53 protein-coding genes (1 of these 53 cut by a window edge) are annotated in these 56690 nt (G+C 61.3%); 25 read left to right on the forward strand and 28 right to left on the reverse strand.

What is annotated here, in order from left to right:
• The 6 genes in view from metX to TU73_RS23225 are tightly spaced (at most 25 nt apart) and all read left to right on the forward strand, a layout consistent with a single transcriptional unit that may run on beyond the window.
• Window positions 1–1093, forward strand: the 3' portion of a protein-coding gene (gene metX / locus TU73_RS23200; protein ID WP_057014171.1) for a homoserine O-succinyltransferase MetX. The gene continues 50 nt to the left of window position 1, outside the view; 1093 of the gene's 1143 nt are visible here — the last part of the coding sequence; the start codon falls outside the window, past its left edge; its stop codon occupies window positions 1091–1093.
• 25 nt (window positions 1094–1118) lie between these two features.
• Window positions 1119–1739 (forward strand): methionine biosynthesis protein MetW, encoded by a 621-nt coding sequence (gene metW, locus TU73_RS23205; protein WP_046069939.1) that lies wholly within the window; start codon window positions 1119–1121, stop codon window positions 1737–1739.
• A 21-nt stretch (window positions 1740–1760) separates the two neighbouring features.
• The gene (locus TU73_RS23210) at window positions 1761–2195 is read left to right on the forward strand and encodes a DUF4426 domain-containing protein (RefSeq protein WP_057014172.1); all 435 of its coding nucleotides are present in this window, start codon (window positions 1761–1763) and stop codon (window positions 2193–2195) included.
• A complete protein-coding gene (gene rdgB / locus TU73_RS23215) occupies window positions 2192–2788 on the forward strand; it encodes an RdgB/HAM1 family non-canonical purine NTP pyrophosphatase (RefSeq protein ID WP_057014173.1) in 597 nt (198 codons plus the stop codon). The genes TU73_RS23210 and rdgB overlap by 4 nt, the downstream gene beginning before the upstream one ends.
• Window positions 2785–3987, forward strand: a complete 1203-nt coding sequence (gene hemW / locus TU73_RS23220) for a radical SAM family heme chaperone HemW (RefSeq protein WP_057014174.1) — start codon at window positions 2785–2787, stop codon at window positions 3985–3987. The genes rdgB and hemW overlap by 4 nt, the downstream gene beginning before the upstream one ends.
• A 21-nt stretch (window positions 3988–4008) precedes the next feature.
• The gene (locus tag TU73_RS23225; RefSeq protein ID WP_043046299.1) at window positions 4009–4332 is read left to right on the forward strand and encodes a DUF3392 domain-containing protein; all 324 of its coding nucleotides are present in this window, start codon (window positions 4009–4011) and stop codon (window positions 4330–4332) included.
• Window positions 4333–4470: 138 nt separating this feature from the next.
• Here TU73_RS23225 and trmB read toward each other — a convergent pair whose 3' ends face one another.
• The 4 genes from trmB to TU73_RS23245 all read right to left on the reverse strand — a co-directional run bounded on the left by trmB (window position 4471) and on the right by TU73_RS23245 (window position 6707).
• Complete coding sequence (gene trmB, locus TU73_RS23230) at window positions 4471–5196, reverse strand: tRNA (guanosine(46)-N7)-methyltransferase TrmB (RefSeq protein ID WP_057014175.1); 726 nt, start codon at window positions 5194–5196, stop codon at window positions 4471–4473.
• A 9-nt stretch (window positions 5197–5205) separates the two neighbouring features.
• Window positions 5206–6000: a thiazole synthase gene (locus tag TU73_RS23235; RefSeq protein WP_017530960.1), complete on the reverse strand. Its 795-nt coding sequence runs from the start codon at window positions 5998–6000 to the stop codon at window positions 5206–5208.
• Between the two features lie 54 nt (window positions 6001–6054).
• Complete coding sequence (thiS, locus tag TU73_RS23240; protein ID WP_057014230.1) at window positions 6055–6255, reverse strand: sulfur carrier protein ThiS; 201 nt, start codon at window positions 6253–6255, stop codon at window positions 6055–6057.
• Window positions 6256–6326: 71 nt separating this feature from the next.
• On the reverse strand, window positions 6327–6707 hold the full coding sequence (locus TU73_RS23245) for a DUF423 domain-containing protein (protein WP_057014176.1): 381 nt from the start codon (window positions 6705–6707) through the stop codon (window positions 6327–6329).
• 74 nt (window positions 6708–6781) lie between these two features.
• Between TU73_RS23245 and mtgA the strand changes: the two genes are divergently transcribed.
• Window positions 6782–7504, forward strand: a complete 723-nt coding sequence (mtgA, locus tag TU73_RS23250; RefSeq protein WP_057014177.1) for a monofunctional biosynthetic peptidoglycan transglycosylase — start codon at window positions 6782–6784, stop codon at window positions 7502–7504.
• 188 nt (window positions 7505–7692) lie between these two features.
• Here the strand turns inward: mtgA and rpoH are convergent, their stop codons facing one another.
• The 4 genes from rpoH to ftsY all read right to left on the reverse strand — a co-directional run bounded on the left by rpoH (window position 7693) and on the right by ftsY (window position 11740).
• The gene (rpoH, locus tag TU73_RS23255; protein WP_003176698.1) at window positions 7693–8547 is read right to left on the reverse strand and encodes an RNA polymerase sigma factor RpoH; all 855 of its coding nucleotides are present in this window, start codon (window positions 8545–8547) and stop codon (window positions 7693–7695) included.
• Window positions 8548–8676: 129 nt separating this feature from the next.
• A complete protein-coding gene (ftsX, locus tag TU73_RS23260) occupies window positions 8677–9699 on the reverse strand; it encodes a permease-like cell division protein FtsX (protein ID WP_057014178.1) in 1023 nt (340 codons plus the stop codon).
• Complete coding sequence (gene ftsE / locus TU73_RS23265; RefSeq protein ID WP_003195112.1) at window positions 9696–10367, reverse strand: cell division ATP-binding protein FtsE; 672 nt, start codon at window positions 10365–10367, stop codon at window positions 9696–9698. The genes ftsX and ftsE overlap by 4 nt, the downstream gene beginning before the upstream one ends.
• Window positions 10364–11740 (reverse strand): signal recognition particle-docking protein FtsY, encoded by a 1377-nt coding sequence (gene ftsY, locus TU73_RS23270; RefSeq protein WP_056846967.1) that lies wholly within the window; start codon window positions 11738–11740, stop codon window positions 10364–10366. The genes ftsE and ftsY overlap by 4 nt, the downstream gene beginning before the upstream one ends.
• 338 nt (window positions 11741–12078) lie before the next feature.
• Between ftsY and TU73_RS23275 the strand changes: the two genes are divergently transcribed.
• The 4 genes from TU73_RS23275 to TU73_RS23290 are packed head-to-tail and all read left to right on the forward strand — an operon-like array spanning window position 12079 to window position 16581.
• Window positions 12079–13434, forward strand: a complete 1356-nt coding sequence (locus TU73_RS23275; protein WP_057014179.1) for a M16 family metallopeptidase — start codon at window positions 12079–12081, stop codon at window positions 13432–13434.
• Window positions 13427–14917 (forward strand): M16 family metallopeptidase, encoded by a 1491-nt coding sequence (locus TU73_RS23280; RefSeq protein ID WP_057014180.1) that lies wholly within the window; start codon window positions 13427–13429, stop codon window positions 14915–14917. Before TU73_RS23275 ends, TU73_RS23280 begins: the two co-directional genes overlap by 8 nt.
• A complete protein-coding gene (gene rsmD / locus TU73_RS23285; RefSeq protein ID WP_057014181.1) occupies window positions 14917–15534 on the forward strand; it encodes a 16S rRNA (guanine(966)-N(2))-methyltransferase RsmD in 618 nt (205 codons plus the stop codon). The genes TU73_RS23280 and rsmD overlap by 1 nt, the downstream gene beginning before the upstream one ends.
• A 51-nt stretch (window positions 15535–15585) precedes the next feature.
• Entirely contained in the window at window positions 15586–16581 is a 996-nt protein-coding gene (locus TU73_RS23290; RefSeq protein WP_057014182.1) for a hydrolase, read from the forward strand.
• Window positions 16582–16698: 117 nt separating this feature from the next.
• Here TU73_RS23290 and TU73_RS23295 read toward each other — a convergent pair whose 3' ends face one another.
• Entirely contained in the window at window positions 16699–17553 is an 855-nt protein-coding gene (locus TU73_RS23295; protein WP_057014183.1) for a sulfurtransferase, read from the reverse strand.
• A 34-nt stretch (window positions 17554–17587) separates the two neighbouring features.
• Window positions 17588–18259, reverse strand: a complete 672-nt coding sequence (locus TU73_RS23300) for a TetR/AcrR family transcriptional regulator (RefSeq protein WP_057014184.1) — start codon at window positions 18257–18259, stop codon at window positions 17588–17590.
• Window positions 18260–18404: 145 nt separating this feature from the next.
• Between TU73_RS23300 and TU73_RS23305 the strand changes: the two genes are divergently transcribed.
• The 5 genes from TU73_RS23305 (at window position 18405) to TU73_RS23325 (ending at window position 22998) form a co-directional block, all read left to right on the forward strand.
• Window positions 18405–19832 carry a coniferyl aldehyde dehydrogenase gene (locus tag TU73_RS23305; RefSeq protein WP_057014185.1) on the forward strand — a complete coding sequence of 476 codons (1428 nt, stop codon included), beginning with the start codon at window positions 18405–18407 and terminating at the stop codon, window positions 19830–19832.
• Window positions 19833–19861: 29 nt separating this feature from the next.
• Window positions 19862–20407, forward strand: coding sequence for a hypothetical protein (locus tag TU73_RS23310; RefSeq protein ID WP_057014186.1), 546 nt, complete (start codon window positions 19862–19864; stop codon window positions 20405–20407).
• 58 nt (window positions 20408–20465) lie between these two features.
• Window positions 20466–22061 (forward strand): GMC family oxidoreductase, encoded by a 1596-nt coding sequence (locus TU73_RS23315; protein ID WP_057014187.1) that lies wholly within the window; start codon window positions 20466–20468, stop codon window positions 22059–22061.
• A gap of 103 nt (window positions 22062–22164) precedes the next feature.
• Entirely contained in the window at window positions 22165–22644 is a 480-nt protein-coding gene (gene coaD, locus TU73_RS23320; protein ID WP_003234650.1) for a pantetheine-phosphate adenylyltransferase, read from the forward strand.
• Between the two features lie 102 nt (window positions 22645–22746).
• The gene (locus tag TU73_RS23325) at window positions 22747–22998 is read left to right on the forward strand and encodes a YfhL family 4Fe-4S dicluster ferredoxin (RefSeq protein ID WP_003195146.1); all 252 of its coding nucleotides are present in this window, start codon (window positions 22747–22749) and stop codon (window positions 22996–22998) included.
• Window positions 22999–23507: 509 nt separating this feature from the next.
• Here TU73_RS23325 and mutM read toward each other — a convergent pair.
• Window positions 23508–24320 carry a bifunctional DNA-formamidopyrimidine glycosylase/DNA-(apurinic or apyrimidinic site) lyase gene (gene mutM / locus TU73_RS23330; protein WP_057014188.1) on the reverse strand — a complete coding sequence of 271 codons (813 nt, stop codon included), beginning with the start codon at window positions 24318–24320 and terminating at the stop codon, window positions 23508–23510.
• Between the two features lie 20 nt (window positions 24321–24340).
• On the reverse strand, window positions 24341–25153 hold the full coding sequence (locus TU73_RS23335) for an HDOD domain-containing protein (RefSeq protein ID WP_172833449.1): 813 nt from the start codon (window positions 25151–25153) through the stop codon (window positions 24341–24343).
• 276 nt (window positions 25154–25429) lie between these two features.
• On the opposite strand from TU73_RS23335, the gene TU73_RS23340 reads away from it, so the two are divergent.
• From TU73_RS23340 to ilvD, 3 genes are all read left to right on the forward strand, one after another.
• On the forward strand, window positions 25430–26626 hold the full coding sequence (locus TU73_RS23340) for a class I SAM-dependent rRNA methyltransferase (RefSeq protein ID WP_015886370.1): 1197 nt from the start codon (window positions 25430–25432) through the stop codon (window positions 26624–26626).
• Between the two features lie 183 nt (window positions 26627–26809).
• A complete protein-coding gene (locus tag TU73_RS23345; protein ID WP_057014190.1) occupies window positions 26810–27970 on the forward strand; it encodes an MFS transporter in 1161 nt (386 codons plus the stop codon).
• A 204-nt stretch (window positions 27971–28174) separates the two neighbouring features.
• Window positions 28175–30016 carry a dihydroxy-acid dehydratase gene (ilvD, locus tag TU73_RS23350; protein ID WP_003195159.1) on the forward strand — a complete coding sequence of 614 codons (1842 nt, stop codon included), beginning with the start codon at window positions 28175–28177 and terminating at the stop codon, window positions 30014–30016.
• 188 nt (window positions 30017–30204) lie between these two features.
• Here the strand turns inward: ilvD and TU73_RS23355 are convergent, their stop codons facing one another.
• From TU73_RS23355 to TU73_RS23370, 4 genes are all read right to left on the reverse strand, one after another.
• A complete protein-coding gene (locus TU73_RS23355) occupies window positions 30205–32649 on the reverse strand; it encodes a TonB-dependent siderophore receptor (RefSeq protein WP_057014191.1) in 2445 nt (814 codons plus the stop codon).
• Between the two features lie 133 nt (window positions 32650–32782).
• Window positions 32783–33739, reverse strand: a complete 957-nt coding sequence (locus TU73_RS23360; RefSeq protein WP_057014192.1) for a FecR family protein — start codon at window positions 33737–33739, stop codon at window positions 32783–32785.
• The gene (locus TU73_RS23365) at window positions 33736–34269 is read right to left on the reverse strand and encodes an RNA polymerase sigma factor (protein ID WP_057014193.1); all 534 of its coding nucleotides are present in this window, start codon (window positions 34267–34269) and stop codon (window positions 33736–33738) included. Before TU73_RS23365 ends, TU73_RS23360 begins: the two co-directional genes overlap by 4 nt.
• A 213-nt stretch (window positions 34270–34482) precedes the next feature.
• On the reverse strand, window positions 34483–35544 hold the full coding sequence (locus TU73_RS23370; RefSeq protein ID WP_057014194.1) for an HAD family hydrolase: 1062 nt from the start codon (window positions 35542–35544) through the stop codon (window positions 34483–34485).
• A gap of 242 nt (window positions 35545–35786) precedes the next feature.
• Here TU73_RS23370 and TU73_RS23375 point away from each other — a divergent pair, with 242 nt between their 5' ends.
• Entirely contained in the window at window positions 35787–37178 is a 1392-nt protein-coding gene (locus TU73_RS23375; protein ID WP_057014195.1) for an L-cystine transporter, read from the forward strand.
• Between the two features lie 85 nt (window positions 37179–37263).
• Here the strand turns inward: TU73_RS23375 and TU73_RS23380 are convergent, their stop codons facing one another.
• On the reverse strand, window positions 37264–37776 hold the full coding sequence (locus tag TU73_RS23380) for a dihydrofolate reductase (protein WP_057014196.1): 513 nt from the start codon (window positions 37774–37776) through the stop codon (window positions 37264–37266).
• 69 nt (window positions 37777–37845) lie between these two features.
• Here TU73_RS23380 and TU73_RS23385 point away from each other — a divergent pair, with 69 nt between their 5' ends.
• Both TU73_RS23385 and TU73_RS23390 read left to right on the forward strand, forming a co-directional pair.
• A complete protein-coding gene (locus TU73_RS23385; RefSeq protein ID WP_057014197.1) occupies window positions 37846–39225 on the forward strand; it encodes a DUF2868 domain-containing protein in 1380 nt (459 codons plus the stop codon).
• Window positions 39218–40585, forward strand: a complete 1368-nt coding sequence (locus TU73_RS23390) for a DUF3482 domain-containing protein (protein WP_057014198.1) — start codon at window positions 39218–39220, stop codon at window positions 40583–40585. The genes TU73_RS23385 and TU73_RS23390 overlap by 8 nt, the downstream gene beginning before the upstream one ends.
• Here TU73_RS23390 and TU73_RS23395 read toward each other — a convergent pair.
• From TU73_RS23395 to TU73_RS23425, 7 genes are all read right to left on the reverse strand, one after another.
• Window positions 40582–41139: a phosphonate degradation HD-domain oxygenase gene (locus tag TU73_RS23395; protein WP_057014199.1), complete on the reverse strand. Its 558-nt coding sequence runs from the start codon at window positions 41137–41139 to the stop codon at window positions 40582–40584. The genes TU73_RS23390 and TU73_RS23395 overlap by 4 nt on opposite strands.
• Window positions 41136–42272, reverse strand: a complete 1137-nt coding sequence (locus TU73_RS23400) for a TIGR03364 family FAD-dependent oxidoreductase (protein ID WP_057014200.1) — start codon at window positions 42270–42272, stop codon at window positions 41136–41138. The genes TU73_RS23395 and TU73_RS23400 overlap by 4 nt, the downstream gene beginning before the upstream one ends.
• Window positions 42273–42398: 126 nt before the next feature.
• Window positions 42399–43421 (reverse strand): putative 2-aminoethylphosphonate ABC transporter substrate-binding protein, encoded by a 1023-nt coding sequence (locus TU73_RS23405; protein ID WP_057014201.1) that lies wholly within the window; start codon window positions 43419–43421, stop codon window positions 42399–42401.
• 22 nt (window positions 43422–43443) lie between these two features.
• Window positions 43444–45156, reverse strand: a complete 1713-nt coding sequence (locus TU73_RS23410) for a putative 2-aminoethylphosphonate ABC transporter permease subunit (protein ID WP_057014202.1) — start codon at window positions 45154–45156, stop codon at window positions 43444–43446.
• A 1-nt stretch (window position 45157) separates the two neighbouring features.
• Window positions 45158–46222: a putative 2-aminoethylphosphonate ABC transporter ATP-binding protein gene (locus tag TU73_RS23415; protein WP_057014203.1), complete on the reverse strand. Its 1065-nt coding sequence runs from the start codon at window positions 46220–46222 to the stop codon at window positions 45158–45160.
• Between the two features lie 219 nt (window positions 46223–46441).
• Entirely contained in the window at window positions 46442–47305 is an 864-nt protein-coding gene (locus TU73_RS23420; protein ID WP_057014204.1) for a LysR family transcriptional regulator, read from the reverse strand.
• Window positions 47306–47321: 16 nt separating this feature from the next.
• The gene (locus tag TU73_RS23425; RefSeq protein WP_057014205.1) at window positions 47322–49610 is read right to left on the reverse strand and encodes a heavy metal translocating P-type ATPase; all 2289 of its coding nucleotides are present in this window, start codon (window positions 49608–49610) and stop codon (window positions 47322–47324) included.
• An 85-nt stretch (window positions 49611–49695) separates the two neighbouring features.
• Between TU73_RS23425 and cadR the strand changes: the two genes are divergently transcribed.
• Window positions 49696–50136, forward strand: a complete 441-nt coding sequence (gene cadR / locus TU73_RS23430; RefSeq protein WP_057014206.1) for a Cd(II)/Pb(II)-responsive transcriptional regulator — start codon at window positions 49696–49698, stop codon at window positions 50134–50136.
• A 130-nt stretch (window positions 50137–50266) separates the two neighbouring features.
• Here the strand turns inward: cadR and TU73_RS23435 are convergent, their stop codons facing one another.
• Window positions 50267–51100, reverse strand: a complete 834-nt coding sequence (locus TU73_RS23435; protein WP_057014207.1) for a thymidylate synthase — start codon at window positions 51098–51100, stop codon at window positions 50267–50269.
• 58 nt (window positions 51101–51158) lie between these two features.
• The gene (gene lgt / locus TU73_RS23440) at window positions 51159–51971 is read right to left on the reverse strand and encodes a prolipoprotein diacylglyceryl transferase (RefSeq protein WP_043047005.1); all 813 of its coding nucleotides are present in this window, start codon (window positions 51969–51971) and stop codon (window positions 51159–51161) included.
• A gap of 217 nt (window positions 51972–52188) precedes the next feature.
• On the opposite strand from lgt, the gene TU73_RS23445 reads away from it, so the two are divergent.
• A complete protein-coding gene (locus tag TU73_RS23445) occupies window positions 52189–52935 on the forward strand; it encodes an NRDE family protein (RefSeq protein WP_057014208.1) in 747 nt (248 codons plus the stop codon).
• 98 nt (window positions 52936–53033) lie between these two features.
• Here TU73_RS23445 and ptsP read toward each other — a convergent pair whose 3' ends face one another.
• Together ptsP and TU73_RS23455 are read right to left on the reverse strand one after the other, a co-directional pair.
• Window positions 53034–55313 carry a phosphoenolpyruvate--protein phosphotransferase gene (ptsP, locus tag TU73_RS23450; RefSeq protein ID WP_057014209.1) on the reverse strand — a complete coding sequence of 760 codons (2280 nt, stop codon included), beginning with the start codon at window positions 55311–55313 and terminating at the stop codon, window positions 53034–53036.
• Between the two features lie 22 nt (window positions 55314–55335).
• On the reverse strand, window positions 55336–55815 hold the full coding sequence (locus TU73_RS23455; RefSeq protein ID WP_003176750.1) for an RNA pyrophosphohydrolase: 480 nt from the start codon (window positions 55813–55815) through the stop codon (window positions 55336–55338).
• Between the two features lie 143 nt (window positions 55816–55958).
• Between TU73_RS23455 and TU73_RS23460 the strand changes: the two genes are divergently transcribed.
• Window positions 55959–56615 carry a histidinol-phosphatase gene (locus TU73_RS23460; protein ID WP_057014210.1) on the forward strand — a complete coding sequence of 219 codons (657 nt, stop codon included), beginning with the start codon at window positions 55959–55961 and terminating at the stop codon, window positions 56613–56615.
• The last annotated feature ends 75 nt before the right edge of the window (window positions 56616–56690 follow it).

Raw genomic sequence — 56690 nt, forward strand, 5'->3', positions numbered from 1 at the left:
GGCGCACTTCAGCGAACCGCTGGCCCTGGCCTGCGGCCGTTCGTTGCCTGCCTACGACCTGATCTATGAAACCTACGGCCAACTGAACGCCACGGCGAGCAACGCCGTGCTGATCTGCCACGCCTTGTCCGGCCATCATCACGCTGCCGGCTTCCACTCTGTGGACGAGCGCAAACCCGGCTGGTGGGACAGCTGCATCGGGCCCGGCAAACCCATCGACACTAACAAGTTCTTCGTGGTGAGCCTCAACAACCTCGGCGGTTGCAACGGTTCCACCGGCCCCAGCAGCCTCAACCCGGAAACCGGCAAGCCGTTCGGCGCGGACTTCCCAGTGCTGACCGTGGAAGACTGGGTGCACAGCCAGGCGCGCCTGGCCGACCTGCTGGGCATCGGCCAGTGGGCCGCAGTAATTGGCGGCAGCCTGGGCGGCATGCAGGCGCTGCAATGGACCATCAGCTACCCGGACCGCGTGCGCCATTGCCTGGCCATCGCCTCGGCGCCCAAGCTGTCGGCGCAGAACATCGCCTTCAACGAAGTGGCGCGCCAGGCCATCCTCACCGACCCCGAGTTCCATGGCGGTTCGTTCCAGGAAGCCGGTGTGATCCCCAAGCGTGGCCTGATGCTGGCGCGGATGGTGGGGCATATCACCTACCTGTCCGACGATTCCATGGGCGAGAAATTCGGCCGTGGCCTCAAGAGCGAGAAGCTCAACTACGACTTCCACAGCGTCGAGTTCCAGGTGGAAAGCTACCTGCGTTATCAGGGCGAAGAATTCTCCGGGCGTTTCGACGCCAACACCTACCTGCTGATGACCAAGGCCTTGGACTATTTCGACCCGGCCGCCAACCACGGCGACGACCTGGCGAAAACCTTCGAGAACGTCACGGCCAAGTTCTGCGTGATGTCGTTCACCACCGACTGGCGCTTCTCGCCGGCCCGCTCCCGTGAGCTGGTGGACGCCCTGATGGCCGCCAAGAAAGACGTTTGCTACCTGGAGATCGATGCTCCACAAGGTCATGACGCCTTCCTGATCCCGATCCCGCGTTACCTGCAGGCGTTTCGCAACTACATGAACCGAATCACGCTTATATGAATTGCTTACGCTTTGGGAGAACGCCATGAGAGCCGACCTGGAAATCATCCAAGACTGGATCCCCGCCGGCAGCCGCGTGCTTGACCTGGGCTGCGGCGATGGCGAACTGCTGAGCTGGCTGCGCGACAACAAGCAAGTTACCGGCTACGGCCTGGAAAACGACCCGGACAATATCGCCCAGTGCGTGGCCAAGGGCATCAACGTGATCGAGCAGGATCTGGACAAAGGCCTGGGCAACTTTGCCAGCAACAGTTTCGACATCGTGGTGATGACCCAGGCCCTGCAAGCGGTGCACTACCCGGACCGTATCCTTGACGAAATGCTGCGCGTCGGCCGCCAATGCATCATCACCTTCCCCAATTTCGGCCACTGGCGCTGCCGCTGGTACCTGGCCACCAAGGGCCGCATGCCGGTCTCGGATTTCCTCCCGTACACCTGGTACAACACGCCGAACATCCACTTCTGCACTTTCGAAGACTTCGAAGCCTTGTGTGGCGAGCGTGAAGCCAAGGTCATCAACCGCCTTGCCGTCGATCAACAGCACCGCCACGGCTGGGCGAGTAAGCTATGGCCCAATCTGTTGGGCGAAATCGGTATTTACCGGGTCAGCAGCCCTGGCCTGTCCGACCACAAAGTTGCCGTCTAATCATCTTCAAGAGGGACGTTCATGAGTCGTTTGGCTATTTTTCTATTGACCGCATGCCTGGGCGCCAGCGCCATGGCCGCCGACGCTATCGACGCTAATCGCAAAAAAGACTTTGGCGATATCACCGTTCATTACAACACCTTCACTTCAAGCTTCCTGCCACCCGAGACCGCTCAGAAAGTCGGCGTGGTGCGCAGCAAGGAGAAGGGGTTGATCAACGTGACCGTGATCAAGGGCGTAAGCCCGGTGGCCGCGCAAGTCACCGGCACTATCAAGGACCTGGGCGGCAAAAGCGAAATACTGACGTTCAAGCAGATCGAAGAAAAAGGCGGCATCAGCTACCTTGCGCCCTACACCGTGACCCAGCGGGAATACAAGACCTTCACCATCAACGTTGAAACCGGCGGTAAGGCCCACGGTTTCCAATTCAACCAAGAACTGTTCCCGGCCCAATGATGAACCTTACCCAACTCGTACTCGCCAGCCATAACGCCGGCAAACTCAAAGAACTTCAAGCCATGCTTGGTGAGTCTGTGCAACTGCGTTCGATCGGCGAGTTCAGCCAGGTCGAACCGGAAGAGACCGGCCTGTCGTTCGTCGAGAATGCCATCCTCAAGGCCCGCAATGCCGCGCGTATCTCTGGCCTGCCGGCCCTGGCGGACGATTCGGGCCTGGCCGTGGATTTCCTCGGCGGCGCCCCAGGCATTTACTCGGCCCGTTACGCCGACGGCAAGGGCGACGCGGCCAACAACGCCAAGCTGCTCGACGCCCTCAAGGACGTGCCGGATGCCGAACGCGGCGCTCAGTTCGTCTGCGTACTGGCCCTGGTGCGACATGCCGATGACCCGTTGCCGATCCTGTGCGAAGGCTTGTGGCAAGGGCGCATCCTGCACGCCGCCAACGGCGAACATGGCTTTGGCTACGATCCATTGTTCTGGGTGCCGGAGCGCAATGTTTCCAGCGCCGAACTGAGCCCGGCCGACAAAAACCAGATCAGCCACCGCGCCCGCGCCATGGCCTTGCTGCGCCAGCGCCTGGGCTTGAAATGACCCAGAACACCTCTGCGCAGCCGCTGATCCACGGTGGCGCGCAAACACCACGGGCGGCCCTGCCCCACCTGCCGCCCCTGGCGCTGTACATTCACATCCCTTGGTGCGTGCGCAAATGCCCGTATTGCGACTTCAACTCCCACACCGCCAGCAAAGTGCTGCCGGAAGAAGAGTATGTAGAGGCATTGCTGGCGGATCTGGATCAAGACCTGCACGCTGTTTATAGCCGGGAGCTGAGTTCGATTTTCTTCGGTGGCGGCACACCCAGCCTGTTCAGCGCCGCCGCGTTGGGCCGCTTGCTAAAAGGCGTGGAAGCCCGTATTCCGTTCGCCGCTGATATCGAGATCACCCTGGAAGCCAACCCCGGGACCTTCGAGCAAGAGAAGTTCGTGGCCTACCGCAAGCTGGGAATCAATCGCCTGTCCATCGGCATCCAGAGCTTCCAGCAGGAAAAACTTGAGGCCCTGGGTCGCATCCATAACGGTGATGAAGCTGTGCGCGCCGCCGACATGGCGCGCCAGGCCGGGTTCGATAACTTCAACCTGGACTTGATGCACGGCCTGCCCGACCAGTCCCTGGACGACGCCCTCGGCGACCTGCGCCAGGCCATTGCGTTGAAGCCAACCCACCTGTCCTGGTACCAACTGACCCTGGAACCCAACACTGTCTTCTGGAACCAGCCGCCCGCGCTGCCGGAAGACGACACGTTGTGGGATATCCAGGAAGCCGGCCAGGCCCTGCTCGCCGAGCACGGTTACGCGCAATACGAGGTGTCGGCTTATGCCCAACCGGGGCGGCCGGCGCGACATAACCTGAATTACTGGAGCTTTGGCGACTTTATCGGCATTGGTGCTGGCGCCCACGGCAAGCTCAGCCACCCGGACGGGCGCATCGTGCGCACCTGGAAAACCCGTGCGCCCAGGGACTATCTCAACCCGGCCAAAAGCTTCCAGGCCGGGGCGAAAGAACTGACCAACGAGGAGTTGCCGTTCGAGTTCCTGATGAACGCCCTGCGCCTGACCGAAGGCGTCGATGCCAGGCTCTACGCCGAACGCACCGGGCTCGACCTGGCCAGCCTCGACGAAGGCCGCCGCGAGGCAGAACAAAGTGGCTTGATGCAGGTCGAACCGTCACGCCTGGCGGCAACCGACCGCGGGCAACTCTTTCTCAATGACCTGTTGCAGAAGTTTTTGAGCTGATAGCTCTTTTAAGGAAATCGAATGGATCTGGTACTCGACCTGCTCGCCACCGTATCCCGCTGGAGCCGTAGCAACCTGTCTGAAATCTCCCTGGCCCTTGTGGGCTGCTTGCTGGTGCTGTTCGGCGCCGATATCAAGGGCTGGGTCGAAGCACGCCTGGGCAGCATCGCCGGCGCCTTGCGCGTGCCCTTGATGGCCTTGCTGTGCATGATCGGCAGCGGTGCGGCGTTGATCTACGCGACGCCGTGGATTGTGCGGGGGCTGAGCCAGTTCAATAACTACAGCCTGGCGCCGGTGTTGATCGTGGTGCTGGTGTTGATTGGCGTGGTCGCAGACCGCCGCTGACCCAGTAGGCACTACAAAACAAATGTGGGAGCTGGCTTGCCTGCGATGCGGGCACCTCGGTGTATCAGTGATACCGAGGTGATGCTATCGCAGGCAAGCCAGCTCCCACAGTTGATTGCATTTCAAGCTGATGACTGTTTAAGCCAGCTTCTCAAACTTCAAATCCCACACCCCATGCCCCAGCCGCTCACCACGGCGCTCGAACTTGGTAATCGGCCGCTCGGCCGGGCGCGGCACGCATTTGCCATCTTCCGCCAGGTTGCGGTAGCCAGGGGCGACGTTCATCACTTCCAGCATGTATTCCGCGTACGGTTCCCAGTCGGTGGCCATGTGCAGGATACCGCCCACTTTCAGCTTGCTGCGCACCAGCTCCGCGAAGGAGGCTTGGACGATACGGCGCTTGTGGTGACGGGCCTTGTGCCATGGGTCGGGGAAGAACAGCATCAGGCGGTCGAGGCTGTTGTCGGCGATGCAGCGGTTGAGCACTTCAATCGCGTCGCAGTCGTAGACCCGCAGGTTTTTCAGGCCTTGGGTCAGCACACCGTTGAGCAGTGCACCAACACCTGGGCGGTGGACTTCCACGCCGATGAAATCCTGCTCCGGGGCGGCCGCAGCCATTTCCAGCAGGGAATGGCCCATGCCGAAACCGATCTCCAGGGAGCGTGGGGCCGAACGGCCGAACACTTGGTCATAGTTCACCGGCGCATCGGCCAGGGGCAACACGAACAGCGGCGTGCCTTGTTCCAGGCCCTTTTGTTGGCCTTCGGTCATGCGGCCGGCGCGCATCACGAAACTCTTGATGCGGCGATGCTTGGACTCGTCGCCCTCTTCCACGGTGTTCGGCGTTTCGTTTGATTCAGTCATCAATAGCTCTTACTTGATCAGACCATCCAGCGGCGAAGAGGCGCTGGCATAGAGTTTTTTCGGCATGCGCCCGGCGAGGTAGGCCAGGCGGCCCGCGACGATGGCGTGGTTCATGGCTTGGGCCATCATGATTGGTTGCTGGGCATGGGCAATGGCCGAGTTCATCAGTACGGCGTCGCAGCCCAACTCCATGGCGATGGTCGCGTCGGAGGCTGTGCCCACGCCTGCATCCACCAGTACCGGAATCTTGGCTTCTTCGAGGATGATCTGCAGGTTATAAGGATTGCAGATCCCCAGGCCGGAACCGATCAGACCGGCCAGCGGCATCACCGCGATGCAGCCGATTTCTGCCAGTTGGCGCGCGATGATCGGGTCATCGCTGGTATAGACCATCACGTCGAAGCCTTCCTTGACCAGGGTTTCAGCGGCCTTGAGGGTTTCGATCACGTTGGGGAACAGAGTTTTTTGGTCGGCCAGCACTTCGAGCTTCACCAGGTTGTGGCCGTCGAGCAGCTCACGGGCCAGGCGGCAGGTACGCACGGCTTCGATGGCGTCGTAGCAACCGGCCGTATTTGGCAAGAAGGTGTAGCGATCCGGCGACAGCACTTCGAGCAGGTTCGGCTCGCCTTCGATCTGGCCGAGGTTGGTGCGGCGCACGGCGAAGGTGACGATCTCGGCACCCGAGGCTTCGATGGCCAGGCGGGTTTCTTCCATGTCGCGGTACTTGCCGGTGCCGACCAGCAGACGGGACTGGTAGGTACGACCGGCCAGGACGAAAGGCTTGTCGCTACGAACGATGCTCATGGGAAATCCTCTGGTTGGATGAGGTTCTGCAGAATGCGTTGCGGCCGTGGCGGGCTAGCCGCCGCCGATGGCGTGAACCACTTCGACCTGGTCGTTTTCTTTCAGCGAGGTCTCGGCGTGCTGGCTACGCGGGACGATATCCAGGTTGAGCTCCACTGCGACGCGACGCCCGGTCAGGTCCAGGCGGGTCAGCAGGGCCGCGACGGTTTCGCCATCGGGCAGTTCAAAGGATTCGCCGTTCAACTGAATGCGCATGCCACGGGCCGCCATCGTTTTTAGGGGCCAGTATTCTAGCTCGATTGGGACCTAAAGGTCAGCTCCAAGCGTCAAGCGGTCAGCTGCAAGCGCCAGGCCGCGAGGCCGAGAAAGAACCAGCCGAGCAGGAATGCCAGCCCGCCGAAGGGCGTGATGATCCCCAGTTTGCTGATGCCGGTCAGGGTCAGCACATACAGGCTGCCCGAGAACAGCAGAATACCGACGGTAAACGAGACGCCCGCCCAGCTGACCAATCGGCCAGGAATATGTGCCGCCAGCAAGGCCACGCCGAACAGCGCCAAGGCGTGCACCAGCTGGTAAGTCACACCGGTGTGAAAGATCGCCAGGTACTCGGCGCTCAGGCGGTTTTTCAGGCCGTGGGCGGCGAACGCCCCCAGGGCGACACCGGTAAAGCCGAAAAAGGCAGCCAGCATCAGAAAGCTACGCAGCATGGGGAACTCCAGTCAGACTCATCGGGCAGGGTCTGTATAATGGCCCGCTCAACGGGTTCGGCCAAGCCATCTCTATGCTGCGTGTCCTCTTCAAACGCTTTCTCAATGTCGTGAAATGGTTTGCCATCGGCAGTGTGTTGCTGGTACTGCTGTTCAGGGTCGTCCCGCCGCCGTTCACTGCATTGATGGTGGAGCGCAAGGTCGAATCCTGGATCGACGGCGAGCCCATTGACCTGCAACGCACCTGGGTGCCGTGGGATCAGATTTCCGACGACCTGAAAGTGGCGGTGATGGCCGGTGAAGACCAGCGCTTCCCGCTACATTGGGGCTTTGATTTTGGCGCGATCCAGGCGGCGATCCTGCACAACGAGCGTGGCGGCTCGATTCGCGGCGCCAGTACGCTGAGCCAGCAAGTGTCGAAAAACCTGTTCCTGTGGGCCGGCCGCAGCTATTTGCGCAAGGGCCTGGAAGCGTGGTTTACCGGGTTGATCGAGGCGTTGTGGCCCAAGGAGCGGATTCTTGAGGTGTACCTCAATAGCGTGGAATGGGATGAAGGCGTATTCGGCGCAGAGGCGGCGGCGCGGCATCATTTTGGCGTGAGTGCCAAGGGGCTTTCACGGCAACAGGCCAGTTACCTGGCGGCAGTGTTGCCCAATCCGCGGGTGTGGAGTGCCAGCCATCCGACGGCCTATGTGGCAAGGCGGGCGGCGTGGATTCGCCAGCAGATGAGCCAGTTGGGCGGGGATGGTTACCTGGTGGAGCTGAACAACTCTCGAAAGGCACCTTGGTCCGACTGACACAATACGGGACCTGTGGGAGCTGGCTTGCCTGCGATGAGGGCAGGTCAGCCAATTTATCTGCAAACTGACACACCGCTGTCGCAGGCAAGCCAGCTCCCACAGTGGTCTGCGCTGGGTTTAAAATTTACGAGCACATACAAAAATGCCCCGATCTTTCGACCGGGGCATTTTTTGTTCGCGGCGTTTTAGGCGGCGATCGACAGCTTCAGCTTGTTCATCGCGCTTTTCTCAAGCTGGCGAATCCGCTCGGCCGACACGTTGTACTTCTGCGCCAGGTCGTGCAGCGTGGCTTTCTCTTCCGCCAGCCAGCGCTGGTAGAGGATGTCACGGCTGCGGTCGTCCAGCACTTCCAGCGCTTCGTGCAGGTTGTGGTTGGAGTTGTCGCTCCAGTCGGCGTCTTCCAGTTGACGCGCCGGGTCGTACCGGTGGTCTTCCAGGTAGTTGGCCGGCGATTGGAAGGCGCTGTCGTCATCCGCTTCGGCGGCTGGGTCGAAGGCCATGTCATGGCCGGTCAGGCGGCTTTCCATTTCGCGCACTTCACGGGGTTCCACGCCGAGGCTTTCGGCCACGCGGTGGACTTCCTCATTGTTCAGCCAGGCCAGGCGTTTCTTCTGGCTGCGCAGGTTGAAGAACAGCTTGCGCTGGGCCTTGGTGGTCGCCACTTTCACGATGCGCCAGTTGCGCAGGATGAACTCGTGGATTTCCGCCTTGATCCAGTGCACGGCAAACGACACCAGGCGCACCCCCATTTCAGGGTTGAAGCGCTTTACAGCCTTCATCAGGCCGACGTTGCCTTCCTGGATCAGGTCAGCCTGGGCCAGGCCGTAGCCGCTATAGCTACGGGCGATATGTACGACAAAACGCAGGTGGGCGAGCACCATCTGCCGAGCCGCCCCCAAATCCTGCTCATAGTAGAGACTCTCGGCCAGTTCACGCTCCTGCTCAGGCGTCAGCAATGGAATGCTGTTGACCGTGTGCACATAGGCTTCCAGGTTCGCACCCGGGACCAAGGCATAAGCAGGTTGCAAAGAAGTGGTCATACGAAAAAACCTCCGACTCACATAACTCGTGCAGTTCAGCACTGCGAAAATTGACCGGGAACCGTAGGACAAGTTCCCTATACCACTGATACGGTCAATACAAACGAAACTACATTACCCTGGCATTAACTACTTCGGCGCCAGCTCACGTAAATGCCGTGCTACCGCAATCCAGGCACCGATATACCCCAACAGGACCGCGCCAAGCAAGAGACTCAGACCATCGGCAACCGGCACCCCAGCCAGGGCAAAATCACTGCCATACAAACCGGCCAGCCCAACAACCGCGTCGTTCAGCCAGTCAAGGCCAAACGCCAGTACGCCCCAGGACAAAACCCCGGCACCCAAGCCATAAAGCGCGCCCATGTACAGAAAAGGACGACGCACATAGCTGTCCGTGCCGCCGACCAGTTTAATCACTTCTATCTCGGTGCGACGGTTTTCAATATGAAGACGAATGGTATTACCTATCACCAAAAGTAATGCAGACACCAACAACACCGTCAAACCGAACACAAAGCGGTCGCCCAGCTTGAGGATCGCGGCCAGGCGCTCTACCCAGACTAGATCAAGTTGCGCCTGTTGCACCTTCGGCATCGCTGCGAGTTTTTGTCGCAGGGCCTCCAGGGCCGGCTTATCGACTTCGTTCGGCGTCACCAGCACCACGCCAGGCAATGGGTTCTGCGGCAGCTCCTTGAGCGCCTCGCCCAGGCCGGATTGCTGCTGGAACTCTTCAAGGGCCTGGTCGCGGCTGATGTACTCGGCCTCGGCAACGCCCGGGATGTTCTTGATGTCGTCGCGCAGCGCTTCGCCGTCCTTGCTGCTGGCGTCCAGGTTCAGGTACAGCGAAATCTGGGCCGCACGCTGCCAGGAACCACCCAGGCGCTCGACATTATTAAGCAGCAGCGACAAACCCATCGGCAGGCTCAACGCCACGGCCATCACCAGACAGGTGAAAAAGCTGCCGATCGGCTGCTTGCCCAGGCGGCGCAGGCTGTCGACCAGGCTGGCCCGATGGCTTTCGATCCAGGCATGCAGCAAGGTGCCGAAGTCAGGACCGTCGTCTTCGTCGCGCTTTTTCTTCGGCGGCTGCGGGTCGGCCGGTTTCGGCGCCACGCGTTCGGATACTTTAGGGCTGCGAGTGGCACTCATACGCCGGCCTCCCCGTCACCAATCAAACGACCGCGTTGCAGGGTCAGCATGCGATGGCGCATGCGGGCAATCAGGGCCAGGTCGTGGCTGGCGATCAGTACGCTGGTGCCCAGGCGGTTGATGTCTTCAAATACTCCCATGATCTCGGCTGCCAGGCGCGGGTCGAGGTTACCGGTGGGTTCGTCCGCCAGCAGCAAGGCCGGGCGATGGACGATGGCGCGGGCGATACCGACACGCTGTTGCTGGCCGGTGGACAGGTCGCCGGGGAAGAGGTCGGTCTTGTCCGACAACGCCACGCGCTCCAGGGCTGAATCCACGCGCTTGACGATCTCGGCCTTGGACAGCCCGAGGATCTGCAACGGCAAGGCCACGTTGTTGAACACCGTGCGATCGAACAGCAACTGGTGGTTCTGGAACACCACGCCGATCTGGCGGCGCAGGAACGGAATCTGTGCATTGCTGATGGTCGCCAGGTCCTGGCCTGCCAGCAGCAACTTGCCGGTGGTCGGGCGCTCCATGGCCAGCAACAGGCGCAACAGGGTACTTTTGCCAGCGCCGGAATGGCCGGTGACAAACAGGAATTCGCCACGACGCACGCGAAAGCTCAGCTCATGCAAGCCCACATGCCCGTTGGCATAGCGTTTACCGACCTGCTCGAATCGAATCATGAACGCTCCCGCTCGGCAAACAGTGCCTGTACAAAGGGTTCGGCTTCAAAGGTGCGCAGGTCATCGATGCCCTCACCGACACCGATATAACGAATCGGCAACCCGAACTGTTTAGCCAGGGCGAAAATCACACCGCCCTTGGCCGTGCCATCGAGCTTAGTCAATGCCAGGCCGGTCAGTTGCACCGTCTGGTTGAATTGCTTGGCCTGGCTGATGGCGTTCTGGCCAGTGCCGGCGTCGAGCACCAGCAAGACTTCGTGGGGCGCGTCGGCGTCGAGCTTGCTGATGACACGGCGGACTTTCTTCAGCTCTTCCATCAGATTGTCTTTGGTGTGCAGGCGACCTGCGGTATCGGCGATCAGCACGTCGATATTACGGGCCTTGGCCGCTTGCACGGCATCGAAGATCACCGAGGCGGAATCGGCACCGGTGTGCTGGGCGATCACCGGGATCTTGTTGCGCTCGCCCCATACCTGCAGCTGCTCGACAGCGGCGGCACGGAAGGTATCACCGGCGGCGAGCATGACTTTCTTGCCCTCGCCCTGCAGCTTCTTGGCCAGCTTGCCGATGGTGGTGGTCTTGCCGGCGCCATTGACGCCGACCACCAGGATCACGAACGGCTTGTTCGGCGTGATCACCAGCGGCGCTTCCACCGGCTTGAGCATCGCCGCCAGTTCGGCCTGCAAGGATTTGTACAGGGCATCGGCGTCGGTCAACTGCTTGCGCGCGACCTTCTGGGTCAGGCTCTGGATAATCACGGCGGTGGCTTCGACACCCACGTCGGCGGTGAGCAGTCGGGTCTCGATGTCTTCCAACAACTCATCATCAATGACCTTCTTGCCCAGGAACAGGCTGGCCATGCCCTCGCCGATGCTGGCGCTGGTCTTGCTCAAGCCTTGTTTGAGGCGGGCGAAGAACCCGGTCTTGCTGGTTTCGGCAGGGACGGTTGGCTCTTCGATCACCGCGGGAGCGGCAATCTGCACGGGCGCCGGCTCGACCGGTGCTTCGACAACCACCGGCTGCGGCTCGATAACCACCGGGATCGGCGGAGCCACATGCTCGGCCTGCACATCTTCAACCAGTGCCACAGGTTCTTCGGCCACCGGCAATTGCGGCCACGGTTTGTGCTCGGGTTCAGGCTCGGGCTCTGCCTCGACCACCGGCTGCAATACCGGCTCGGCCATCGGCAACACCACCGGCGCCGGAGTATCGGCAACCGGTTCGGCTTCTACTAAAGGCTCAGGAACGGGCTCGGGTTGAACCTGCGGCTGTTCGACGACGGTTTCCTGCGGCTTTTTGCGCAGCCATCCGAACAGGCCTTTTTTCTCGCCAGCCGCAGCTGGGCTCTTCTTGTCGTCGTTGGAACCAAACATGGAGGACGGCTATCTCAAAGTAGCGATGCGCCAGGGCGCCTCGGTAAATAAATTCGATGCAGAACAGACTGCTTTAACGCCCGCTTGTTCATGCGCAACATTTTGTAAGGCGTAAATAAAGGCCTTGGCAAATCGTTTCAATATAGGAGTGAAGCGATAAAATCGGCGAAAAGTTGAAGATCGTCGGGGAAAAACACCCTCTATTCCAACATTCCTACGACTGGATCCGGGACAAGATGACGACCGCAGTGGCCGTCCCTAAATCGGATCAGTATCCTAGCACCTCCTCGCCCGCCGACGCTAAGACCAAGCGGGCAGCCCAACAGGTTAAAAAACGAATGAATGCTCTAGCCCGCCGCGCCGCAGGCCTGCTGCTCAGCACAGTTTGTCTGCCCCTTTCAGCCCTGGCTGCCGACCCACAACCCACCCATGAATTCACCCTGGATAACGGCCTTAAAGTGGTCGTGCGCGAAGACCATCGCGCGCCAGTGGTGGTTTCCCAGGTCTGGTACAAGGTTGGTTCAAGCTACGAAACCCCGGGCCAGACCGGTTTGTCCCACGCCCTGGAACACATGATGTTCAAGGGCAGCGCCAAGGTTGGCCCCGGCGAAGCCTCGCTGATCCTGCGTGACCTGGGCGCCGAAGAAAACGCGTTCACCAGCGATGACTACACCGCCTACTACCAGGTGCTGGCCCGCGACCGCCTGGGCGTGGCCTTCGAACTGGAAGCCGACCGCATGGCCAGCCTGCGCCTGCCGGCCGACGAGTTCAGCCGCGAAATCGAGGTAATCAAGGAAGAACGCCGACTGCGCACCGACGACAACCCGATGTCCAAGGCCTACGAGCGTTTCAAGGCCATGGCCTTCCCCGCCAGCGGGTACCACACGCCGACCATCGGCTGGATGGCTGACCTGGACCGCATGAAGGTCGAGGAGCTGCGCCACTGGTACCAATCCTGGTATGTACCGAACAACGCCACCCTGGTGGTGGTCGGCGACGTGACCCCGGACGAGGTGAAAAAGCTGGCCCAGCGTTACTTCGGCCCGATCCCCAAGCGTGATGTGCCACCGGCGAAGATCCCAATGGAGCTGCCCGAGCCTGGCGAGCGCCTGCTGACCCTGCACGTGCAGACCCAACTGCCGAGTGTATTTCTGGGCTTCAACGTCCCTGGCCTGGCCACTGCCGAAGACAAACGCTCGGTGCAAGCCCTGCGCCTGATTTCGGCTCTGCTGGACGGCGGCTACAGCGCGCGCATCTCTGAACAACTGGAGCGTGGCGAAGAGCTGGTGTCTGCCGCTTCCACCAACTACGACGCCTATACCCGTGGCGATACGCTGTTCATGCTGTCGGCCACACCCAACCAGCAGAAGAAAAAGACCGTCGCCCAAGCCGAAGCCGGCCTGTGGCGCCTGCTTGATGAGTTGAAAGCCAAGCCGCCGACTGCCGAAGAACTGGAACGCATCCGTGCCCAGGTGATTGCCGGCCTGGTGTACCAGCGCGACTCCATTACCAGCCAGGCCACGGCCATCGGCTCCCTGGAGACCGTCGGCCTGTCCTGGAAACTGATGGACAGCGAGTTGGCCGATCTGCAAAGCGTCACGCCGGAAGATATTCAGAAAGCTGCCCGCACCTATTTCACCCGCGAACGTCTGAGCGTCGCCCATGTTTTGCCTGAGGAGACCGCTCATGAGTAATCGTAAAAGCAGCCGCCTGATCCTGCCCGGGCTGATCGCCATCACCTTGATGGCGGCCAGTGCCGTGTATTTCCTGCGCCCGAGCGAGTCGGTCGCCAGCCAGGCCCTGGACAAGGCCCAATCGGCCAGCACCCTGCAATCCCTGGCAGAACTGGACGGCAAGGCGCCGACCAACCGCAAGCTTGATGTACAGACCTGGACCACCGCCGAAGGCGCCAAGGTGCTGTTCGTCGAAGCCCATGAACTGCCGATGTTCGACATGCGCATCCTGTTCGCTGCCGGCAGCAGCCAGGATGGCGATACACCGGGCCTGGCACTGATGACCAATGCCATGCTCAACGAAGGCGTGCCGGGCAAGAATGTCAGCCAGATCGCCAGTGGTTTTGAGGGTTTGGGCGCCGACTTCGGCAATGGCGCCTACCGCGACATGGCGCTGGTCTCCCTGCGCAGCCTGAGCGACAGCGACAAGCGCGAAGCCGCCCTGACATTATTTGACCAAGTGATCGGCCAGCCGACGTTCCCGGCGGACTCCCTGGCACGGATCAAGAACCAGATCCTGGCCGGTTTCGAGTACCAGAAGCAGAACCCCGGTAAGCTGGCGAGCATTGAGCTGTTCAAGCGCCTGTATGGCGACCACCCTTACGCGCACCCAAGCGAAGGCACCCCCGAGAGCGTGCCGAAGATCACCCTGGCACAGCTGCAGGCGTTCCATGCCAAAGCTTATGCGGCCGGTAATGCGGTGATTGCGGTGGTGGGCGATCTGACCCGCGCTGAAGCCGAGGCCATGACGGCCAAGGTCTCTGCATCGCTGCCCAAAGGCCCGGCCATGGCGAAGATTGCCCAGCCGACCGAGCCAAAAGCCGGCCTGAGCCGCATCGAGTTCCCATCCAAGCAAACCCACTTGCTGTTCGCGCAACTGGGGATCGACCGCGCCGACCCGGACTACGCTGCTTTGTCCCTGGGCAACCAGATCCTCGGCGGCGGCGGCTTCGGCACCCGCTTGATGAGTGAAGTGCGTGAGAAGCGCGGCCTGACCTACGGCGTGTACTCCGGCTTCTCACCGATGCAGGTGCGCGGCCCGTTCATGATCAACCTGCAGACCCGCGCCGAAATGAGTGGTGGCACCCTGCGCCTGGTTGAAGACGTGCTGGCTGACTACCTCAAGACCGGCCCGACGCAAAAAGAACTGGATGACGCCAAGCGCGAACTGGCCGGCAGCTTCCCGCTGTCCACCGCGAGCAATGCCGATATCGTCGGGCAGTTGGGCGCCATGGGTTTCTACAACCTGCCGCTCAACTATCTGGAAGATTTCATGAAACAATCCCAGGCCCTGACCGTAGAGCAGGTCAAGGCAGCCATGAACAAACACTTGAGCGCCGACAAGATGGTCATCGTGACCGCCGGCCCGACGATTGCGCAAAAGCCACTACCGCCCCCCACTGATAAACCTGCCGAGCAGCCGCTCGGGGTTCCGGAGCATTAATGGCCAGTTCATCTCGCCCGAAAAAACCTGTCCACAACGTACATAACGGTGTGGGCCAACTGCGCATCATTGGCGGTGAATGGGGCAGCCGCAAGCTGAGCTTCCCCGACGTCGTCGGCCTGCGCCCGACGCCAGACCGCGTGCGTGAAACCCTGTTCAACTGGCTCGCGCCGTATATCGGCGGGGCCAAGGTGCTCGATCCGTTCGCCGGCAGTGGCGCGCTGTTCCTGGAGGCGTTGTCCCGTGGTGCCGCCCAGGGCCAGGCGCTGGATGCCAGTAATGTGGCAGTGTCCAGCCTCAAGGAGCACCTGGGCACACTGCGCTGCACTACCGGCCAGGTGCAGACGGCCGACGCGCTGCGCTACCTGGAAACCCAGGCGGCCACGGAATATGACGTGGTGTTCCTCGACCCGCCGTTCAACCAGAACCTGCTGCCGACCGTGTGCGCATTGCTGGAAGAGCGCCAGTGGTTGGCGCCGGATGCCTGGGTCTACACTGAAAGCGAGACCGCGCCGTCCACACTCGGCCTGCCAGGCGGCTGGCGCCTGCACCGGGAGCAGAAATCCGGGCGAGTGTATTACGCGCTGTGGCATCGGTTGATCGAAAACGCCGCTTAACCTGTGGCTAGGGAGCTTGCCACGGCGAGCTCACTGGCTACCGAGAGTTTCATGACCCCCTCTTCCGACTTGTTCAAACCCGCCTTCGGCCTCGGCAACCCCCACCTGCAAACATTGTGGGGGCCGCTGTGGCGCCCGACGACCCACATCGAGCGCCAGCGCGAACGCCTGTGGCTGGAAGACGGCGACTTCCTCGATCTCGACTGGCACGGCCCCCACGATGCACAGGTACCCTTGGTGCTGGTGTTGCATGGCCTCACCGGTTCGTCCAACTCACCCTACGTGGCCGGCCTGCAAAAAGCCCTTGCCGCCCAAGGCTGGGCCAGCGTCGCATTGAACTGGCGGGGCTGTTCCGGCGAGCCGAACCTGCTTGCCCGCAGCTATCACTCCGGCGCCAGCGAAGACCTGGCGGCGGCGATTGCCCATCTGCGTGCCAAACGGCCGCTGGCGCCCTTGTATGCCGTAGGGTATTCACTGGGCGGCAATGTATTGCTCAAGCACCTGGGGGAAACCGGCATGGCTTCGCAGCTGCAAGGCGCGGCGGCGGTGTCAGTGCCATTTCGCCTGGATCAGTGCGCTGACCGCATCGGGCTGGGGTTTTCGCGGATCTATCAGAAACACTTCATGCGCGAGATGCTGGCGTATATCCGCGCCAAGCAGCGCCAGTTTTTGCAGGATGGCCGTGAGGAAGGGCTCAAAACCCTGGAGGCACTGGGCTCCCTGGAGAAGATGCGCACGTTCTGGGACTTCGACGGGCGGGTAACCGCGCCGTTGCATGGTTTTCTGAGTGCTGAGGATTACTATCGCCGCGCCTCCAGTCGCTACTACCTGGGCGATATCCGCACGCCAACGCTGATCATCCAGGCGGCCGATGATCCGTTTGTGTTTGCTCATAGCCTCCCCGAGGCGAGTGAACTCTCGGAGTGCACCGAGTTTGAGCTGCTGGCCAAGGGTGGGCATGTGGGGTTTGTGGAGGGTTCGCTGAAGCGCCCTGGATACTACCTGGAGCGCCGGATCCCTGACTGGTTACTGACACAACGCGGTTAAAAATGTGGGAGCGGGCTTGCTCGCGAATGCGGTGTAACAGTCACACCTGTATCGACTGACACCCTGCATTCGCGAGCAAGCCCGCTCCCACATTTGATTGGGTTTGCAGATCGAGCCTTAGTCGCCCGTTGCTATTTCCCGGGCTGGATCCGTAATCCACTCGCTCCACGACCCCGCGTACAACTTGCCCAACGGATATCCCGCCAACGCCAGGGCAAACAGGTTATGGCATGCCGTCACCCCCGAACCGCAGTACGCCACCAACTCCTCCGGCGGGCGCCCTTGCAACTGCGCGGCAAAGCGTTGCTTGAGCTGCTCGGCCGGCAGAAAGCGCCCGTCACTGCCCAGGTTTTCAGTGAACGCTGCGCACTGCGCGCCAGGGATGTGCCCGGCAATCGGATCGATGGGTTCAACCTCTCCACGAAAACGCGGCTGGGCGCGGGCGTCTATCAAGGTCAAGCCAGGTCGGCCCAAGCGTTTGTGCAAGTGTTCGGCATCCAGCACCAGCCGATTATCCGGCGTTCCGGCAAAGGTGCCCGGCTCGATCACCGGTGCATCCAGGCTCAGGGGGAGACCGGCGCTATGCCAAGCCTTGAGGCCACCGTCGAGAATAAACACGCCCTCCCGCTTGCCCAGCCAGGCCAACAGCCACCAGGCACGGGCCGCATAGGCGCCTGGGCCATCGTCATACAGCACCACATCGGTATCGGCGCTGATGCCCCAGGCCCGTAGCTGCTTGGCGAACGTGTCTGCTGCTGGCAAAGGATGACGACCCGTCACGCCCTTGGTTACCGGGCCACTGAGGTGGCGCTCCAGGTCGGCGTATTGAGCCCCCTCGATATGCCCTTCGGCGTAACTGCACAGCCCATAGTCCGGGTCCTCCAGGGCAAAGCGGCAATCCAGGATCACCAGCCCGGCCGACTTCTGGCGCTCGGCCAATTGCTGGGGGCTGATCAGTTGGGCAAGCGGCATGACGGACTCCTGTGAATACAAAGGGGGAAAGATCCTACTTCACTTCTTCCAGTGCCTGGTTCAACGGCACGTAAAACTCTTTGAACAAGGCGCCCACCGCCTCTTTGGCCTGGGGCGTGACAAACCCCGCCTCCAGCACCAGCACCTGGTACACCCCGCGCTTGATCGCTTCGGCGCTCAGGTGGGTGGATTTCTCATTGGTGGTGCACAGGAATCGCACCCACGAGGTCAGGATGATCCAGGCGTTCAGGGTCAGGGCCTCGGTTTGCACCGGGTCCATATTGAGAATGCCCGCGTCGACAAACCCCTGGTAGATGGCCCCCCCCTGGATCAGGCAACGCTGGGAAAACCGCCGGTAGCCGGTGGCCAGTTCCGGGTCGCTTTCGAGTAAATGTTCAAGATCGCGGTGCAGGAAACGATAACGCCACATGCCCGCCAGCACGGCCTGCAGATAAAAACGCTTGTCTTCCACCACCATCGCTCGGCCCTGGGGCGGGCGCAGGAAACTGTCCACCAACGCTTCATATTCGCGAAACAGCACGGCGATGATCGCCTGCTTGTTGGGGAAGTGGTAGTACAGGTTGCCCGGGGAAATTTCCATGTGGGCGGCAATGTGGTTGGTGCTGACACTGCGCTCGCCCTGCTGGTTAAAAAGCTCCAGGCTGGTTTGCACAATGCGCTCGCTGGTCTTTACTCGTGGTGCCATGGGGGATCAGCTTCTATACACGGGATGGGCCATCTTACGGCCTATGCCGGCCAGGATAAATCCGGATGTTACTGCAATGTTATTTGACAATTTAGAGTAATGACTCTAAAAATCCAGGCAGACCAATAACAACCGGGACCGCGCCATGTCTGCCAACGTTGCCTACCTGCAAGATTCCCAGGCGCTGGATCACCTCCAGGACCTGTTCGACGCCCAACGTCGCGCCTACGCCGCTAATCCTATGCCACCGGCGGCGCAACGCCAGCAATGGCTCAAGGCCTTGCGGGACATGCTCAGCGATGAACGCCAGGCGCTGATCACGGCGATCAGCCAGGACTTCAGCCATCGCAGCGCGGACGAAACCCTGTTCGCCGAACTGATGCCCAGCCTGCACGGCATTCACTATGCCAGCAAACACCTCAAGGGCTGGATGAAACCCTCCCGCCGCGCTGTAGGCATTGCCTTCCAGCCCGCCTCCGCCAAGGTCATTTACCAACCCTTGGGCGTGGTCGGTGTCATCGTGCCGTGGAACTACCCGTTGTACCTGGCCATCGGTCCGCTGGTCGGTGCGTTGGCAGCCGGCAACCGGGTGATGCTCAAGCTCAGCGAATCCACACCGGCCACCGGCGAACTGCTCAAGGCGTTGCTGGCCAAGATCTTCCCCGAGGACCTGGTGTGCGTGGTACTGGGCGAAGCCGAAGTGGGCATGGCGTTCTCCAAATTGCGCTTCGATCACCTGCTGTTCACCGGTGCCACCAGCATTGGCAAGCATGTGATGCGCGCAGCCGCCGAACACCTCACGCCGGTCACCCTTGAGTTGGGCGGTAAGTCGCCAGCCATTGTCTCGGTCGATGTACCCCTCAAGGACGCCGCCGAGCGTATTGCCTTCGGCAAAACCCTGAACGCCGGGCAAACCTGTGTGGCGCCGGACTATGTGTTGGTTCCGGAAGACCGCGTGGAGGGGTTTGTCGAGGCTTACTCCAAGGCCATTCGCGGGTTCTATCCGACCCTGGCTGACAACCCGGACTACACCGCCATCATCAACGAGCGGCAACTGGCCCGGCTCAATGCGTACGCCAAGGACGCCACCGACAAGGGCGCCACCCTGATCCCGCTGTACGAGCAAGGCCAGGCGCGGCGGATGGCCCACAGCCTGCTATTGAATGTCAGCGACGACATGACCGTGATGCAGGACGAAATCTTCGGCCCGCTTTTGCCCATCGTGCCTTATCGCGGCCTTGACCAAGCCTTTGCCTACATCAACCAGCGTCCGCGCCCACTGGCCCTGTATTACTTCGGCTACAACAAGGGCGAGCAGGAGCGGGTGCTCCACGAAACCCACTCCGGTGGCGTATGCCTGAACGACACCTTGCTGCACGTCGCCCAGGATGACATGCCGTTCGGTGGCATCGGCCCGTCGGGCATGGGCCATTACCACGGCCATGAGGGTTTCCTGACGTTCAGCAAGGCCAAGGGCGTGCTGGTCAAACAACGCCTCAACGCAGCGAAGCTGATCTACCCGCCCTATGGCAAATCGATCCAGAAACTGATCCAGAAGCTGTTTATCCGCTGATAACCCCCACCTTCGGGACGATAAAAATAATGAACCCCAGCCTGACTGACTCACCCGCGCTGTCGCGGCGCGGCGTCTTGAAAATCGGCCTGTGCGCCAGCGCGTTTCTCGCTACTGCCGGGCTCGGCGCCACCCTCAGCGGCTGCTCCAGCAGTACACCGGCCAGTGGCTTTGCCATGTTGCGCGCCAGTGACTTGCCGTTTTTGCGTGCGGTGATCCCGGTGCTGCTGGAAGGCGCGGCCAGCGCCGAGGCGGTGATCGCTGGCATTGACGACACCCTGAAAAAGCTCGACTACAGCCTGCAGCACTTGTCGCCAGAGATGTTCAAGCTCACCCAGCAGTTATTTGACGTGCTGAGCATGGGTATCACCCGCGGCCCGTTGACCGGGATCTGGGGCAGCTGGGAGAACGCCAGCAACGAGCAAATCCGCAACTTCCTGCACCGCTGGGAGAACAGCTATCTGAACCTGCTGCGCATGGGCCAGGGCTCGCTGCTCAAGCTGGTGATCATGGCCTGGTACTTCCGGCCCGCGTCCTGGGCCCATTGCGGCTACCCCGGTCCGCCGAAGATCTAGCGTTGAAACCCGCTCCCACATTGACCGCAACTTCGTACAAGAATAAGAGTGCACACCTATGCCCGTACCCGATCTGTTCCGCGACGGCCTGGCCCGAGGCTGGAAAACCCACAACGGCGCCGCCCTCGACAACGACCTGACCCTGGAAGCCGATGTAGCCATTATCGGCAGCGGTGCCGGTGGTGGCACCACCGCCGAAATCCTCAGCGCCGCCGGCTACAAAGTGTTGTTGATCGAAGAAGGCCCGCTCAAGACCAGCAATGACTTCAAGCTGCTGGAGGATGAAGCCTATGCCAGCCTTTACCAGGAAGGCATAGGGCGTATGAGCAAGGACGGCGCCATCACTATCCTGCAAGGCCGGGCGGTGGGCGGCACCACTTTGATCAACTGGACTTCCAGTTTTCGCACCCCCGACGCCACCCTCGCCCACTGGGCCAGCGAATACGCAGTGAAAGGCCACAGCAGCGCCGAAATGGCGCCCTGGTTCGAAAAAATGGAACAGCGCCTGGGCATCGCGCCGTGGGCGCTACCGCCGAATGCCAACAACGATGTGATCCGCAAAGGCTGCGAAAAACTCGGCTACAGCTGGCATGTGATCCCACGCAATGTGCGCGGCTGCTTCAACCTGGGTTATTGCGGCATGGGCTGCCCGGTTAATGCCAAGCAGTCGATGCTGGTGACGACTATCCCCTCCACCCTGGAAAACGGCGGCGAGCTGCTGTATCTGGCCCGCGCCGAGCAGCTCAAATACAGTGGCGACACTATCAGCAGCCTGGAGTGCATGGCCATGGACGAACGCTGCGTGGCGCCGACCGGGCGCAAGATCAGCGTGAAGGCCAGGCACTACGTGCTGTCGGGCGGTGGCATCAACAGCCCGGCCCTGCTGATGCGCTCGGACGCACCCGACCCGCATTCGCGGCTGGGCAAGCGCACCTTCCTGCATCTGGTCAATTTCTCCGCCGGGCTGTTCGACGAAGTGATCAACCCGTTCTACGGTGCGCCGCAGTCGATCTATTCCGACCATTTCCAATGGCAGGACGGCACCACCGGCAAAATGTCCTACAAGCTTGAAGCGCCGCCCTTACATCCTGGATTGGCCAGCACCTTGTTCGGGGGCTACGGCACGCAGAACGCGCTGGACATGAATCGGCTGCCCCATACCCACGCCATGCTCGCATTGCTGCGCGACGGTTTTCACCCCGACAGCCCAGGTGGCACTGTGGATCTGCGCGGTGACGGCACGCCGGTGCTCGACTATCAGGTCTCACCCTACGCCTGGGATGGCCTGCGCCGAGCCTTCCACAGCATGGCCGAGATCCAGTTCGCCGCAGGGGCCAAATCGGTCAAGCCCCTGCATCACGATGCACGGTTCGTGAACACCTTGGCCGAAGCACGCAACGTGATTGACGGTTTGAGCCTGGAACTGCACCGCACAACCCTGGGCAGCGCCCATGTGATGGGCGGTTGTGCCATGGGCGAAGATCCGAAAAACGCCGTGGCCGACAGCCTTGGCCGACATCATCAGTTGCGCAACCTGTCGATTCACGATGGCTCGTTGTTCCCCACCAGCATTGGCGCCAACCCGCAATTGTCGGTGTACGGATTGACCGCGCAACTGGCGACAGCGTTGGCCGAACGTCTGAAAACGGCATGAAAAAGCCTGGGATTAACGACCTCTATCTACATAAGTCGACTTGGCCGACCGGGATGGCTGCGATACCATCCGGTTCCCCAACGGACTCCGCCAGGACGACGCGATGAACCGAGTGTTGTACCCAGGTACCTTCGACCCGATTACCAAAGGCCATGGCGATCTGGTCGAACGCGCCTCTCGCCTGTTCGACCATGTAATCATCGCGGTCGCGGCCAGCCCCAAGAAAAACCCGCTGTTTCCCCTGGAACAGCGCGTGGAGCTGGCGCGCGAGGTCACCAGGCACCTGCCTAACGTGGAAGTGGTGGGCTTTTCGACGCTGCTGGCGCATTTCGCCAAGGAGCAGAACGCCAATGTGTTCCTGCGTGGCCTGCGCGCGGTGTCGGACTTCGAATACGAATTCCAGCTGGCCAACATGAACCGCCAACTGGCGCCGGATGTGGAAAGCCTGTTCCTCACGCCGTCGGAACGTTATTCGTTTATTTCCTCGACGTTAGTCCGTGAAATCGCGGCGTTGGGCGGAGATATCACCAAGTTCGTCCATCCTGCGGTGGCAGATGCCCTGACCCTGCGCTTCAAGAAGTAAGACCGCTCAAGCGGCGCCTGCTCGCACTGCGGGCGCCAATGCGGCACAATTGCGCGCATTAGTTTTCAGATGCCTTGGCCGTGCGCCCTGGCAGGAGTTTCCATGTCCCTGATCATCACCGACGATTGCATCAACTGCGACGTCTGCGAACCCGAGTGCCCGAACGCTGCGATCTCCCAAGGCGAAGAGATCTACGTGATCGACCCTAACCTGTGCACCCAGTGCGTCGGTCACTACGACGAACCCCAGTGCCAGCAGGTATGCCCGGTGGATTGCATTCCGCTGGATGAGGCACACCCTGAGACTGAAGAGCAGTTGATGGAGAAGTACCGCAAGATTACCGGTAAGGCCTAAGCCTCTTCATTGCCCGTAAAGGCCTCATCGCAGCATGGGTATCTACACAACTCTGACGTAGCAACTATCAGTAACCACGATGCGAAGCGAGCCGCTCTTGATCTTGATCTGCTTTTGATCTTGATCTTAGGCGCCCCGTTAAACCACGCTGGCCGGAATTCGACAGGGATTTGGGACTCTTTTCCAAAGTGACCCGCTGTAAAAGCGGAACCCTAAGTGGCCGTTGCCCAAATAACGGATATGTACTCAGTCTGATCCAACATCCTGGTCGGCTGTCAGGCCGCCATCGGGGGCAAGCCCCCTCCCACATTTGGTTCGCGGTGTATCAGTTAGATAGTTATAAGCTGCCAGGCAGCAAGCTCCCTTGTCAGAGGAGCAGCGGCGTACCAAAGTTGTGTAGATACCCATGCTCATCGCAGGCAAGCCAGCTCCCACACTTGGATATGTGAATACACTCAAATGTGGGAGCTGGCTTGCCTGCGATAGCGATATCGGCCCTCACCCAACAATCAGCTCTGACACCTTGGGCAAAACACACTCGCCCTCTGCCCCAGCACCACATTGCGCAACTCGGTCCCACAGACCTTGCACGCCTCGCCGCCACGGCCATACACGTACAGTTCCTGCTGGAAATACCCCGGCTGCCCATCGCCACCGATAAAGTCCCGCAGCGTAGTACCGCCCCGCTCGATAGCGGCGGCCAGCACCCGCTTGATCTCAATCGCCAGCTTCAGATAGCGCCCGCGTGAAATACCCCCGGCGGCGCGGCGTGGGTCAATCCCCGCTGCAAACAGCGCCTCTGTCGCATAGATATTGCCCACGCCCACCACCACCGCGTTGTCCATGATGAACGGCTTCACCGCCATCGATTTGCCGCGGGACAGCTGGAACAAGCGTTCGCCGTCAAACAGCTCGGTCAACGGCTCCGGCCCCAGGCGAATCAGCAGTTCGTGGTTGTGCGGGTCCTGGCTCCAGAGCATTGCACCGAAACGTCGAGGGTCGGTGTAGCGCAAGGCCAGGCCGGATTCGAGTTCGATGTCGACATGTTCATGCTTGAGCGCAGGCATGCCGACCTCCACCAGGCGCAGGTTGCCCGACATGCCCAAGTGACTGATCAAGGTGCCTACTTCGGCATTGATCAACAGGTACTTGGCCCGCCGTTCCACCAGCACGATGCGCTGCCCGGACAGGCGCACATCCAGGTCTTCCGGGATCGGCCAGCGCAGGCGCCGCTCACGCACCACCACGCGGCTGACACGCTGGCCTTCCAGGTGCGGGGCAATCCCGCGCCGGGTGGTTTCGACTTCTGGTAACTCGGGCATGTGTACCTCTTGAATACGGGTCAGTGCGCGCCCAGTTCGCGAATCGACAGCTTCAGGCTCTCGAAGTCATAGTCCGACAGGCCCACGTAATCCAGCACCAGATGGCCAATCGCGTTCCACTCATGGTCCACGGCCTGGTTGCCCAGCACGCGACAGGACGAACAGATATGCTCGGCCATCTTCAAAATCGCCAGCAGGTTCTTGAGCTGCGGATTGCGCGACGTCTCATCGCTGAAAATCGCCAGGGCGTTGTGGTGATTGGCGATGGCATCGGTCACATGTTCCGGCAGGCGCCAGGACTTGGCGGTGTAGTAGCCGACCACCGCATGGTTGGTGTTGAACGCGTTGTTCTCGGTGTCGACCACGCGGCGCTCGGGGCCGGCGCTGGCATAAGCCTGCTCCAGCACCGCCATGTAGTTGGGGAAACGCTTGAGCATCAGTGGCACGCCACAATCGTGGAACAGGCCCAAGGCATACGCCTCGTCCACCGCCTGGGTGCCGGTGCGCTTGGCCAGGGTGAGGCAGGTCATGGCTACATCCTGGGCGGTGTCCCAGAAGCGGTTGAGGGTGACGATGGTGTCGTCGCTCATCTCGCCCTTGATCGACAAGGCATTGATCAGGTTGATGACCGACCGACTGCCCAACAGGTTAACCGCACGCTGGATGGAGGCGATCTTGTTGCTCAAGCCGTAATACGACGAGTTGACGATCTTGAGCAACGCGCCAGACAAACCCGGGTCCTGAGCGATCAACCGTGCGATCACTTCCAGGTCCGGGTCGGGCATGTACTGCTCCATCTGCAAATCCACCATGATCTGCGGTTGGGGCGGCACGCTGATGCCTTGCAGGACCTGCTGGATCTGCTCGGCGGAAAGCTCTTGGGACATAAGTACACACTCTGGGCTAGGCGCGAATTCTAACCCTTATGCAGCCGTGACCGACACCCAAAAACCCAAGTGAAACCCGATCGAATGTGGGATCAGCTTGCCTGCGATAGCATCACCACCGTACGTCTGATACACCGCACCGCCCGCATCGCTGGCAAGCCAGCTCCCACATCAAAGAGTGCGCAAAGGGTATACTCCCGCTCTTTTTTCCGGAGCGACGTCATGTCCCTGCCAAGCCTGCGTCTCAAAGCCAACGCCGATCGTCGTTTGCGCAACGGCCACCTGTGGGTCTACAGCAACGAAATCGACGTGGCCGCCACCCCACTCCATGGCTTCCAGGCAGGTGACCAGGCGATCCTGGAAGCGGCCGGCGGCAAGACCCTGGGCATCGTGGCCATGAGCCCGAACAACCTGATCTGCGCCCGCCTGCTGTCGCGCGACATCAAGTTGCCGTTGGACAAGTCGCTGCTGGTGCACCGCCTGAACGTCGCCCTGTCCCTGCGTGACCGCCTGTTCGACAAGCCGTTCTACCGCCTGGTCTACGGTGATTCCGACCTGCTGCCGGGCTTGGTGGTCGACCGTTTCGGCGACATCCTGGTGGTACAGATCGCCTCGGCGACCATGGAAGCCCATAAAGAAGACGTGATCGCGGCCCTCACCCAGGTGCTCAAGCCCAGCGGCATCCTGTTCAAGAATGACTCCGCCGCACGTGACGCCGAAGGCCTCAACCGCTACGTCGAAACCGTGTTCGGCCTGGTGCCGGAGTGGGTGGCGCTGGAAGAAAACGGCGTTAAATTCGAAGCCCCGGTGATCCAGGGCCAGAAAACCGGCTGGTTCTACGACCACCGCATGAACCGCGCCCGCCTGGCCCCGTATGCCAAGGGCAAGCGTGTGCTCGACCTGTACAGCTATATCGGCGGCTGGGGCGTACAAGCTGCAGCGTTCGGCGCCAGTGAAGTGTTCTGCGTCGATGCGTCGGCCTTCGCCCTCGACGGCGTCGAGCGCAACGCCGCTTTGAACGGCGTTGCCGAGAAGATGACCTGCATCGAAGGCGACGTGTTCGAAGCCCTGAAAGAACTGAAAGCCAGCGAAGAACGCTTTGACGTGATCGTCGCCGACCCACCGGCCTTCATCAAACGCAAAAAAGACATGAAGAACGGCGAAGGCGCCTACCGTCGCCTTAACGAGCAAGCCATGCGCCTGCTCAGCAAGGACGGCATCCTGGTCAGTGCTTCATGCTCCATGCACCTGCCGGAAGACGATCTGCAAAACATCCTGCTGACCAGCGCCCGCCACCTGGACCGTAACATCCAGATGCTCGAACGTGGTGGCCAGGGTCCGGATCATCCGGTGCACCCGGCGATTGTCGAGACGCGCTATATCAAGAGCATTACCTGCCGGTTGCTGCCCAATAGCTAAAAATGTGGGAGGGGGCTTGCCCCCGATTGCTGTGGGTCAGCTAAAGATAAGCTGACTGTTCCACCGCTATCGGGGGCAAGCCCCCTCCCACATTTGTTATGTGTTTCTCCCAATAGTTTTGATTGAATTCCATTTTTCGCAGACTAGTATCGGTTTCTGGTTTTACTCCGGAAAACAAAAACAATGTCTGGGCCCACCCTCTCCCGCTTCACCCTCATCACCTGCATTTCCCTGATCAGCTTTTTCCCGATCAATATCCTGCTCCCTTCATTTCCCGCCCTGTCCAACCAGTTCAACACACCCAGCGCAGACATCGCGCTGTCCATCAGCTTGTTCACCCTGGTGTTTTCGATCTCGCAACTGGTCGCCGGCCCGCTGTCGGATAAATGGGGGCGCAAGGAAGTCCTGCTGGGCTGCATCACGCTGTCGATCTTTGGCGCAATAGGCTGCGCGCTGGCGTCGGACTATCTGACCTTCCTGCTGTTTCGCACGGTACAGGCCATGGGCTGCGGGTTCTTCGTGTTGGGCCATGCACTGGTGGAAGACCTTTTCGGGGAACAGGACCGCGCCCGCGTGCGCCTCTATTACATGACCTTGAGCGGCTCTTTCGTCGCGCTCTCGCCGTTGATCGGCTCCTGGCTGCAAACCACCTTCGACTGGCAAGGCAGCTTCTATGGTTTTGCGTTGATGGCGCTGGGCATGTTGATCCATGCGTTCTGTAGCCTGCCGTCGAAGTCCTCCGGCCCACACCGCGAGCCGGTATCCATCATCGGCACACTCAAGGCTGTGGCGCGCAATCGCAACTTCCTGCGCTACTGGTGGATCGCCGCCCTGGTGTTCGCCTGCTACTTCGCCTTGATCAGCGTGACACCGTTGATTTTCATGGATGCGCTGAAACTCACCGAATACCAGTACGCGCTGGTGCTGATGGTGTACGGCCTGGCCTATCTGCTCGGCGGTGTGGTGGCCTCCTATTTGCAAAAACACATCTCGCTGTCACGGCAGATCAATATCGGCCTCGGGTTGTTGCTCCTCGCCGGTGTATCGCTGGCGCTGATCGTCAGCCTTAAGGTGATCACCACCGTAACCCTGCTGTTCCCGATGCTGGTCAGCGCGCTGGCCGTCACCCTGGTGCGCCCGGCCGCGATTTCTGCGGCGATGTTGCTGTTCTCAAGCAGCGCAGGCACGGCGGCGTCAGCGGGTAACAGCATCATGTTCCTGACGGCCGCCGTCAGCAGTGCCGCTCTGGCGCAAACCGGAACCCATTTGCTGATGACCATTGCTGTCAGCTTCATTGTTTTCAGCCTGTGGGGTTGGCTGACGAATGCCAGGATCAATCGCTGACGCACCTACAGGAAGTCGGTGTAGAATCGGCCCTATTCATCGCCAGTCATCCCCCGGCGGGTTTATGAGCTCGAGGCCCAAGCACGCGGCGATCCCGCGACGCGAGTGGCAACTTCCGGACACACGGCCATTTTTCGGGTGTTCCAGTCGTCAATTAGAAGCTCACTCCCCTTTAGTACTTGATTAGCCGCCCGGAGTGCTCCAATGCCTGATTACCGCTCGAAAACATCCACCCACGGCCGCAACATGGCCGGCGCGCGCGCGCTGTGGCGTGCCACGGGGATGAAAGATGACGACTTCAAGAAGCCGATTATCGCGATTGCCAACTCGTTCACCCAGTTCGTGCCGGGCCATGTCCACCTCAAGGACCTGGGCCAACTGGTGGCCCGCGAGATCGAACGCGCCGGCGGTGTAGCGAAAGAATTCAACACCATCGCCGTGGACGACGGCATCGCCATGGGCCATGACGGCATGCTGTATTCCCTGCCGAGCCGCGAGATCATCGCCGACTCCGTGGAGTACATGGTCAACGCCCACTGCGCCGACGCCATCGTGTGCATCTCCAACTGCGACAAGATCACCCCCGGCATGTTGATGGCTGCCTTGCGCCTGAACATCCCGGTGATCTTCGTCTCCGGCGGCCCGATGGAAGCCGGCAAGACCAAGCTCGCCTCCCACGGCCTCGATCTGGTTGACGCCATGGTGATCGCCGCCGATTCCAGCGCTTCTGACGAGAAGGTCGCCGAATACGAGCGCAGCGCCTGCCCGACCTGTGGTTCGTGCTCCGGCATGTTCACCGCCAACTCGATGAACTGCCTGGTGGAAGCCTTGGGCCTGGCCTTGCCGGGCAACGGTTCCACACTGGCCACTCACAGCGACCGCGAGCAGTTGTTCCTGCAGGCCGGCCGCACCATCGTCGAGCTGTGCAAGCGTTACTACGGCGAGAACGATGAGTCAGTGTTGCCGCGCAACATTGCCAACTTCAAGGCGTTCGAAAACGCCATGACCCTGGACATCGCCATGGGCGGTTCCACCAACACCATCCTGCACTTGCTGGCCGCCGCCCAGGAAGCCGAGATCGATTTCGACCTGCGCGATATCGACCGCCTGTCCCGTCATGTGCCGCAACTGTGCAAAGTCGCTCCGAATATCCAGAAGTACCACATGGAAGACGTGCACCGCGCCGGCGGGATATTTTCGATCCTCGGCTCCCTGGCCCGCGGCGGCCTGCTGCACACCGACCTGCCGACCGTGCACAGCAAGTCCATTGCCGAAGGCATCGCCAAATGGGACATCACCCAGACTGACGACGAAGCCGTGCACACCTTCTTCAAGGCCGGCCCGGCCGGTATCCCGACCCAGACGGCCTTCAGCCAGTCGACCCGTTGGGACACCCTGGACGACGACCGTGAAAACGGCTGCATCCGCAGTGTCGAGCACGCCTACTCTCAGGAAGGCGGCCTAGCCGTGCTGTACGGCAATATCGCCCTCGACGGCTGCGTGGTGAAAACCGCGGGCGTGGATGAATCCATCCACGTCTTCGAAGGCCGCGCCAAGATCTACGAAAGCCAGGACAGCTCGGTACGCGGCATCCTCGCCGACGAGGTCAAGGAAGGCGACATCGTGATCATCCGCTACGAAGGCCCCAAAGGCGGCCCGGGTATGCAGGAGATGCTTTATCCCACGTCCTACCTGAAATCCAAAGGCCTGGGCAAAGCCTGCGCCCTGCTGACCGATGGCCGCTTCTCCGGCGGCACGTCGGGCTTGTCCATCGGCCACGCTTCCCCGGAAGCCGCTGCCGGTGGCGCGATTGGCCTGGTGCAGGATGGCGACAAAGTGCTGATCGACATTCCGAACCGCTCGATCAACCTGTTGATCAGCGATGAAGAACTGGCGGCACGCCGGGTTGAGCAGGACAAGAAGGGCTGGAAGCCGGTGGAGAAGCGTCCACGCAAGGTCACCACTGCGTTGAAGGCCTATGCCCTGCTGGCCACCAGTGCCGACAAAGGTGCTGTGCGTAACAAAGCCATGCTCGACGGCCTGTAAGCCCCGCGCATAAAAATGCCCCGCCAGGTGCGGGGCATTTTTTTGCCTGGAGATAACCCCAAGCACAATGATGATCAATATGTGGGAGGGGGCTTGCTCCCGATAGCGGTGGGTCAGCCAACATCAATGTTTGCTGGGCCGACGTCTTCGCGGGCAAGCCCCCTCCCACAGAAGTGATGCGTCAGGCTTTAGAACTGTGGGGTGTAGGTCATGGTGAACATGACATTGCGTGGGTCGCCGTAGTAGTTGCTGCCCCACGTCGCGTTATACGCAGGAATGTAGTACTTCTTGTCGAACATATTGTTCAAGTTCGCCGCCACGGTGAACTCCTGGTTGATCTTGTAGGCCACCCGCGAATCCCACAGTGCATTGCCGGGTACGCTGAAGTTGCGGTCGTAGGCTTCGGTGCTGCTTTGTGCGGTCACGCCGGCACCGACACTGAACTGCTGCCAATCGCCCGGCAACTGGTAGTCACCCCAGACCTTGAGCAGGTGCTTGGGTGTCCAGGTGCTGAAGATCTTGCCTTCGTAAGTGTTGTCCTTGAGGAACTTGGTGGTGTTGTAGGTGTAGCTGGAGGCCAGTTGCAGGCCCGGCAGCACTTCACCACTCAAGGTGGCTTCAAAGCCTTGGCTGCGGACTTTCCCCGAGGCGACCGAGCAGTACCAACCGTTGCAGTTCAGCGGCCCTTGCAGGTCTTGTACGCCACGGTTTTCCTGGTCGTAGCGGAAGATGGCAAATGACGTGTTGAGCCGACCGTCTGCCAGCTCGCCCTTGATGCCCAGCTCGTAGTTTTTGCCTTCGATAGGCTTAAGCAAGGAACCGGAGATAGTCAGGTTGGTTTGCGGCTCAAAGGCATCAGCGTAGCTTGCGTAGGCCGACCATTGTTCATTCAGGGCGTAGACCACGCCGGCGTATGGCGTGACCTTGCCGGAGGTTTGCGTGGTGCTTTTCTCTGGCGCGCCATACGTACCGCGGGAACCGCTCTGGCCTGTGTAGGAATACTCATACCAACTGGTGCGCGCGCCTAGGATAAGGGTCAAGGGGTCCAGCACTTTCACCCGCCAGGTGCCGTAGATGCCTTTCTGGCGTATGTCATACCAGCTATTCGACGCGTTGCCCTGGGCGAACAGCTGGTATTTGTCGCGCTGCGGGCGGTTGTGGTCAATGTTGAAGATATCCGCGCCCGACGTTGCAGCGCGCGCCCATTGGTCATCGGTGGTCAGTTTGGAATAGTTCGCCCCCAGCACCATCTCCTGCTGGAAGCCCAGGCCCTCGAAGGTGCCGTTTACATACACGTCCGCACCGCGGCTCTTGGTATTGAAGTCGGTGACCCAGTCCACATACCGCACGTTGCCGGCGGTGCCCGGGTTGGGGATAGCGTCCCAGGTTGCCTGGTAGGTCGCGTCGTTATGTTCATCCATGGCTACCAGCGCGGCTTTGATCTTCCAGTCATCGTTGAAGTGATGCTCCACGTCGGCGAACACCTGGGTCTGGTTATTGACCGCACGGTTCCAGCTGGCGCCGACAAAGGTAGAGCGCGGCAGACCGATATCGTTGCCGTTGGCATAACGCGGCAGCGACATGAAATTGGGGCGCGAATGCCCCTTCTGGTTGCTGATGCCCACACCGACAGTGGTGTCGGGAGTGAAGTCATAGTCCACGGCGGCGTATACCGTCTGGTTCCAGCCACCGGCGTAGTCGACGAAGGAGTTGGTGGTGTCGTAGTCCGCTACAAAGCGGCCACGCAAAGTCCCTTCGGCGTTGAGCGGGCCGCCGGCGTCGACCTGGGTGCCGTAGTGGTCCCAGGAGCCGGCCTTGGCGGTGAGGGTGACGGTCGGGTCCTGCTGGCCACGCTTGCGCACCAGGTTCATGGTGCCGCCGGGGCTGTTGGCGCCTTGCAGCAAGGCGGCCGGACCGCGCAGGGTTTCTACACGATCATAGATCGCCATGTTTTCGGTGAGGTAACTGCCCAGCGCGTAGGTATTACGTGGGATTGGTACGCCGTCGTATTGCAGGGTGCCGATTTCGAAACCACGGGAGAAGATGAACATACCCGGCCCGGGGGATTTGGTCGCCGTCAGGCCCGGGGTACGCTTGACCACCTCGGAAAGCTTGGTGGTGTTCTGGTCATCCATTTGTTTACGGGTCATGACGCTGACCGATTGCGGGATGTCCTTGAGCTTCTGCTCGCCCTTGCCCAGGGTCACCGCACCGGTGGTGTAGGAGCCATTGCCTTCGGTCGTGGCGCCCAGGTGTTCAGCGCTGATGGTAGTGGCGCCGACTTCGATAGCGCCGCCGGTGGCTACGCGCCTCTCCAGGGTCACGGTGTCGGCGTTGATAAACGCCGCACTCAAGCCCGTACCGCCAAGCAATTGCGCCAAGGCTTTGCGCTGGCCGAAATGGCCGCTCACCCCGGGCGACACCACCCCTTGGGTCAACTCACCGGACACCAGCACCTGCACGCGCGTCACCGCTGAAAATGCCGCCAGCGCGCCGTCGAGGCTTTGCCCAGGAATATCGAAACGGTAAGCCTGGGCCTGGGTGGTCTCGGCAGCTTGCAGGGATAGCGACGCAGTGCCGGTCAAGCAAATGACCAGCGCGAGCAAGGGCGATGCGGCGAATCGGTGTGCCATGGATGGAGCTCCCCGGTGCAAAAAAAGTCTGTGATCGGCGCGGCACTACTTGAGAGTGCTTACTATTTACGCCTCAGTGATCAAGGACGAATGCTCACCGGGAAACCCTGAAAGTATTTTCAAAAAGTTGCGACTACGACGCCTTGCCCTCGCGCAGCACCAGCAAATACGGGGTGTAATGCTCGGCGCGCAGGTTGAGGGTGTATTCCAGCGCCTTGATCACCGCGTCGGGTTTATCGATTTCAAACACGCCGGAGACCACGCGATTGCGCAATGCGTCGCCCAGTATCAGGGTCTTGCCCGGCCAATAACGGTTCAGCTCGCTGACCACGTCCGACAGCGGTTGCTGGCGAAACACCAGTTGCCGCTGGCGCCAGGCGAACCCGCTGGCCGCGTCGAAACCGTGGACTTCAGCCAGGCGTTGGTCTTGGTACTCCACCGCCCGTCCCGGTTCCAGATACACCGGTGTGCCACTGCCGGAACTGACCTGCACCTTGCCCTGCGCCACCTGCACGAGGGTTTGCGCATCGCGTCGCGCCACACTGAACCGGGTGCCGACCACCTTCACCCAGCCGTCGCCGGACTGCACCACGAACGGTCGCGCCGGGTCCCTGGCCACCTCGAAGAAACCTTCGCCGCGCAACAAGCGCACCTGGCGCTCACCTGCACTCATGCGCACCTGTATGGCACTGTCGGTATTAAGCTGCAGGTGGGAGCCATCGGCCAGTTCGATGTTGCGTGACTCGCCGGTGCCGGTGGCATAGTCCGCACGCATGCGGTCAAGCCAAGGTGTGTTTTGCACAGTCAGGCCCACCGCCAGCAGCACGGCCGCGGCGCAGGCCCAGCGCGACCAGCGCCGTACGGGCTTGCGCCAGGCAGCCTGTTCGGCGCGGCGAACTACCCGCGCCGGTTCATGCAGGCCACCGAGCATCGCCTGCACTTCCTGCCAGGCGGCATTCCGGGCATCGCCCTGCTCCAGCCAGATGGCGAAAGCCTGCAGTTCGCTAGGTGTGACATCCTCGGCCTGCAGGCGGAAATACCAGGCGGATGCTTCGTCGAACAGTTCGTCGGCTGTGGGGGTAGCGGTCATGACCGACGTCCTTGTTCATCACAGGCAAGCCGCTTCTTGATAAAGCCACGGCATTCAATCAAGGCGCGACGCAATTGGTATTCCACACTGCGCGGACTGATCGACAGGCGTTCGCCGATCTCGCGATAGGAGAGTTCGTCGACATGATAGAGCAGGAAGATCTGTCGAGTCGCTTCGGGCAACGCCAAAATCGCATCCTGCATCATCTGTTGCTGTTGATAGGCAGCCAATTGCTCGTCGATACCCGGGTTGTTGCACGGCAATTCCTCGCTGGGCTCGCCGCCATCCAGGCGTTCGCGGCGAATGGCCTGACGCTGGTGATCGCGCACCAGGTTGCTGGCGATAGTGAAGAGGAAGGCCGGTAGATTGTCGATTTTATCGCCACAGTCCATGCGAGCCAGGCGCAGGAACGACTCTTGGGTCAGGTCGGCGGCCACTTGGGCACTGCCGGTGCGGCGAGTGACGAAGGCTTCGAGGGCTTTCTTCTGCTCCGCGAACAGACGCGCGATCTGCGAATTCCAGGAGAGCACGGCACTACCTTGAGAAGAACATGGGGTTCAGGAGGTGTGCACGCTAGCAGAGGATGAGATTGGTTCGCAATTGATATCTATTTTTGCACAGAGACTGCTGTGTTCTTGAAGCCGCCTTCGCGAGCAAGCCCGCTCCCACATTTGACCGCATTCTCAGGTTGAGACTCGGTCGAATGTGGGAGGGGGCTTGCCCCCGATGGCAGCGACGCGGTCCTACTGAATCTCCTCCGGCTTGACGATCACCCAGTTCTTGTCCGCCGTCACCGGCAACCCTTCCTTGGCCTGCGCCGCCGCGTGCTTGGCGATCATGCCGTTAAGCTGGGTCATGTATTTGTCCTTGCGGTTGATCCACAAATGGATGCCGCCCTTGGCCACGTCCACATCGTGGAACAGCATGTAACCGTCGCTGGTGGGGGTATCACCGCCGACAATCAGCGGCTTTTTCCATTCGTCGATGTAGGTGAGGATCGCCGCGTGCTTGCCGGCCATCCAGGTTGCCGGGGTCCACAGGTAGGGGGTCAGTTCCAGGCCGAGGTTGGCGTTCTGGTCATACTTGCCGGCGGCGATCTGCTTGCGTGCGGTGGTCAGCTCGCCGGTCTTGCGATCCTTGAGCAGAGTGCTGACGCCGATGACGTTCTCGGGCTTGACGTTGTAGCCGTACTTCGGATCGGCGGCGACCATGCGCACCAACTCCTCGGAAGCGGCGGTCATCACGTACACCTCGATGCCGTTTTCCATCAGTTTGTTGTATAGCTCGGCCTGGCCGGTGAAGACTTTCGGCGGCTGCACTTCGGACTGCTTCACCGCGTCGCCTTCGAAGTAACTGACCGGCACCGGCTTGCCGGACGCCATCAACTCGTCCACCTGGACCTTGAGCTCTTTGAGGGTGAAGCCGGAGAACACCTGGGCGACCCACGGATAGCAGACCATGTCGTCGACTTCACAAAGGCGATAGTAGTAACTGAACAGACTTTCCTTATGGTCGGCGGTGTCCTTGAACGGCATCAGCTTAAGCGAAGGATCGAGGCTGTCACGGGTGATCAGGCCTTTGTTTTCCATGTACGGCAGCAGGGACTCTTCGAGGTCGTAGCGGTAGCTGGTGTTGTCCATGTCGAACACCGCGTAGTTACCCTTGTTGGCGTTGGCGGCGATCATTTCGTTGAGTTGTTTAGCGGCAGGTGCCGGCCAGTGTTTCAACTCAGTGGCGGCAAACGCCTGGCTGGCGAGCCCGAGGCAAAAGGCGGCGGATACCAATAGTTTCGGCGCGAGCTTCATAGGCGTTGTCTCCCTCAAGTGAAAGACATCGACGCTAACAAATCCTTATGACAGTTATCGCCCGGGCACGACCGCGGACGTCGCGATTGCGCCAAGGGCATATACCTGAGCGTCAAACGCTTATTCCAAAAACGACAGTAGCCATTCCATATCGGTATTAAATCAATATATTTCATGCTGTTAGGCTTGCCGGTTCGCAATCGCAGGCTCACGCGATTGGCTGTCTTCTCAACGGAGCTTCAATGAATCTGCCCCTGATTCTCAATTTATTGGTGTTCGTGGCCCTGTTGCTGGGCCTGGCACAAACCCGCCGTACCAACTGGAGCCTGGCCAAGAAGGTGCTGTTTGCCCTGGTGCTCGGCGTGCTGTTCGGTGCGGCTTTGCATACGATCTACGGCGACGGTAACCCGGTGCTCAAAGCCTCGATCGGCTGGTTTGACCTGGTCGGCAACGGCTATGTGCAACTGCTGCAAATGATCGTGATCCCGCTGGTGTTCGCCTCAATTCTCAGTGCCGTGGCGCGCCTGCATAACGCCTCTTCTCTGGGCAAGATCAGCTTCCTGACCATCGGCACGCTGCTGTTCACCACTGCCATCGCGGCCCTGATCGGTATCGGCCTGACCAACCTGTTCGGCCTCACCGCCGAAGGCCTGGTGGCCGGCACTCAGGAAATGGCGCGCCTGCAAGTGATCCAGAGTGATTACGCAGGTAAGGTCGCCGACCTGAATATCCCGCAGTTGCTGCTGTCGTTCGTACCCGCCAACCCGTTCGCCGACCTGGCCCGGGCCAAGCCGACGTCGATCATCAGCGTAGTGATTTTCGCCGCGTTCCTGGGGGTTGCCGCACTGCAACTGCTCAAGGATGACGTGGAGAAAGGCCAGAAAGTCCTTAATGCCATCGACACCCTGCAAGCCTGGGTGATGCGCCTGGTGCGCCTGGTGATGAAGCTGACCCCATATGGCGTGCTGGCACTGATGACCAAGGTGGTCGCCGGTTCCAACCTGCAAGACATCATCAAGCTCGGCAGTTTCGTGGTGGTGTCGTACCTGGCCCTGGGCCTGATGTTCGTGGTGCACGGCCTGCTGCTGTCCGTGGCCGGGATCAACCCGCTGCGCTTCTTCCGCAAGGTCTGGCCGGTGCTGACCTTTGCCTTTACCAGCCGCTCCAGCGCAGCGAGCATCCCGCTGAGCATCGAGGCACAGACCCGTCGCCTGGGTATCCCGCAATCTATCGCCGGCTTCGCCGCCTCGTTTGGCGCGACCATCGGCCAGAACGGTTGCGCAGGTCTTTACCCGGCGATGTTGGCGGTGATGGTCGCGCCGACCGTGGGCATCAACCCGTTGGACCCGCTGTGGATCGCGACCCTGGTAGCGATTGTGACCTTGAGTTCGGCGGGCGTTGCCGGCGTGGGCGGTGGTGCGACCTTTGCCGCGCTGATCGTACTGCCGGCCATGGGCTTGCCGGTATCACTGGTGGCGCTGCTGATTTCCGTGGAGCCGCTGATCGACATGGGCCGCACGGCGTTGAACGTCAATGGTTCGATGACGGCGGGGGCGATTACCAGCCAGATCATGGGGCAGACGGATAAAGCGTTGCTGGATGCCGATGAGCATGCCGAGTTAGCGCAGGTCTGATAGACCGCTATCGCAGGCAAGCCAGCTCCCACATTTGAATGTATTCACACATCAAAATGTGGGAGCTGGCTTGCCTGCGATGCTTTTAGGCTTTTTCCCAGACTTCGAAGTTGTAGGCCGGCTTATCGCCTTCAGCTGGATTCTCGACATTCGACACCAGCTTCCACTGGTTCGTATCAAACTCTGGAAACCACGCATCCCCTTCCGGGCTCAGCGCCACGCGGGTCAGGTACAAGCGATCGGCCTGTTCCAGCCCCTGCGCATACAACTGCGCGCCGCCGATCAGCATCAGCTCGTCCACGCCTTGCGCCTTGGCCCATTCCTCAGCCCGTTCTACCGCCGCTTCCAGTGACGGAAAAACTTGCGCACCTTCCAGCACAAGATCGGTCTGACGGCTGACCACCAGGTTCAAGCGCCCCGGCAGCGGTCGGCCCAGGGAGTCCCAGGTCTTGCGTCCCATGATGATCGGCTTGCCGAGCGTGGTGGCCTTGAAATATTTGAAATCCCCCGGCAAATGCCAGGGCATGCTGTTGTCGACGCCGATCACGCGGTTTTCACCGAGGGCTGCGATCAGGCTTAAAGGGAGAGTTTTTTTCATGGCGACGAGAATACCAGAGGCGCGAGCCAGCGGTTATGCTCCAACCTCACTGAAACAACAGGATGGCGCGTGACTGCACTGAACCCCCTGCACAAACTCTGGCTGACAGAAACCGTGCGCCTGCGTGAAGAACACGCCGGCCCCCTGGAAGACCTGGAAGCCAACCGCCTGGCCCGCACGGCCGGTGGTGACCTGCCGACGCGCATCCAGCAGCGTGCGCTGCACCTGGCCGAACGCGATGGCTTGACCGCCGCGCTCAGCCGCTGGCTGCAAGGCGCACGCCTGGCGCTGGTGTTACTGGCGGTGGTCGCCGTCATCAGCGGCGCCGGTCTGGCGTTCGCCGCGCTGGGCAATGGCCTGGCCCCGGTGAATGTGTTCTGGGCCTTGGGCAGCCTGCTCGGCCTGAACCTGATCTTGCTGATCAGTTGGGCCGTGGGCCTGCTGTTTGCTGGCGAACACAGCGCCAGCCTTGGCCGGCTGTGGTTGTGGCTCAGCGAGAAACTGGCGCGTGACGCCAAGGCCGCGCAACTGGCCCCGGCGCTGTTGCTGTTGCTGCAGCGGCAAAAACTCAATCGCTGGGCGGTGGGTGTGCTGGTCAACAGCTTGTGGTTGCTGGCCTTGCTCAGCGCCCTGGTGATCCTGCTGACCTTGCTCGCCACCCGTCGCTACGGCTTTGTGTGGGAAACCACCATTCTCGGCGCCGATACCTTTGTCGCCGTGACCCAGGCCCTGGGCACACTCCCTGCTCTGCTGGGTTTCAATGTGCCCACCGTGGAGATGATCCGTGCCAGCGGCGATTCGGCGCTGAATATCGAAAGCGCCCGCCAGGCCTGGGCCGCCTGGCTGGTGGGTGTGCTGCTGGTCTACGGCCTGCTGCCGCGGTTGATCCTTGCCCTGCTGTGCCTGTGGCGATGGAAGCGCGGGCGCGCAGCGTTGGGCCTGGACATCAACCTGCCCGGCTACGCCCAACTGCGCGAGCGCCTGATGCCCAGCAGCGAGCGCCTCGGGGTCAACGATGCGGCGCCCGAGCAGTTGCACCCGATCAGCGGCGGCGTGAGCGAGCTGGAGAGCGACGGCGCCTTGCTGGTCGCCATCGAACTCGACGACCAACACCCTTGGCCACCCAAACTGCCCGCCAACGTCAAGACGGCCGGCATCCTCGACAGCCGCGAATCGCGTAACAAACTGCTGGAGCAACTCAGCCGCTTCCCGCCCGCACGCCTGACCATCGCCTGCGACCCGCGCCGCTCGCCGGACCGTGGCAGCCTGGCGCTGATCGCCGAGCTGGCACGCAGCGCCACCGCCACCCGCGTATGGCTGCTGCAGGCACCACCGGGCCAGGCGCTGGACGCCGAGCGCCTGGGCGACTGGCATGCCGCGTTGCAACAGCTTGAAGTGTCGTTTGCCGATTGTGCGCCGCTGAGCTGGCTGGAGACCGGTCATGACTAAACCGCTGAAACTCGCCGTGGTCGGCCATACCAACGTGGGCAAAACCTCACTGTTGCGCACCCTCACCCGCGATGTCGGCTTTGGCGAAGTGTCCCATCGCCCCAGTACCACGCGACATGTGGAAGGTGCGCGCCTATCGGTAGATGGCGAAGCCTTGCTGGAGCTGTACGACACCCCCGGCCTGGAAGACGCCATCGCCCTGCTCGATTACCTGGAGCGCCTCGACCGCCCCGGCGAACGCCTGGATGGCCCTGCGCGGCTGGCGCGTTTCCTGGAAGGCAGCGAGGCGCGCCAGCGTTTCGAACAGGAAGCCAAGGTGTTGCGCCAACTGCTGGCATCGGACGCTGGCCTGTATGTAATCGACGCCCGCGAACCGGTACTGGCCAAGTACCGTGACGAGCTGCAGGTGCTGGCCAGTTGTGGCAAGCCGTTGTTGCCGGTGCTCAACTTCGTCAGCAGCAGTGACCACCGCGAACCGGACTGGCGCGAAGCCCTGGCCCGCCTCGGCCTGCATGCGCTGGTGCGTTTCGACAGCGTGGCACCGCCCGAAGACGGCGAACGCCGGCTGTATGAAAGCCTGGCCTTGCTGTTGGAAAACTCACGGCCACAGTTGGAGCGCCTGATCCTCGATCAAGAGGCCCAGCGCCAGGCTCGCCAGCAAAGCGCCGCACGGCTGATCGCCGAGTTGCTGATCGACTGCGCCGCCTGCCGGCGCAGTGTGACAACCGAGGATGAGCCTCAAGCCATCAGCGATTTACGCAAGGCCGTGCGCCAGCGCGAGCAAAAGTGCGTCGAAGCCCTGCTCAAACTGTTCGGCTTCCGCCCTCAGGACGCCGCCGCCAGCGACTTGCCACTGCTGGACGGGCGCTGGGGCGACGACCTGTTCAACCCCGAAACCCTCAAGCAACTGGGCGTGCGGGTGGGTGGCGGGATCGCCGCCGGCGCAGCCGCCGGTGCGGGCGTGGACCTCCTGGTCGGCGGCCTGACGCTGGGCGCTGCTGCCCTGGCGGGCGCGATTGCCGGCGGTGCGCTGCAAACCGCGCGCAGCTACGGCAGCCGCCTGATGGGCAAGATCAAGGGCCAACGCGAACTCACCGTCGATGACAGCGTGCTGCGCCTGCTCGCCCTGCGCCAGCGCCAGTTGCTCAAGGCCCTGAACCTGCGCGGCCATGCGGCAATGCACAGCATCAAGGTCGACACACCCCAGGACAAAACCTGGCGCGAGGGCAAACTGCCCGACGCCTTGAACAAGGCCCGCGCCTATCCGCAATGGTCGTCCCTCAATCCCCACGCCAAACTAAGCCAGGCCGAGCGTCAAGAACAGGTCGAAGCCCTTGCCATGCGCCTCGACGAGACCTAAGCAGTCATCAGCACCTGCCGGGCCTTGGCCTTAAGCACCTCAAGGTCCAGCATCGGCACCTGCATTTGCTTGGCCTGCTCGTCCCAGTGGCGCATACGCAAGCTCACGGCATACAACGGGTCTTGCTCAAAGGCCCGGGCCTCTTCGGCGCTCATGACGCCGCCCTGATAACCCAGGGTGCGACGGCTGGCTTCGCTCAAGCGGGCGAAATAGTCCGGTTGGCTGAAGGTCAGGTAACGCTTGGCCTGGACGTGGTATTCCACCAGCCTGGCCAGGCGTTCGCTGAAGCCTGCGCGGCGCAGGTAATCGGCGCCCAGCCGCTCGTGGCTGACCACGCCATAACCGCCCATGTTCGCGCCGCCCTGGCCGCAGAGATGGCCGATGTCGTGGAAAAACGCCGCCAGCACCACCTCGTCGTCAAAACCTTCGGCCATGGCCAATTGCGCGGCCTGGGACATGTGCTCGATTTGCGACACCGGCTCGCCGATGTAGTCAGCCGTGCCATGTTGCTCGTACAAGCCAAACACCTGGGTAATCGCCTGTTCCGGGCTCATCGCGTCGCGCCCCACAGTGTGCTGATATTACGCTCGGCCATCGCCGGCCCCACGCTCATGCCTACGCCGGTGTGCATCAATGCAGCGCTGACGCCGGGTGCCGCCTGCACAAACGAAAACGGCCCAGGCCCGCGCGAACCGTAGACACCCTGCCAGCGCTCGACCACCTGAACCTTGCAACCCAGGGTCTGCTGCGCCAGTTCGATCAGCCAGTCATCCACCTGCTCGGCATTGAAGGGCGACGGATCGCTGTCGTAATGGTGGGAATCACCGATGATCAACTCGCCATGGGGCGTAGGGCTGATCAACAGGTGAATGCCGTGTTCATGCAGGTGCGGCGTTTCGCGCAGGATCTGCGCCTGCACCGCGGCCGCTTGCGGCAGGTCGGCAAAGGCGCCGTAGTGCACGCAGCTCAGGCCGGTGAGCAAGGCATGTTGCAGGTTCAGGTTGACCACCGGCCGGGCACGCAGCATTTGCAGGCGACAGGTTTGCGGGTTGAGCGCGGCGATGGCGTCGGCCAGCAGGGTCTGATAATCGTGGCCGGAGCAGACGATGATCTGGTCGCCGCGAAAGCTGCCCGCCGTGCTGTGCAACTGGCTCGGTTCAACCTCGCGCACCAGGGTGGAGAAATGAAACCCCACGTTGAGCGCCTGGCTCAGGTAATGGATCAGCGCCGGGATGGCCTCGCGGGAATACAGTTGCTGATCGTCCTTGCCATGCAGTGCGGCGCGGTGATGGCGGAACTGGCCGGCGTACAGGTTGTTCATGGCCGCGCCCTGCAGCAGCTCGACGTTGTAGCCATATTCCTGCGCTCGCCCGGTGTAGAAGGCTTCGAGCAGATGCTCTTCGGCTTCGGTGCGGGCGAACAGGTAAGAGCCCTTGCGTTTGAGCGCCAGGCCCGCCGCTTGCGCCCAGTGGCCCCAGATTTCGCGGCTTTCCCGCGCCAGGTCGAGCATTGGCCCCGGTGGTTGGCCGGTGACCAGGGCCTGGCCGAAGTTGCGTACGGAGGCGCCCAGGGGGGTGGCGCTGCGCTCGAACACCTTGACCTTGAGGCCGCGTTTGGCGGCGGCATAGGCGTGGGAGAGGCCGAGGATGCCGGCACCGACGATCAGTAAATCGCTGTGTTGTGTCATGACATGATGTTCCTTTCCTTGAGGCCGCTATCGCAGGCAAGCCAGCTTCCACACTTGAACGGGTTCACACATCAAAATGTGGGAGCTGGCTTGCCTGCGATGAGGCCATCAGCCCTAACGAAAGTCCTACTGACCGGCTACCTTCTCCGACTTACCGTCATAACGCTTACGCCATTCGGCCAGGATGCTGTCACGGTTCCTGGAAGCCCAAACAAAGTCGTTCTTGATCAACCGCTGCTCATAGTCCGCCGGCAATTCGGTCTGCGGCTTGGCGATACCCGGTTGGGCGAGCACGGCGAAGTTTTCCTTATACAGCTCCATCGCCGCCGGGCTGGCGGAGAAGTCGGCAAGTTTTCTCGCCGCATCGGCATGGCTGCTGCCCTTGATCACAGAGGTGGCTTCAATCTCCCAGCCCAGCCCCTCTTTCGGCAGGATGATGTCCAACGGGGCACCCTGGCGTTTGAGTTGAACCGCCGGATACTCGAAGGAAATACCAATCGGGAACTCACCGGACGCCGCCAGCTTGCATGGCTTGGAGCCGGAGTGAACGTACTGGCCGATGTTCTGGTGCAGATCGTCCATGTATTGCCAGCCTTGCTTCTCGCCGAAGGTCTGCAACCAGGCGCTGACATCCAGGAAGCCGGTGCCGGAGGACGCAGGGTTGGGCATCACGATCTTGCCCTTGTACTCAGGCTTGGTCAGGTCCTGCCAGCTCACCGGTTTAGTGAGGCCCTGCTTTTGGGCTTCGACGGTGTTAAAGCAGATGGTTGCGGCCCACACGTCCATGCCGACCCAGGCCGGCGGGTTGGCGGCGTCGCGGTAGTTTTTGCCGATCTTGTCCAGGTCCTTGGGCGCGTAGTTATCGAGCATGCCTTGCTGATCAAGGATTGCCAGGCTGGAGGCAGCCAAACCCCACACCACGTCAGCCTGCGGGCGGTCTTTCTCGGCCAGCAGTTTGGCGGTGATGATGCCGGTGGAGTCGCGTACCCACTTGATCTCGATGTCGGGGTTGGCCTGCTCGAAGGCTTTTTTGTAGGTCTTCAATTGCTCGGCTTCAAGGGCCGTGTACACGGTCAACTCGGTCTTGGCGAAGGCATTCAGGCTGAATGCCGTGAGTACCGCAGCGACCAGCGCCAGGGGCTTGAACATGGAGCACCTCCTTCAGGTTTGTTTATTGGCCGGGCGCGATCTGGCGCCAGGCTTGGGAGCGACGCAGCGCGCCACGTGAGGCCCACGCCAACAGCAGCGAGACGCTGCCTGAGGTGAACAGGATCAGGGACGACATGGCCGCGGCGCCGCCCACATTGCCGGCGTCGTCCATGTTCAGCACGGCGACGGCGGCGAGGATGGTGTCGGGGCTGTAGAGGAAGATCGCGGCGGACACGGTGGTCATCGCGGATACAAACAGGTAGCGCAGGATGTCCAGCAGCGCCGGCAGGCAGATCGGCACCGTAACGCGTAGATAATGGCGGTACAGAGGCGCCTTGAGGGACAGCGCGGCAGCTTCGAATTCGGCATCCAGCTGGCGCAGGGCGGTGGTGGCGGTCATCTGCGCGGTGGTCAGGTAGTGCGCAATGGTGCACACCACCAGCAACGCCATGCTGCCGTAGAACACATGCAACGGGTTGCCGTTGAGGTTGAAGAAGAACACGTAGCCCAGCCCCAGGACCAACCCCGGCACGGCCATCGGCACGAAGCTGAGCATGCGCAGCGCCAGGTTCAAGTTTTTCTGGCCTTGGGTTTTTTCCATCAGGTAGGCGCCGGTGAAAATCAGCACGCTGCCGATCAGCGCCGTGCACAGCGCCATGGTCAGGCTGTTGCGATAGGCCAGCCAGCCGCCGCCGGCAGTGTCTTCAAACTGGTAGTGGTTGAGCGACAGCGACAGGTTGTATGGCCAGAATTTTACCAGCGAGGAGTACACCGCCATGCCGAACACCAGCAGCAAGACCGCGCAGATCAGCAGCACGATGGCCAGGTAGCACGCATCCCTCAAGCGCGAGGGTGACGGTTGGAACACCTGGGCGCGGCCGCTCATCGAGTCACCATGCCGACGGCGCAACCAGGCATCCACGCCGAAGCTGAACAGCGCCGGCAGCAGCAATACCATGCCGATCAACGCGCCGCGACCGAACTGTTGCTGGCCCACCACGGCCTTGTAGGCCTCCAGCGCCAACACCTGATAGTCGCCGCCGACCACCACAGGCACGCCAAAGTCGGTGATGGTCAGGGTGAACACCAGGCAGAATGCGGCGAACACCGCCTGGCGCGTGGCCGGCCAGGTAACGCTGCGAAATGCCCGGGCCGGGCTGGCGCCCATGCTCGAAGCCGCATCGAACAAGCGTGCATCCGCCAGGGACAACGCCGAGAGCAAGATCATCAAGGCATGGGGAAAGGTGTAGATCACTTCACCGAGCACAATGCCCCAGAAGCCGTAGATATTGTCCGAGAGCAAGCCGCGCAGCAGGCCCTGGTTGCCGAACAGATAGACCAGCGCGATGCCCGGCAGCATCGACGGAGCCATCAACGGCAGTAATGACAAACCGCGCCAGACGGTCTTGCCGGGAATCAACGTACGTTGCAGGGCGTAGGCAAACAGATAGGCCAGCGGTACGACGATGGCCGCCACGCTAAGGGAAACTTTCAGGCTATTGCCCAGCAACCAGTGGAAGTTGGCACTCGTCAGCAGTTCCCGTGCGGCCGCCAGGCCTCCGCCCTGCCCGGCTTCGCTGCTGAAGCCGCGCCAGAAGATTGCCAGCAGCGGCAGCAACACCGCCACCACCAAAAGGCCCAGCCAGAGCCATTTGCCGCCGACCACGAAAATTCGGTCGCCCCACTCGGCGCGGGATACCTGGCGCGCTATCGGCAATGCCATGACAACCGCCATCTCAGGCAAACACCTGCAGGCTGCGCGGCGGCAACGCCACCCAGATGTCCTGGGCGCCCAGGCGCGGCATCGCTTCCGGCGCCAGTTCAGCCAGCAACGGATGGCCCGGCAATTGTTCCAGCTCAAAGCTCATGCGGCAGCGGTTGCCGAGGAAGGTGATCTCGCGAACCTTGGCCGGGAACAGGTTTTCTTCATGCACCGGCGGGTTGACGCTGATGGCTTCCGGGCGGCAGAACAAACGGCCAGATTGGGCGATACCTGCATCGTCGGCCAGGCGCATCTTCATGCCGCCAACCTGGGCATGGCTGGCGCTGTTACGGCTGAACGGCAGCCAGTTGCCCTGCCCCACAAACTCGGCCACGAACGGCGTGGCCGGGCGGTCGTAGATTTCCTGGGGCGTGGCGTACTGCTCGACCTTGCCGTTGTTCATCACGGCAATGCGGTCGGCCATCAACATGGCTTCGTCCTGGTTGTGGGTCACCATCAAGGTGGTGATGCCCAGGCGCCGCTGCAGTTGGCGAAGTTCAGCGCACAGGTGCTCGCGCACACGGGCATCGAGGGCTGACATCGGTTCATCCAGCAGCAATAGCGACGGGGCCGGCGCCAATGCACGGGCCAGGGCTACCCGCTGCTGTTGGCCGCCGGAGAGCTGGCCGGGGTATTTCTTTTCGCTGCCGAGCAGCCCGACCAGCTCAAGCATCTGCCCGACGCGCTTGCGTACTTCATCACGGCCGCTGCCGGTGAGGCCATAGCCGATGTTCGCTTCCACGCTGAGATTGGGGAACAGCGCGTAGGACTGAAACAGGATGCCGTAGTCCCGCGCCTGCGGTGGCAGCAGGGAAACGTCACGCTCGCCCAGGTAAAGCTCGCCGCTGTCCTGGCGTTCCAGGCCGGCGATGCAGCGCAGCAGCGTGGTCTTGCCGCAGCCGGAAGGGCCCAGCAGGCACACCAGCTCGCCAGCGGCGACGTCCAGGGACACATTGTCCAGCGCGGTGAAAGCACCAAAGCGTTTCTGGATCCCGCGCACCTTCATGGGCGCGCCGGGTTGGGTCAGGGCTGTGTTCATGCAAGGCACCTCATCGAACGGATGAAGGCCATGCTAGGGGAGCAATGCGTAGGTGGTGTGGCAGAAAGGCAAAATGGGGTGATAGTGGTATTGGTGGATTTGTGTAGGACTCGCGGCCGCTATCGCAGGCAAGCCAGCTCCCACATTTGAATAGGTTCACAAATCAAAATGTGGGAGCTGGCTTGCCTGCGATGGCCATTTGAAAGCCGCCATCAATGTTCAGAGAGGTGACATCTCCTGCGCCAACCCCAGGAAAGCCGCAGGCAGCCGCGCAGCTTTGCGCTCCTTGAGGCAATACAGATACTCCGGAATCTGCGGCGCATTCTCGAGGGTCAGCACCCGCAACTGCGGGTCATGGGGCACTTCCTGGCGGGCAATGATGCTGATGCCGATATTGCGCAGCACCGCCTCACGGATCGACTCACGGCTGCCAATCTCCAGCAAAGGCCCATAACCCACGCCAGAGCCCTGCAACATCTCTTCGGTCAGCCGGCGGGTGGTGGAGCCCGCCTCACGCATGAGCAGCGTATGCCCGGCCAGTGCGCTCAACGGCACATGATCGAGCTTGGCCAACGGATGGTTGCGATGCACCGCCAGCACCAGCGGGTCGGTGCCCAGCACGCGGCGGATCAGGCGCGGGTCTTCCAGCAATTGCGAAGACGCGGCGACATCGACGCGGTAATCATCCAACGCTTCGAGCACCTGCTGGGAGTTGCCGATTTCCACCGATACCTCCACTTGCGGCAGGCGCTCGCGAAAGGCTTTGACCAGATCGAGAATGTAATAGGGTGCCGTCGCGGCAATCCGCAGCGCACCCTGGACCTGGCCGTTGTTGCGCAGGAAAAACTCGATATCCGCTTCCTGCTGCAACAGCGCCTTGACCATCGGCAGCAACCGCGCACCTTCGTCACTGACGGTGAGGCGGCGGCCGCCGCGATAGAACAGCTCAACGCCGTACTGGCTTTCCAGGTTACGAATCTGGGTGGTCACCGTGGGCTGGCTCAGGCCGAGTTTCTTCGCCGCCTGGGTAATGCTGCCCAGGCGGGCGACCATGAAAAACGCCTTTAACTCAGCACTCAGCACACCACCCTCTCATCCTTTATTTGCGCAACAGGCGCAGGCCGTTGAATACCACCAGCAGGCTCACGCCCATGTCGGCGAAGACCGCCATCCACATAGTCGCCATGCCCATGAATGTCACCGCCAGGAAGATCGCCTTGATCACCAGCGCCAGGGCGATGTTCTGCTTGAGGATACTCGAGGTTTGCCGCGACAACCGAATGAAAGCCGGAATCTTGCGCAAATCGTCGTCCATCAGCGCTACGTCAGCGGTCTCGATAGCGGTGTCAGTGCCCGCCGCGGCCATGGCAAAGCCGATCTCGGCCCGCGCCAGGGCCGGGGCGTCGTTGATACCGTCGCCGACCATGCCCACCCGGTGGCCTTGACCATAAAGGGTTTCGATAGCCTGCAGCTTGTCGGTGGGCAGCAAGTCGCCCTGGGCCTGGTCGATGCCAACCTGACGGGCAATCGCCTGGGCGGTGTGAGTGTTGTCACCGGTGAGCATCAGGGTCTTGATGCCCAGGTCGTGCAATTGCTCAATAGCTTCGCGGCTGCTGTCCTTGACGGTGTCGGCCACGGCAAACAGCGCCAGCGGGCCGGATTTGTCCAGCAGCAGCACCACGGACTTGCCTTGTTTTTCCAGGGCGAAGAGCTTTTCTTCCAGCGCTGGAGAGCACAGGCCGAGGTCTTCCACCAGACGGTGGTTACCCAAGTGATAGGTCTGGCCGTTGATATCACCACGCACACCACGCCCGGCCAGGGCCTGGAAGTTATCCACAGCGTGAGTCGACAGGTTTTTATCCACAGCCGCATTGGCAATTGCCAGGGACACCGGGTGGTCGGAGCGCCCGGCCAAACTGGCAGCCAGGGCCGGAGCGCTGTCTTCGAGGTTGGGAAACAGCGGCAGGTAATCGGTTTGCACCGGCTTGCCATGGGTAATGGTGCCGGTTTTGTCGAGGGCCAGGTAGTCGAGCTTGTAGCCCCCTTCCAGGTACACGCCGCCCTTGATCAGGATGCCTTTACGCGCCGCCGCGGCCAGACCGCTGACGATGGTCACCGGCGTGGAGATCACCAAGGCGCACGGGCAGGCCACCACCAGAAGCACAAGGGCGCGATAGATCCAGTCAAACCACACGCCAGCCATGAACAACGGCGGAATCACCGCCACGCCCAGGGCAAACAGGAAAACTGCCGGGGTGTAGACCTTCGAGAAACTATCAACAAACCGCTGGGTCGGCGCTCGTGCGCCTTGGGCTTGTTCCACGGCGTGGATGATCCGCGCCAGGGTCGAGTTGTTGGCCGCCGCAGTAACTTTGTACTCCAGGGCGCCGGCCTGGTTGATGGTGCCGGCGAAGACTTTGTCGCCGATGGTCTTTTCAATCGGCAGGCTTTCCCCGGTGATCGGTGCCTGATCAATGGTGGATTGACCGGCAGTGACCTCACCGTCCAGGCCGATACGCTCGCCGGGCTTTACCCGAACGATCGCACCAAGCTCAATGCTTTTGACCTCTTGTTCCATCCACGAACCGTCGGCCTGTTTTACCGTGGCCTGTTCCGGCGTCATCTGCATCAGGCCGCTGATGGCATTGCGCGCCCGGTCCAGGGACTTGGCCTCGATCAACTCGGCCACGGTGAACAGGAACATCACCATCGCCGCTTCCGGCCACTGGCCAATCAGGATCGCGCCGGTCACTGCGATGCTCATCAGCGCGTTGATATTCAGGTTGAGATTTTTCAGGGCAATCCAGCCCTTTTTGTAGGTGGTGAGGCCGCCGCTGAGGATCGACACCAGCGCCACCAGCGCGATCACCCAGGTCGGGGCTACGCCGGTGAAATGCAGCACTTCGGCGCCCAAGGCACCCACGCCGGATACCGCCAATGGCCACCAATGCTTCTTGGCTGGCGGTGCGGCGGCGGGGCTGCCTTCTTCGATAGGGTCGGCCTGCATGCCGATGGACTTGATCGCATCGATGATCGGCGCTGTGCTCGGCAGGTCGTGGGTGACGCCGAGGATGCGGTTGATCAGGTTGAATTCCAGTTGCTGCACGCCGGCGAGCTTGCCCAGTTTGTTCTGGATCAGCGTCTGCTCGGTGGGGCAGTCCATGGCTTCGATGCGGAAGGTGCTCAGGCGCGAGCCGGCGGTGGGCGCTTCGCTCAGGGTCACCACGGCGGGCCCGGCAGCGCCGGAGCAGCAGGAGCCGGAATGGCCGTGGTTATCCACAGGCGTGAGTTTGGCGGGCCCATGGTCATGTTTGTGATCATGGCCGTGGTCATGATCGTGATCATGCTTGTGGTCGTGCTTGTGCGGGGTATGCATGGAGTGGCTCATCAGGTCGCGTCCGTAAAGGTGCCTGTTGCCAAGTAAAGACCCTGTAGCCACTATAGGGTCAAGCACCCATTTGGAGATTGCTGCGATGAAGATCGGCGAACTGGCCAAACTCACCGATTGCCCGGTGGAAACCATCCGTTATTACGAGAAGGAAAACCTGCTGCCGCCGCCGGCGCGCACCGAGGGCAACTACCGGGTCTATACCCAGGCACACACCGAGCGGCTGACCTTTATCCGCAATTGCCGCAGCCTCGACATGACCCTCGAGGAAATCCGCAGCCTGCTGGGGCTGCGCGACAGCCCCCAGGACCAGTGCGAAAGCGTGAATACGTTGATCGACGAGCATATCCACCACGTGAAAGCGCGGATCGATGGGTTGCTGGCCTTGCAGGAGCAGTTGCTGGACCTGCGCCAACGTTGCGGCGGTGGGGAACAGTGCGGCATTTTGCAGCAGTTGGAAGTCAGCGGAGGGATTGCGGCCAGCGAGGCCGAGCCTTCGCACGTGGGCAGAAGCCACGGCCACTAAACTCAAGCGAACGCGCAACCCATGTGGGAGCTGGCTTGCCTGCGATAGGGTGGAGCAGCAACACTGATGTCGCCTGACACTCCGCTATCGCAGGCAAGCCAGCACCCACAGTTTCTTCCCGCAACAGGCTTTAGATCGCCACTTCTGCCTTGATGCTTGGATCCGCGTCATAGCCCACGATTTCAAAGTCTTCGAACTTGTAGTCGTAGATCGACGCAGGCTTACGCTTGATCACCAGCTCCGGCAGTTTTTTCGGCGTACGCGCCAACTGGGTCTGGATCTGTTCCATGTGGTTGCTGTAGGCGTGGGTGTCGCCGGTGGTGACGATGATCTCGTGGGGGATCAGGTCGCACTGCTGGGCCAGCATGTGGGTCAGCAACGCCAGCGCGGCGGTGTTGTACGGCAGGCCCAGGAACACGTCGGAGCTGCGGATATACAGCTGCATCGACAGATGACCGTCATGCACGAACGCCTGGTACAGCAGGTGGCACGGCGGCAGGGCTTGCTTGCCATTGCGTGCGTTTTCCTGGGGACTCTGGGTTTCGTCCGGCAGGTATTCGACGTTCCAGCCGTGGAACAGGATGCGCCGGCTGTTGGGGTTGGTCTTGAGCGTGTGCACCATGTAGTCGATCTGGTTGATCGTGCCGCCATCCTTGGTGGGCCAGGCGGTCCACTGCTCGCCGTAGACCGGGCCCAGGTCGCCGTCTTCGGTGGCCCACTCATCCCAGATTTTCACACCGTTTTCGTTGAGCCACTTGATGTTGGTGTTGCCGCTCAACATCCAGATCAGTTCGTTGGCGATGCTTTTGAAGTGCAGCTTCTTGGTGGTCAGCAGCGGGAAGCCGTCGGCCAGGTTATGCCGATACTGACGCGCAAACACAGCCTTGGTGCCGGTGCCCGTGCGGTCGCCCTTGGTCAGGCCATTGGTCACGACGTCGTGCAGCAGTTCGAGATATTGCTTCATGTGGTTACCCGTATCGTTGAAGCCGCGGCCCTTCAAGCAAGGGCCACGGCATTCGAATTTAAAGCGCGGCGTTCTTCAGCGGCTGCGGGCGATTGTACGCCCACCAGAGCATGCCCAGGCCCGCGAGGATCATCGGCAGGCTGAGGACCTGACCCATGGTCAGCCAGCCCCACGCCAGGTAGCCCAACTGCGCATCCGGTACCCGTACGAATTCGACGATAAAGCGGAAGATCCCATAGAACAGCGCAAACATGCCCGACACAGCCATGGTCGGGCGTGGCTTGCGCGAGAAGATATAGAGAATAAGGAACAGTGCCACACCCTCCAACGCGAACTGGTAGAGCTGCGACGGGTGGCGCGGCAGCTGCGCCGGATCGCTGAACGGCGGGAACACCATCGCCCACGGCACGTCAGTCGGCTTGCCCCACAGCTCGGCGTTGATAAAGTTACCAATGCGCCCAGCGCCCAGGCCGATCGGCACAAACGGTGCGACGAAGTCCATCAGCTGGAAGAACGACTTGCCATTACGGCGGCCAAACCACCAGGCGGCGATCATCACGCCGATAAACCCGCCATGGAAGGCCATGCCACCTTTCCACACTTCGAAGATCAGCGTCGGATTGGCGATATAGGCCGACAAATCGTAGAACAGCACATACCCCAGGCGCCCGCCGACGATCACCCCCATCGACATCCAGAACACCATGTCGGAGAGCTTCTCCTTGGTCCAGGTCGGGTCGAACCGGTTCAGGCGCCGGGAAGCCAGCAGCCAGGCACCGCCGATGCCGATCAGGTACATCAGCCCGTACCAGTGGATTTTCAGCGGACCGATGGCCAGGGCCACCGGGTCGATCTGCGGGTAAGGCAGCATTGCGACTCCTCGTTAAAACATTTAGTCATGACGCACCGGACCATGCCGAGGTGCGATTAAGCCTGCGTTACAGCGCCGATATCAAATTAAGAAGTTCACATACACACCAAACAGCCCGGCATGTTAACGGATGGAAGGTGCGCGGCCCAACTTCGTTGCGATGGAACGCTCGCGGTTCTGTGGGTAGAGTTGGGAAAAACACACAAGGGATCTCCCAATGTGCCTGATTGTTTTCGCCTGGCGACCGGGCCATGCCCAACCGCTGATCGTCGCGGCCAACCGCGATGAGTTTTACGCCCGCCCCAGCCTGCCGCTGGCCCAATGGCCGGATGCGCCACAGATCTATGCCGGCCGCGATCAGGAAGCCGGGGGCACCTGGCTTGGGGTCAACGCTGATGGGCGCTTTGCTGCGTTGACCAATATCCGCGACCCGCACCAGCCACCGGCGCGCAAGTCCCGTGGTGAATTGGTTGCGCGATTTCTCAGCGGTTCCCTGCCCATTGACGATTATTTAGCCGACGTTAACGGACGCTCGATTGAATATGCCGGGTTTAACCTGCTGATTGGCACGCGGGATGAGCTGTGGCATTACAACGCCAATGACACCCAGCCTACATTGCTGGCGCCGGGGATCTACGGGCTATCCAATGCCGGGCTGGATACCCCATGGCCAAAGCTGGTCAAGGCCAAGGCGGCGTTGAGCGCAATGCTGGAGAATCCGCAGCCGGAGGCGTTACTGGAGATTTTGAGCGATACGCAGACGGTGCCATTTGCTGACCTGCCCGATACCGGCGTGGGGTTGGCTACTGAGAGTCTGCTGTCGAGTGTGTTTATCGCCAGCCCCAGTTATGGGACACGGGCGAGTACGGCGCTGATTGTGAATGCCGATGGCACGCGCAGGATGCTGGAGCGTAGCTTTGGCCCGCACGGTGGGCGGCTGGGCGAGGTCGAACTGGAAATTTGACGGCGACTGGATTGACGCCATCGCAGGCAAGCCAGCTCCCACATTTGGAATGCAATCCCCTGTGGGAGCTGGCTTGCCTGCGATGAAGGCGCCTCGGTCTAGAGGGCCTTGGCCGAAGCCGGGTTGATCATCCGGGTCAGCCCCAGGTTCTTCAGTGCCAACTGCAGCGAGCTGTGGATAACTTGCGGATTGTCGATGGTCATCAACTCAGCCAGCAAATCCTCGGCCATGCTCAATTCAACCTGGCGCAGCATCCACTTCACTTTCGGCAAGTTGGTGGCGTTCATCGAGAGGCTGTCAAAGCCCATTGCCATCAACAGCACCGCCGCCGCCGGGTCGCCGGCCATCTCACCGCAGATGCTCACCGGCTTGCCTTCGGCATGGGCATCGCGCACCACGTGTTGCAGGGCTTGCAGCACTGCCGGGTGCAGGTAGTCGTAGAGGTCGGCCACCCGTGGGTTGTTACGGTCCACGGCCAGCAGGTACTGGGTCAGGTCGTTGGAGCCCACCGAGAGGAAATCCACCTGCCGCGCCAGTTCCTTGGCCTGGTACACCGCCGCGGGGATCTCGATCATCACGCCAATCGGCGGCATCGGCACGTCAGCACCTTCATCGCGCACTTCGCCCCAGGCACGGTGGATCAGGTGCAGGGCCTCTTCCAGCTCATGGGTGCCGGAGATCATCGGCAGCAGGATACGCAGGTTGTTCAAACCCTCGCTGGCCTTGAGCATAGCGCGGGTCTGGACGAGGAAGATTTCAGGATGGTCGAGGGTCACGCGAATGCCACGCCAGCCAAGGAAGGGGTTGTCTTCCTTGATCGGGAAATACGACAGTGACTTGTCGCCGCCAATGTCCAGGCTGCGCATCGTCACCGGTAGCGGGTGGAAGGCCTGAAGTTGCTCGCGATAAATCGCCAGCTGCTCCTTCTCACTCGGAAAACGCTGGTTGATCATGAACGGCACTTCGGTGCGATACAGCCCTACTCCTTCGGCGCCACGTTGCTGGGCACGTGCTACATCCGCCAGCAGACCGGTGTTGACCAGCAGCGGTACACGGTGGCCGTCGAGGGTGACGCACGGCAGCTCGCGCAACGAGTCGAGGCCCTGTGCCAGTTGCTTCTCTTCTTCCACCACTTCGGCGTATTGCTTGCGCAGCACGTCGCTGGGGTTGGTAAACACCTCACCGCGATGCCCGTCGACGATCATGTCGATGCCGTCGACCTTGGAATACGGCAGGTCCACCAGGCCCATCACCGTCGGGATGCCCATGGCCCGGGCCAGGATCGCGACGTGGGAGTTACCCGAGCCCAGTACCGAGACCAGGCCCACCAGCTTGCCCTCAGGCACTTCACCGAGCTGGGTGGCCGTCAATTCTTCACTGACCAGGATGGTGTTATCGGGGAAGACCATGTTGGTGCTGCGGTCTTCCTGCAGGTACGCCAGCAAGCGGCGCCCGAGGTCGCGCACATCCGAAGCCCGCTCGCGCAGGTAGGCGTCGTCCATCATTTCGAAGCGGTTGACGTGATCGGTCACCACCTGGCGCAACGCACCCTGGGCCCACTGGCCGGTCTTGATCACGGTCTTGACTTCGTTACCCAGGGACGCGTCGTCGAGCATCATCTGGTACACGTCGAACAGCGCACGCTCTTCGGGACGCAGCTGGGTGGCCAGCTTGTTCGACAGGTTGCGCATGTCGGCGCGCACGCCTTCGAGGGCGGTCTTGAACAGTCTGATTTCAGCGTCGATGTCATCGACGCTCTTGTCCGGCACCACGTCGAGGTCGGCCGGTGGCAGCATAACCACTGCCTTGCCCACCGCAGCCCCAGGCGAGCCCGGTACGCCGACGAACTTGGCTTCCTGGATGCCCTTGCCCTGGCGCCCCAGGCCGCGAATCGAACCGGTGGCCTCGGCGTGGGCGATAACCCCCGCGAGCTGCGCACTCATGGTCACGAGGAAGGCTTCTTCACCTTCGTCGAACTGGCGGCGTTCTTTTTGCTGGATGACCAACACGCCGACTACGCGGCGGTGGTGGATGATCGGCGCGCCGAGGAACGAGGCGTAGCGCTCTTCACCGGTTTCGGCAAAGTAGCGATAACGCGGGTGGTCGGCCGCATGTTCGAGGTTCAGGGGTTCTTCACGCGTCCCCACCAGGCCCACCAGACCTTCATTGGGCGCCATGCTGACCTTGCCGATGGAGCGCTTGTTCAAGCCCTCCGTGGCCATCAGCACAAAACGGTTGGTCTCTGGGTCCAGCAGGTAAACCGAGCAGACCTGGCTGCCCATGGCTTCCTTGACGCGCAACACAATAATCCCCAACGCCGCCTTGAGATCCTTGGCGGAGTTAACTTCCTGGACGATCTTGCGCAGCGTATTGAGCATGGCTCGGGGTCGAACTCCGTCGTCAGTCGCGCGCTAAAAGGCGCGGGGCAAGCTCTTTGAGAGCGCGACGATAAACCTCGCGCTTGAATGTCACCACCTGGCCCAACGGGTACCAATAGCTGACCCAGCGCCAGCCATCGAACTCCGGTTTACCGGTCAAATCCATCCGCACCCGCTGCTCATTGGAGATCAGGCGCAAAAGAAACCATTTCTGCTTCTGGCCGATGCACAGCGGTTGGCTGTGGGTACGCACCAGGCGTTGCGGCAAACGATAACGCAACCAGCCACGGGTACAGGCCAGAATCTGCACATCTTCACGCTCAAGGCCGACTTCTTCGTTCAACTCACGGTACAAGGCGTCTTCAGGGGTCTCGTCGGGGTTGATTCCACCTTGAGGAAACTGCCAGGCATCTTGGTTGATTCGGCGAGCCCATAGCACCTGTCCGGCATCATTCGTAAGAATAATCCCGACATTAGGACGGAAACCATCGGGGTCGATCACGGCAACAACCTCGCAAACGCATGTCGCCGCATTGTTCCACAAAGGTTGTTCCAGCGGCAACGAGGCTTCTTACCTTATGTGCACTCTTGTGAAAAGACCGTATTCTGGACGCCTTTTTACAGACTTTTCAGCGAGTAATTGCAATGCGCCTGGCTTTATTCGACTTGGACAACACGCTCCTGGGTGGTGACAGCGATCACGCCTGGGGTGATTACCTGTGTGAGCGCGGGTTTCTCGACCCGATCGCCTACAAGGCCCGCAACGATGCGTTCTACCAGGACTACCTGGCCGGCACGCTGAATAATGCCGCCTACCTGAACTTCTGCCTGGAAATCCTCGGCCGCACCGAAATGGCCCAGTTGGACGAGTGGCACAACGACTATATGCGCGACTGCATCGAGCCGATCATGCTGCCCAAGGCGGTGGAACTGCTGGCCAAGCACCGCGCCGCGGGCGACAAGCTGGTGATCATCACCGCCACCAACCGTTTCGTCACTGCGCCAATTGCCGCACGGCTGGGCGTCGAGACCCTGATCGCCACCGAATGCGAAATGCAGGGCGGCCGCTATACCGGGCGCAGCACCGATGTGCCGTGCTTTCGCGAAGGCAAGGTGACGCGCTTGAACCGTTGGCTGGAAGAGACCGGGTACAGCCTGGAAGACAGCTATTTCTATAGCGATTCGATGAATGACTTGCCGTTGCTGGAACAGGTGACGCATCCGGTGGCGGTGGATCCGGATCCGAATTTGCGTGCTGAAGCCGAGAAGCGCGGCTGGCCGGTGATTACGCTGCGTAGCTGATGGCCCTATCGGGGGCAAGCCCCCTCCCACACTTGACCGAGTTCCAACATGAGAATGTGGTCAAAAATGTGGGAG

Source organism: Pseudomonas libanensis (assembly GCF_001439685.1).
Taxonomy (GTDB): Bacteria; Pseudomonadota; Gammaproteobacteria; order Pseudomonadales; family Pseudomonadaceae; genus Aquipseudomonas; species Aquipseudomonas libanensis.

Coding starts and splice junctions, on each gene's coding strand:
- mutM (WP_057014188.1), bottom strand. CDS start 24,320: ATGCCCGAGTTACCAGAAGTCGAAACCACCCGGCGCGGGATTGCCCCG.
- metW (WP_046069939.1), top strand. CDS start 1,119: ATGAGAGCCGACCTGGAAATCATCCAAGACTGGATCCCCGCCGGCAGC.
- rsmD (WP_057014181.1), top strand. CDS start 14,917: ATGGCCAGTTCATCTCGCCCGAAAAAACCTGTCCACAACGTACATAAC.
- TU73_RS23360 (WP_057014192.1), bottom strand. CDS start 33,739: ATGACCGCTACCCCCACAGCCGACGAACTGTTCGACGAAGCATCCGCC.
- TU73_RS23415 (WP_057014203.1), bottom strand. CDS start 46,222: ATGAACACAGCCCTGACCCAACCCGGCGCGCCCATGAAGGTGCGCGGG.
- TU73_RS23305 (WP_057014185.1), top strand. CDS start 18,405: ATGTCTGCCAACGTTGCCTACCTGCAAGATTCCCAGGCGCTGGATCAC.
- TU73_RS23460 (WP_057014210.1), top strand. CDS start 55,959: ATGCGCCTGGCTTTATTCGACTTGGACAACACGCTCCTGGGTGGTGAC.
- trmB (WP_057014175.1), bottom strand. CDS start 5,196: ATGACTGAATCAAACGAAACGCCGAACACCGTGGAAGAGGGCGACGAG.
- TU73_RS23395 (WP_057014199.1), bottom strand. CDS start 41,139: ATGAGCCCGGAACAGGCGATTACCCAGGTGTTTGGCTTGTACGAGCAA.
- TU73_RS23400 (WP_057014200.1), bottom strand. CDS start 42,272: ATGACACAACACAGCGATTTACTGATCGTCGGTGCCGGCATCCTCGGC.
- TU73_RS23425 (WP_057014205.1), bottom strand. CDS start 49,610: ATGAGCCACTCCATGCATACCCCGCACAAGCACGACCACAAGCATGAT.
- ptsP (WP_057014209.1), bottom strand. CDS start 55,313: ATGCTCAATACGCTGCGCAAGATCGTCCAGGAAGTTAACTCCGCCAAG.
- TU73_RS23275 (WP_057014179.1), top strand. CDS start 12,079: ATGAATGCTCTAGCCCGCCGCGCCGCAGGCCTGCTGCTCAGCACAGTT.
- TU73_RS23225 (WP_043046299.1), top strand. CDS start 4,009: ATGGATCTGGTACTCGACCTGCTCGCCACCGTATCCCGCTGGAGCCGT.
- ilvD (WP_003195159.1), top strand. CDS start 28,175: ATGCCTGATTACCGCTCGAAAACATCCACCCACGGCCGCAACATGGCC.
- coaD (WP_003234650.1), top strand. CDS start 22,165: ATGAACCGAGTGTTGTACCCAGGTACCTTCGACCCGATTACCAAAGGC.
- TU73_RS23435 (WP_057014207.1), bottom strand. CDS start 51,100: ATGAAGCAATATCTCGAACTGCTGCACGACGTCGTGACCAATGGCCTG.
- cadR (WP_057014206.1), top strand. CDS start 49,696: ATGAAGATCGGCGAACTGGCCAAACTCACCGATTGCCCGGTGGAAACC.
- TU73_RS23300 (WP_057014184.1), bottom strand. CDS start 18,259: ATGGCACCACGAGTAAAGACCAGCGAGCGCATTGTGCAAACCAGCCTG.
- TU73_RS23280 (WP_057014180.1), top strand. CDS start 13,427: ATGAGTAATCGTAAAAGCAGCCGCCTGATCCTGCCCGGGCTGATCGCC.
- TU73_RS23370 (WP_057014194.1), bottom strand. CDS start 35,544: ATGAAGCTCGCGCCGAAACTATTGGTATCCGCCGCCTTTTGCCTCGGG.
- TU73_RS23340 (WP_015886370.1), top strand. CDS start 25,430: ATGTCCCTGCCAAGCCTGCGTCTCAAAGCCAACGCCGATCGTCGTTTG.
- lgt (WP_043047005.1), bottom strand. CDS start 51,971: ATGCTGCCTTACCCGCAGATCGACCCGGTGGCCCTGGCCATCGGTCCG.
- TU73_RS23295 (WP_057014183.1), bottom strand. CDS start 17,553: ATGCCGCTTGCCCAACTGATCAGCCCCCAGCAATTGGCCGAGCGCCAG.
- TU73_RS23210 (WP_057014172.1), top strand. CDS start 1,761: ATGAGTCGTTTGGCTATTTTTCTATTGACCGCATGCCTGGGCGCCAGC.
- ftsE (WP_003195112.1), bottom strand. CDS start 10,367: ATGATTCGATTCGAGCAGGTCGGTAAACGCTATGCCAACGGGCATGTG.
- hemW (WP_057014174.1), top strand. CDS start 2,785: ATGACCCAGAACACCTCTGCGCAGCCGCTGATCCACGGTGGCGCGCAA.
- TU73_RS23445 (WP_057014208.1), top strand. CDS start 52,189: ATGTGCCTGATTGTTTTCGCCTGGCGACCGGGCCATGCCCAACCGCTG.
- TU73_RS23290 (WP_057014182.1), top strand. CDS start 15,586: ATGACCCCCTCTTCCGACTTGTTCAAACCCGCCTTCGGCCTCGGCAAC.
- TU73_RS23410 (WP_057014202.1), bottom strand. CDS start 45,156: ATGGCGGTTGTCATGGCATTGCCGATAGCGCGCCAGGTATCCCGCGCC.
- rdgB (WP_057014173.1), top strand. CDS start 2,192: ATGATGAACCTTACCCAACTCGTACTCGCCAGCCATAACGCCGGCAAA.
- rpoH (WP_003176698.1), bottom strand. CDS start 8,547: ATGACCACTTCTTTGCAACCTGCTTATGCCTTGGTCCCGGGTGCGAAC.
- mtgA (WP_057014177.1), top strand. CDS start 6,782: ATGCTGCGTGTCCTCTTCAAACGCTTTCTCAATGTCGTGAAATGGTTT.
- TU73_RS23345 (WP_057014190.1), top strand. CDS start 26,810: ATGTCTGGGCCCACCCTCTCCCGCTTCACCCTCATCACCTGCATTTCC.
- TU73_RS23310 (WP_057014186.1), top strand. CDS start 19,862: ATGAACCCCAGCCTGACTGACTCACCCGCGCTGTCGCGGCGCGGCGTC.
- ftsX (WP_057014178.1), bottom strand. CDS start 9,699: ATGAGTGCCACTCGCAGCCCTAAAGTATCCGAACGCGTGGCGCCGAAA.
- ftsY (WP_056846967.1), bottom strand. CDS start 11,740: ATGTTTGGTTCCAACGACGACAAGAAGAGCCCAGCTGCGGCTGGCGAG.
- TU73_RS23355 (WP_057014191.1), bottom strand. CDS start 32,649: ATGGCACACCGATTCGCCGCATCGCCCTTGCTCGCGCTGGTCATTTGC.
- TU73_RS23375 (WP_057014195.1), top strand. CDS start 35,787: ATGAATCTGCCCCTGATTCTCAATTTATTGGTGTTCGTGGCCCTGTTG.
- TU73_RS23245 (WP_057014176.1), bottom strand. CDS start 6,707: ATGCTGCGTAGCTTTCTGATGCTGGCTGCCTTTTTCGGCTTTACCGGT.
- TU73_RS23405 (WP_057014201.1), bottom strand. CDS start 43,421: ATGTTCAAGCCCCTGGCGCTGGTCGCTGCGGTACTCACGGCATTCAGC.
- TU73_RS23235 (WP_017530960.1), bottom strand. CDS start 6,000: ATGAGCATCGTTCGTAGCGACAAGCCTTTCGTCCTGGCCGGTCGTACC.
- TU73_RS23325 (WP_003195146.1), top strand. CDS start 22,747: ATGTCCCTGATCATCACCGACGATTGCATCAACTGCGACGTCTGCGAA.
- TU73_RS23390 (WP_057014198.1), top strand. CDS start 39,218: ATGACTAAACCGCTGAAACTCGCCGTGGTCGGCCATACCAACGTGGGC.
- TU73_RS23315 (WP_057014187.1), top strand. CDS start 20,466: ATGCCCGTACCCGATCTGTTCCGCGACGGCCTGGCCCGAGGCTGGAAA.
- thiS (WP_057014230.1), bottom strand. CDS start 6,255: ATGCGCATTCAGTTGAACGGCGAATCCTTTGAACTGCCCGATGGCGAA.
- TU73_RS23380 (WP_057014196.1), bottom strand. CDS start 37,776: ATGAAAAAAACTCTCCCTTTAAGCCTGATCGCAGCCCTCGGTGAAAAC.